At 72.3% G+C, this 53,557-nt stretch carries 57 protein-coding genes and 2 riboswitches (1 of these 59 only partly in view); of the genes, 24 read left to right on the top strand and 33 right to left on the bottom strand.

What is annotated here, in order from left to right; translation table 11 throughout:
* Positions 1-224 carry the 5' portion of a DUF1737 domain-containing protein gene (locus tag HALOF300_RS12465; protein WP_156741260.1) on the bottom strand. 13 nt of this gene lie to the left of the window's left edge, so the window shows 224 of its 237 coding nt (coding positions 1-224); its start codon is at positions 222-224; the stop codon falls past the left edge of the window.
* Positions 225-230: 6 nt separating this feature from the next.
* A riboswitch (SAM riboswitch) is annotated at positions 231-321 on the bottom strand.
* A 94-nt stretch (positions 322-415) separates the two neighbouring features.
* Between HALOF300_RS12465 and HALOF300_RS12460 the strand changes: the two genes are divergently transcribed.
* The gene (locus tag HALOF300_RS12460; RefSeq protein ID WP_156741259.1) at positions 416-1,150 is read left to right on the top strand and encodes a DUF6882 domain-containing protein; all 735 of its coding nucleotides are present in this window, start codon (positions 416-418) and stop codon (positions 1,148-1,150) included.
* A gap of 67 nt (positions 1,151-1,217) precedes the next feature.
* On the opposite strand, the gene HALOF300_RS12455 is transcribed toward HALOF300_RS12460, so the two are convergent.
* Positions 1,218-4,256, bottom strand: a complete 3,039-nt coding sequence (locus HALOF300_RS12455; RefSeq protein WP_156741258.1) for a helix-turn-helix transcriptional regulator — start codon at positions 4,254-4,256, stop codon at positions 1,218-1,220.
* An 86-nt stretch (positions 4,257-4,342) separates the two neighbouring features.
* A complete protein-coding gene (locus HALOF300_RS12450) occupies positions 4,343-4,531 on the bottom strand; it encodes a hypothetical protein (protein WP_156741257.1) in 189 nt (62 codons plus the stop codon).
* Positions 4,532-4,847: 316 nt separating this feature from the next.
* Positions 4,848-4,962: riboswitch (SAM riboswitch) on the top strand.
* A gap of 35 nt (positions 4,963-4,997) precedes the next feature.
* Here HALOF300_RS12450 and HALOF300_RS12445 point away from each other — a divergent pair.
* On the top strand, positions 4,998-6,395 hold the full coding sequence (locus HALOF300_RS12445) for an aminotransferase class V-fold PLP-dependent enzyme (protein ID WP_156741256.1): 1,398 nt from the start codon (positions 4,998-5,000) through the stop codon (positions 6,393-6,395).
* Between the two features lie 15 nt (positions 6,396-6,410).
* Here the strand turns inward: HALOF300_RS12445 and HALOF300_RS12440 are convergent, their stop codons facing one another.
* Entirely contained in the window at positions 6,411-7,043 is a 633-nt protein-coding gene (locus tag HALOF300_RS12440) for an ArsR/SmtB family transcription factor (protein WP_197522520.1), read from the bottom strand.
* Between the two features lie 75 nt (positions 7,044-7,118).
* On the opposite strand from HALOF300_RS12440, the gene HALOF300_RS12435 reads away from it, so the two are divergent.
* The 3 genes from HALOF300_RS12435 (at position 7,119) to HALOF300_RS12425 (ending at position 11,035) form a co-directional block, all read left to right on the top strand.
* Positions 7,119-8,459 carry an MFS transporter gene (locus HALOF300_RS12435; protein ID WP_156741255.1) on the top strand — a complete coding sequence of 447 codons (1,341 nt, stop codon included), beginning with the start codon at positions 7,119-7,121 and terminating at the stop codon, positions 8,457-8,459.
* Positions 8,460-8,572: 113 nt separating this feature from the next.
* Positions 8,573-9,550 carry an alpha/beta hydrolase gene (locus HALOF300_RS12430; RefSeq protein WP_156741254.1) on the top strand — a complete coding sequence of 326 codons (978 nt, stop codon included), beginning with the start codon at positions 8,573-8,575 and terminating at the stop codon, positions 9,548-9,550.
* 45 nt (positions 9,551-9,595) lie between these two features.
* Positions 9,596-11,035 (top strand): hypothetical protein, encoded by a 1,440-nt coding sequence (locus HALOF300_RS12425; protein ID WP_156741253.1) that lies wholly within the window; start codon positions 9,596-9,598, stop codon positions 11,033-11,035.
* On the opposite strand, the gene HALOF300_RS12420 is transcribed toward HALOF300_RS12425, so the two are convergent.
* From HALOF300_RS12420 to HALOF300_RS12410, 3 genes are read right to left on the bottom strand one after another with little or no spacing between them, the layout of a single operon-like run.
* Positions 11,008-11,661, bottom strand: a complete 654-nt coding sequence (locus HALOF300_RS12420; RefSeq protein WP_156741252.1) for a hypothetical protein — start codon at positions 11,659-11,661, stop codon at positions 11,008-11,010. The genes HALOF300_RS12425 and HALOF300_RS12420 overlap by 28 nt on opposite strands.
* On the bottom strand, positions 11,658-12,239 hold the full coding sequence (locus tag HALOF300_RS12415; protein WP_156741251.1) for a hypothetical protein: 582 nt from the start codon (positions 12,237-12,239) through the stop codon (positions 11,658-11,660). Before HALOF300_RS12415 ends, HALOF300_RS12420 begins: the two co-directional genes overlap by 4 nt.
* Entirely contained in the window at positions 12,236-12,868 is a 633-nt protein-coding gene (locus HALOF300_RS12410; RefSeq protein WP_156741250.1) for a hypothetical protein, read from the bottom strand. The genes HALOF300_RS12415 and HALOF300_RS12410 overlap by 4 nt, the downstream gene beginning before the upstream one ends.
* Positions 12,869-12,952: 84 nt before the next feature.
* Here HALOF300_RS12410 and HALOF300_RS12405 point away from each other — a divergent pair, with 84 nt between their 5' ends.
* Positions 12,953-13,279 carry a histone-like nucleoid-structuring protein Lsr2 gene (locus HALOF300_RS12405; protein WP_154792767.1) on the top strand — a complete coding sequence of 109 codons (327 nt, stop codon included), beginning with the start codon at positions 12,953-12,955 and terminating at the stop codon, positions 13,277-13,279.
* A 41-nt stretch (positions 13,280-13,320) separates the two neighbouring features.
* Positions 13,321-14,136 carry an LLM class flavin-dependent oxidoreductase gene (locus HALOF300_RS12400; RefSeq protein WP_156741249.1) on the top strand — a complete coding sequence of 272 codons (816 nt, stop codon included), beginning with the start codon at positions 13,321-13,323 and terminating at the stop codon, positions 14,134-14,136.
* Between the two features lie 69 nt (positions 14,137-14,205).
* On the opposite strand, the gene HALOF300_RS12395 is transcribed toward HALOF300_RS12400, so the two are convergent.
* The 6 genes from HALOF300_RS12395 to HALOF300_RS12370 all read right to left on the bottom strand — a co-directional run bounded on the left by HALOF300_RS12395 (position 14,206) and on the right by HALOF300_RS12370 (position 19,848).
* Positions 14,206-15,051, bottom strand: a complete 846-nt coding sequence (locus HALOF300_RS12395; RefSeq protein WP_156741248.1) for a MetQ/NlpA family ABC transporter substrate-binding protein — start codon at positions 15,049-15,051, stop codon at positions 14,206-14,208.
* A gap of 47 nt (positions 15,052-15,098) precedes the next feature.
* Positions 15,099-15,776 carry a methionine ABC transporter permease gene (locus tag HALOF300_RS12390; RefSeq protein ID WP_231955292.1) on the bottom strand — a complete coding sequence of 226 codons (678 nt, stop codon included), beginning with the start codon at positions 15,774-15,776 and terminating at the stop codon, positions 15,099-15,101.
* A complete protein-coding gene (locus HALOF300_RS12385) occupies positions 15,773-16,750 on the bottom strand; it encodes a methionine ABC transporter ATP-binding protein (RefSeq protein ID WP_156741246.1) in 978 nt (325 codons plus the stop codon). Before HALOF300_RS12385 ends, HALOF300_RS12390 begins: the two co-directional genes overlap by 4 nt.
* A 167-nt stretch (positions 16,751-16,917) precedes the next feature.
* Positions 16,918-17,271 carry an ATP-binding protein gene (locus tag HALOF300_RS12380; protein WP_156741245.1) on the bottom strand — a complete coding sequence of 118 codons (354 nt, stop codon included), beginning with the start codon at positions 17,269-17,271 and terminating at the stop codon, positions 16,918-16,920.
* Positions 17,272-17,367: 96 nt separating this feature from the next.
* Entirely contained in the window at positions 17,368-18,276 is a 909-nt protein-coding gene (locus HALOF300_RS12375) for a DUF1684 domain-containing protein (protein WP_197522518.1), read from the bottom strand.
* Between the two features lie 126 nt (positions 18,277-18,402).
* Positions 18,403-19,848, bottom strand: a complete 1,446-nt coding sequence (locus HALOF300_RS12370; RefSeq protein ID WP_156741243.1) for an amidohydrolase family protein — start codon at positions 19,846-19,848, stop codon at positions 18,403-18,405.
* A 124-nt stretch (positions 19,849-19,972) separates the two neighbouring features.
* Between HALOF300_RS12370 and HALOF300_RS12365 the strand changes: the two genes are divergently transcribed.
* From HALOF300_RS12365 to HALOF300_RS12355, 3 genes are read left to right on the top strand one after another with little or no spacing between them, the layout of a single operon-like run.
* Entirely contained in the window at positions 19,973-20,485 is a 513-nt protein-coding gene (locus HALOF300_RS12365; RefSeq protein WP_197522517.1) for a flavin reductase family protein, read from the top strand.
* A gap of 35 nt (positions 20,486-20,520) precedes the next feature.
* The gene (locus tag HALOF300_RS12360) at positions 20,521-20,964 is read left to right on the top strand and encodes a cupin domain-containing protein (RefSeq protein WP_156741241.1); all 444 of its coding nucleotides are present in this window, start codon (positions 20,521-20,523) and stop codon (positions 20,962-20,964) included.
* Positions 20,961-22,055 carry an acetamidase/formamidase family protein gene (locus HALOF300_RS12355; RefSeq protein WP_156741240.1) on the top strand — a complete coding sequence of 365 codons (1,095 nt, stop codon included), beginning with the start codon at positions 20,961-20,963 and terminating at the stop codon, positions 22,053-22,055. The genes HALOF300_RS12360 and HALOF300_RS12355 overlap by 4 nt, the downstream gene beginning before the upstream one ends.
* 112 nt (positions 22,056-22,167) lie before the next feature.
* On the opposite strand, the gene HALOF300_RS12350 is transcribed toward HALOF300_RS12355, so the two are convergent.
* From HALOF300_RS12350 to HALOF300_RS12320, 7 genes are read right to left on the bottom strand one after another with little or no spacing between them, the layout of a single operon-like run.
* Positions 22,168-22,965, bottom strand: coding sequence for a creatininase family protein (locus tag HALOF300_RS12350; protein WP_156741239.1), 798 nt, complete (start codon positions 22,963-22,965; stop codon positions 22,168-22,170).
* Positions 22,965-24,323: an FAD-binding oxidoreductase gene (locus tag HALOF300_RS12345; protein WP_156741238.1), complete on the bottom strand. Its 1,359-nt coding sequence runs from the start codon at positions 24,321-24,323 to the stop codon at positions 22,965-22,967. Before HALOF300_RS12345 ends, HALOF300_RS12350 begins: the two co-directional genes overlap by 1 nt.
* A gap of 4 nt (positions 24,324-24,327) precedes the next feature.
* Positions 24,328-25,509, bottom strand: coding sequence for a hypothetical protein (locus tag HALOF300_RS12340; RefSeq protein ID WP_156741237.1), 1,182 nt, complete (start codon positions 25,507-25,509; stop codon positions 24,328-24,330).
* 40 nt (positions 25,510-25,549) lie between these two features.
* Complete coding sequence (locus tag HALOF300_RS12335) at positions 25,550-26,518, bottom strand: ABC transporter permease (protein WP_231955289.1); 969 nt, start codon at positions 26,516-26,518, stop codon at positions 25,550-25,552.
* Positions 26,515-27,285 (bottom strand): ABC transporter ATP-binding protein, encoded by a 771-nt coding sequence (locus HALOF300_RS12330; protein ID WP_156741236.1) that lies wholly within the window; start codon positions 27,283-27,285, stop codon positions 26,515-26,517. The genes HALOF300_RS12335 and HALOF300_RS12330 overlap by 4 nt, the downstream gene beginning before the upstream one ends.
* A gap of 35 nt (positions 27,286-27,320) precedes the next feature.
* On the bottom strand, positions 27,321-28,634 hold the full coding sequence (locus HALOF300_RS12325; protein ID WP_156741235.1) for an amidohydrolase family protein: 1,314 nt from the start codon (positions 28,632-28,634) through the stop codon (positions 27,321-27,323).
* Complete coding sequence (locus HALOF300_RS12320) at positions 28,631-29,569, bottom strand: MBL fold metallo-hydrolase (RefSeq protein ID WP_156741234.1); 939 nt, start codon at positions 29,567-29,569, stop codon at positions 28,631-28,633. Before HALOF300_RS12320 ends, HALOF300_RS12325 begins: the two co-directional genes overlap by 4 nt.
* Before the next feature lie 104 nt (positions 29,570-29,673).
* Here HALOF300_RS12320 and HALOF300_RS12315 point away from each other — a divergent pair, with 104 nt between their 5' ends.
* The 7 genes from HALOF300_RS12315 (at position 29,674) to HALOF300_RS12285 (ending at position 35,777) form a co-directional block, all read left to right on the top strand.
* The gene (locus HALOF300_RS12315) at positions 29,674-30,315 is read left to right on the top strand and encodes a helix-turn-helix domain-containing protein (protein WP_156741233.1); all 642 of its coding nucleotides are present in this window, start codon (positions 29,674-29,676) and stop codon (positions 30,313-30,315) included.
* Entirely contained in the window at positions 30,312-30,923 is a 612-nt protein-coding gene (locus HALOF300_RS12310; RefSeq protein ID WP_156741232.1) for a pyridoxine/pyridoxamine 5'-phosphate oxidase, read from the top strand. Before HALOF300_RS12315 ends, HALOF300_RS12310 begins: the two co-directional genes overlap by 4 nt.
* Before the next feature lie 151 nt (positions 30,924-31,074).
* Positions 31,075-32,688: an AtzH-like domain-containing protein gene (locus HALOF300_RS12305; protein WP_231955287.1), complete on the top strand. Its 1,614-nt coding sequence runs from the start codon at positions 31,075-31,077 to the stop codon at positions 32,686-32,688.
* A complete protein-coding gene (locus tag HALOF300_RS12300) occupies positions 32,685-33,488 on the top strand; it encodes a cysteine hydrolase family protein (RefSeq protein ID WP_156741230.1) in 804 nt (267 codons plus the stop codon). Before HALOF300_RS12305 ends, HALOF300_RS12300 begins: the two co-directional genes overlap by 4 nt.
* Positions 33,485-34,141, top strand: coding sequence for a cyclodeaminase/cyclohydrolase family protein (locus HALOF300_RS12295; RefSeq protein WP_156741229.1), 657 nt, complete (start codon positions 33,485-33,487; stop codon positions 34,139-34,141). The genes HALOF300_RS12300 and HALOF300_RS12295 overlap by 4 nt, the downstream gene beginning before the upstream one ends.
* 27 nt (positions 34,142-34,168) lie before the next feature.
* Positions 34,169-35,035, top strand: coding sequence for a hypothetical protein (locus HALOF300_RS12290; protein WP_156741228.1), 867 nt, complete (start codon positions 34,169-34,171; stop codon positions 35,033-35,035).
* 166 nt (positions 35,036-35,201) lie between these two features.
* Positions 35,202-35,777: a dihydrofolate reductase family protein gene (locus HALOF300_RS12285; RefSeq protein ID WP_156741227.1), complete on the top strand. Its 576-nt coding sequence runs from the start codon at positions 35,202-35,204 to the stop codon at positions 35,775-35,777.
* Here the strand turns inward: HALOF300_RS12285 and HALOF300_RS12280 are convergent.
* Positions 35,759-36,475, bottom strand: coding sequence for a helix-turn-helix domain-containing protein (locus HALOF300_RS12280; protein ID WP_156741226.1), 717 nt, complete (start codon positions 36,473-36,475; stop codon positions 35,759-35,761). The genes HALOF300_RS12285 and HALOF300_RS12280 overlap by 19 nt on opposite strands.
* Positions 36,476-36,622: 147 nt before the next feature.
* On the opposite strand from HALOF300_RS12280, the gene HALOF300_RS12275 reads away from it, so the two are divergent.
* A complete protein-coding gene (locus HALOF300_RS12275; RefSeq protein WP_197522516.1) occupies positions 36,623-37,303 on the top strand; it encodes a 4'-phosphopantetheinyl transferase family protein in 681 nt (226 codons plus the stop codon).
* On the opposite strand, the gene HALOF300_RS12270 is transcribed toward HALOF300_RS12275, so the two are convergent.
* Positions 37,304-38,416, bottom strand: coding sequence for an MFS transporter (locus HALOF300_RS12270; protein WP_231955286.1), 1,113 nt, complete (start codon positions 38,414-38,416; stop codon positions 37,304-37,306).
* A 284-nt stretch (positions 38,417-38,700) separates the two neighbouring features.
* Here HALOF300_RS12270 and HALOF300_RS12265 point away from each other — a divergent pair, with 284 nt between their 5' ends.
* Both HALOF300_RS12265 and HALOF300_RS12260 read left to right on the top strand, forming a co-directional pair.
* The gene (locus HALOF300_RS12265; protein WP_156741223.1) at positions 38,701-38,904 is read left to right on the top strand and encodes a hypothetical protein; all 204 of its coding nucleotides are present in this window, start codon (positions 38,701-38,703) and stop codon (positions 38,902-38,904) included.
* A complete protein-coding gene (locus tag HALOF300_RS12260) occupies positions 38,901-39,218 on the top strand; it encodes a type II toxin-antitoxin system PemK/MazF family toxin (protein ID WP_156741222.1) in 318 nt (105 codons plus the stop codon). The genes HALOF300_RS12265 and HALOF300_RS12260 overlap by 4 nt, the downstream gene beginning before the upstream one ends.
* Before the next feature lie 29 nt (positions 39,219-39,247).
* On the opposite strand, the gene HALOF300_RS12255 is transcribed toward HALOF300_RS12260, so the two are convergent.
* The 4 genes from HALOF300_RS12255 to HALOF300_RS12240 all read right to left on the bottom strand — a co-directional run bounded on the left by HALOF300_RS12255 (position 39,248) and on the right by HALOF300_RS12240 (position 43,993).
* The gene (locus tag HALOF300_RS12255) at positions 39,248-39,901 is read right to left on the bottom strand and encodes a vitamin K epoxide reductase family protein (protein WP_197522515.1); all 654 of its coding nucleotides are present in this window, start codon (positions 39,899-39,901) and stop codon (positions 39,248-39,250) included.
* 74 nt (positions 39,902-39,975) lie between these two features.
* Entirely contained in the window at positions 39,976-42,663 is a 2,688-nt protein-coding gene (locus HALOF300_RS12250; RefSeq protein ID WP_156741221.1) for an FtsX-like permease family protein, read from the bottom strand.
* Positions 42,663-43,406, bottom strand: a complete 744-nt coding sequence (locus HALOF300_RS12245) for an ABC transporter ATP-binding protein (RefSeq protein ID WP_156741220.1) — start codon at positions 43,404-43,406, stop codon at positions 42,663-42,665. The genes HALOF300_RS12250 and HALOF300_RS12245 overlap by 1 nt, the downstream gene beginning before the upstream one ends.
* A complete protein-coding gene (locus tag HALOF300_RS12240; protein ID WP_156741219.1) occupies positions 43,403-43,993 on the bottom strand; it encodes a PadR family transcriptional regulator in 591 nt (196 codons plus the stop codon). Before HALOF300_RS12240 ends, HALOF300_RS12245 begins: the two co-directional genes overlap by 4 nt.
* A gap of 102 nt (positions 43,994-44,095) precedes the next feature.
* On the opposite strand from HALOF300_RS12240, the gene HALOF300_RS12235 reads away from it, so the two are divergent.
* Together HALOF300_RS12235 and HALOF300_RS12230 are read left to right on the top strand one after the other, a co-directional pair.
* Entirely contained in the window at positions 44,096-44,851 is a 756-nt protein-coding gene (locus HALOF300_RS12235) for a hypothetical protein (protein ID WP_156741218.1), read from the top strand.
* Positions 44,852-44,911: 60 nt separating this feature from the next.
* Positions 44,912-45,289, top strand: a complete 378-nt coding sequence (locus tag HALOF300_RS12230) for a VOC family protein (protein WP_156741217.1) — start codon at positions 44,912-44,914, stop codon at positions 45,287-45,289.
* A 9-nt stretch (positions 45,290-45,298) separates the two neighbouring features.
* Here HALOF300_RS12230 and HALOF300_RS12225 read toward each other — a convergent pair whose 3' ends face one another.
* The 4 genes from HALOF300_RS12225 to HALOF300_RS12210 form a co-directional block, all read right to left on the bottom strand.
* Positions 45,299-46,108 (bottom strand): MBL fold metallo-hydrolase, encoded by an 810-nt coding sequence (locus HALOF300_RS12225; protein ID WP_156741216.1) that lies wholly within the window; start codon positions 46,106-46,108, stop codon positions 45,299-45,301.
* Positions 46,109-46,409: 301 nt separating this feature from the next.
* Positions 46,410-46,940, bottom strand: coding sequence for a Rieske (2Fe-2S) protein (locus tag HALOF300_RS12220; protein ID WP_231955285.1), 531 nt, complete (start codon positions 46,938-46,940; stop codon positions 46,410-46,412).
* Positions 46,886-47,443, bottom strand: coding sequence for a DUF6529 family protein (locus HALOF300_RS12215; RefSeq protein ID WP_156741215.1), 558 nt, complete (start codon positions 47,441-47,443; stop codon positions 46,886-46,888). The genes HALOF300_RS12220 and HALOF300_RS12215 overlap by 55 nt, the downstream gene beginning before the upstream one ends.
* Before the next feature lie 163 nt (positions 47,444-47,606).
* Positions 47,607-48,521 carry a phosphotransferase enzyme family protein gene (locus tag HALOF300_RS12210; protein WP_197522514.1) on the bottom strand — a complete coding sequence of 305 codons (915 nt, stop codon included), beginning with the start codon at positions 48,519-48,521 and terminating at the stop codon, positions 47,607-47,609.
* A 160-nt stretch (positions 48,522-48,681) separates the two neighbouring features.
* Between HALOF300_RS12210 and HALOF300_RS12205 the strand changes: the two genes are divergently transcribed.
* Positions 48,682-49,095 (top strand): YciI family protein, encoded by a 414-nt coding sequence (locus HALOF300_RS12205; RefSeq protein WP_156741213.1) that lies wholly within the window; start codon positions 48,682-48,684, stop codon positions 49,093-49,095.
* Positions 49,092-50,273, top strand: a complete 1,182-nt coding sequence (locus tag HALOF300_RS12200) for an RNA polymerase sigma factor (protein WP_231955284.1) — start codon at positions 49,092-49,094, stop codon at positions 50,271-50,273. The genes HALOF300_RS12205 and HALOF300_RS12200 overlap by 4 nt, the downstream gene beginning before the upstream one ends.
* Positions 50,274-50,317: 44 nt before the next feature.
* Here HALOF300_RS12200 and HALOF300_RS12195 read toward each other — a convergent pair whose 3' ends face one another.
* Genes HALOF300_RS12195 through HALOF300_RS12185 form a run of 3 tightly spaced genes read right to left on the bottom strand, consistent with a single transcriptional unit; the run spans position 50,318 to position 52,766 of the window.
* Positions 50,318-50,785: an LppA family lipoprotein gene (locus HALOF300_RS12195; protein ID WP_197522513.1), complete on the bottom strand. Its 468-nt coding sequence runs from the start codon at positions 50,783-50,785 to the stop codon at positions 50,318-50,320.
* Positions 50,786-50,796: 11 nt separating this feature from the next.
* Positions 50,797-52,443, bottom strand: a complete 1,647-nt coding sequence (locus tag HALOF300_RS12190) for an alpha/beta hydrolase (protein WP_156741212.1) — start codon at positions 52,441-52,443, stop codon at positions 50,797-50,799.
* An 11-nt stretch (positions 52,444-52,454) separates the two neighbouring features.
* Complete coding sequence (locus HALOF300_RS12185; protein ID WP_156741211.1) at positions 52,455-52,766, bottom strand: hypothetical protein; 312 nt, start codon at positions 52,764-52,766, stop codon at positions 52,455-52,457.
* Positions 52,767-53,557 lie beyond the last annotated feature (791 nt).

Here is a 53,557-nt window from a genome sequence, read left to right as displayed (position 1 = left end):
ACCTCTCCTTGAATGGCCTGTGGTAGCACCACGGCCTGGGCCGCGATCACCCGGGAACCGTCGAACGTCACGGACGGCGACCCGTACAACTGGTACCCCTGCGCGAGCGCGTCACTGACCCGCGCGCAGAACTCGGCGTCGTCCGGACCGGTCAGCAGTCGGTAGGTGTGACGCTCCGGGGCGGCCGGCTGGGTCGGGACGTCCTGTGCTGCGAGGTCGCTCATGAATCTCCTCCATCGGTCCTGGCGGTAGCACCATGTCCACACGGGATGGTTGCTGCGGCGTCGACGAGCCAGGTCTCTCGGCCACTCTGGATGGGTCCGGCTGCGATGGTATGCCCGGCTCCCCACCGCCCCCAACCCGCGGGCACATCTGCCCATCCTGCGAGACGGTCGGCCGCCCTACGCTGGCTGCCATGACGGAAGCCGCGCCCTTGATCGCCTCCCTCCAGGACGTCGTCGACGACACCTATCTCTTCGGCCTCGACCGCCAACGCGAGACGATGGACCTGACCCAGTCCGACGGCCCGTACGGGGACAGGTACAGCTCGGGCTACCGCACGGACATGACCGGCGGCACGATCACGTTCGTCGGCACGGACGAGATCACGGTGCGCGCCCACTTCGTCGGGTCCGCCGCGCCGGGCCCGAAGTCATGGCTGTGGGGCTGGGAGAACGTCAACTCCTTCCCCGAGCCGGTGGTCGCGCGGGTCGCAGCGGTCCGCGAGTTCGGGCAGCGGTTCGCCATCACCGAGCTCACGACGGCGGAGGTCCCGTTGACTGCGGAGCCCGCCACCGTGGCGCGCAGGTTCGCGGCCGCCGCGAGCCTGATCGCCGGGCCGTTGCCGTTCGTCACCTTCGCACTCGAGAACGGCACGGTGCTGACGTTCCTGGTGGAGTCACCCGCGCTCGAACCGATCCCGGCGAGCGCGATCCGGGCCGGGTCGGTGCTCCCCGAGGCCGCGTCCGAGGGTTCGATCTCGAACTGGTCGCGGGCGCTGCGGGCCTATGCACAGTGGCGCGGCTTCACGCTGGCGGAGGAAGGTGGCGCCCTCACGTTGCGGGCCCCGAACGGTCACGTCGAGGCCAAGCTGGACGACCAGGGCAGGCTCACCGCCCTCAGCATGTCGGCCGGCCCCACCCCGGCCTGAGGGCACCGACGTGCGGGACCTCATCACTCTGGCGGTCGCGCCCGGGCCTCAGGCACTCCCGCCGCGGTCAGCCCCTGAGGATTCCGCGTGACATGGCGACGGCGACCGCCTCGGTCCGGCTGCTCACGTCGAGCTTTGCCATGACCCGGCTCAGATGCACGCTCACCGTCTTCTCACTGATGAACAACTCCGTCCCGACCGCCCGGTTCGTGAGCCCCTGGGCGACGAGTTCGAGCACCGCCTGTTCGCGCGGGGTGAGCAGCGCGACGGCGGCAGCGCGCTGACCGGGCACGTTCAGTCGGTGACGGCGTGCGGTCGCGAGCAGGGCCTCCTCGAGGGGCCGTGCACGCAGCGTTCGTGCTGTCGCGAGCGCCGCCAGGAGCTCGTCCCCACCGTCGTCGGGATCGGACCCCGGCCCGGCGTCGTCGTCCGACCCCTGGCCCGGTCGGGCAACCGCCGGGGGCCCCGTCGACCCACCCTCCGCCCGCAGCACGAGCAGCACTTCGGCCAGGCGCCAGCGCGCGATGGCCTGCTGGTAGGTGTCGCCGTAGCCGAAGGCGTCGACGAGAGCGCGCCACGGGGCCGGGTCCGTCTCGCCACGCATCCGGCTGGCCTCGGCCCGGCACCGGGCCAGCCAGGCGAGGCCCTCCGGCCCGATGGTGGCCGCGCGCGGGTGGCCGCGCTCCGCGGCGTCCTCCGCGACGGCGAGGAAGCGCTCCCCGGTGGCGACCGCCTCGCGCTCGGCGCCCGAGTCGTGGACCTGGCGGGCGCGGGCGGCGAGGTCCGCCTGAGCGGTGATACCCACTGCGGCGACGTGGATGAGGGCCAGCATGGGTGGCTCGTCCTCGTCGCAGGCGCGCTGTTCGAGATCGGCGGTCGAGCCCATCGCATTGTGCAGGTTGCCGGCGATCGCCGCCGCTACGGGAGCCGTCACCTCCGCTGGGCGGTGCTGCCAGAGGTCACGTTCGGCGCGGGCGAACAGCGCGATCTTGAGCGGCTCGTCGTCGGCCAGCACCCAGGTGTCGACCCGGTCCAGAGCGGCCTCGACCTTCTCCCACTCGCCGCGACTGGCCGCGAGCAGCGCGGCGGATGCGGCCAGCACCCCCGAGATCCAGTCCGGTGCCTGCTCGCCCGGCGGGCTCGCCAGCTGCTCGACGAGGTCCCAGGCCCCGCGCGCGTAGTTCACGTGCACCGCGATCCAGGCGAGCTCCCGACCATAGGTGGCCCAGGTCAGTCCGGTCTCCGCGGCCCGAGCCAGACCCCGGTCGAGCTGCGTCGCGGCGGCTTCGAGCTCGCCGAGCTCGAACTGCCCCACCGTCAGGTTGAACACGGCGCGCAGCTCCACCTCGAAGGCACCTACCTCGGCTGCTCGCGTGCGAGCCTCCTCGAGGGTGGTCAGGGCACGGTCGACCTCACCGTCGCTCAGCTGCATGTAGGCCAGGGTGGTCAGCGCGTCCGCCTCCGCGCCGCCGTCCCCACTGGCGCGGGCGTCTGCGATCGCAGCCTCGGCGTATCCCCGGCTCGAGTCCTTCAGTTCCCCGAACGCGAGCGTGCTCAGCACCCAGGCGCGTTCGGAACTCGTGGGCTCGTCCCGGATCAGGTCCCAGGCCTCGGCGATGACCGACTGCGCCTCCTGCCACTGATCCACCGAATAGAGGATCTTGGCGAGGCGACGGCGCACCGAGGCTCGCGTAACGATGTCGCCGTCGGCGTCGGCGAGTTTGAGCGCGGCCCGGGCGAACGCGAGGGAGCGGTCCACCTGCCCGGCGGCGACCGCTGCATCCGAGGCCCGGATGGTCAGATGGAGCTCGTCGGTGCCGCTCACCGTGGCCGGGTCCGGCACGGCCTGCCACAGGGCGAGTGCGCTCTCCAGGTGCGCGAGCGTGTCGGCGGTCGCTCCGACCTGAGCGGCTTCGTCCGCGGCGCCCACGTGCGCGGCCAGCGCGGTGGGCAGGTCGTTGGCCCGGCTCGCGTGGTACGCCTGCGCGCCCCGCCAACCGGACAGGCGCAGCTGCGCGAGCAGGCTGGCGTAGGCCGCGTGGATGCGCGTGCGCTCGCCCGGCAGGAGGTCGGAGTATGCCGCCTCGCGGAGCAGGGCGTGCCGGAACTCGTAGGAGGCATCGCCGTCGGGATCGGCGACCAGCACATGCAGCTGGACGCAGTCGCGCAGCGCCTCCTCGAGCTCGTCGTCGGTCAGGTCGAGAACCGCCCGCAGGGTGCTGTGCCGGATCCGGCGCTGGCCGGAGACCGCGGCGGTGCGCACCAGTCGCTGCGCGTTCGGGCCGAGCCGTTCGATGCGGCCGAGCAGGACGTCGGCGAGGGCGTCGCCCAGGCCGGTGGCCGAGCGGGCACTGGAGAGCAGCTCCTCGGCGAAGAAGGCGTTCCCCTCGGAGCGGCGGGCGATGTCGGCGATCAGGTGCTCATCGGCACCGGTGCCGAGGTGGTCGAGCAGGGCCAGTTCTCGCGCGAAGGCCCGCGCCTCCTCGGGTGAGAACGGGTCGAGCTCGAGGCGTTCGACGCGCCGCATCCGCCCCAGCTCCACGGTCATCGGCCGCACGGGGTGCCGCCGGTGCAGGTCGTCCGAGCGGTAGGTCAGTACCACCGTGAGCCGCTGCTCGGACATCCGCGCGACCAGGAACGTGATCAGGTCCCGCGTGGACGGGTCGGACCAGTGCAGGTCCTCGATCACGAGCAGGACCGGGCGCTCCGCACTGAGCATGGTGAGCACGCCGAGGAAGGAGTCGAAGAGGGGCAGCTGCTCGGTGGGACGGTCGGTGCCCGAGCGGCTCACCAGGGTCGCCAGCGCCTGCCGGTCCTCGAGGATCCCGGGATCGGCGTCCCGGATCTGTTCGAGGATCTCCACGACGGGAAGGTAGGGCGGGGCCGACTCGCCGAGGCCGACACAGTGGCCGGTGAGCACGTAGCCGCCGCCGGCTCGGACCTCGGCCGCGAACTCGGTCACGAGCCGCGTCTTGCCCACTCCCGCGTCACCGGGGAGCAGGACGGCCGCCGCCGAGCCGGCCGCGGCCTGCGCCCAGATCTCGCGTAGGCGCGCGAGTTCGTCACCGCGCGCTACCAGCGCGATCTCGGAGCCGACCCGTGCCACATCCGAGATCTTGTCACGGGTCGGCTCCGTGGGGACGGATGTAGATCCGCCCCACGGCTCCACGACGGCCGCCACGCCCGGCGCGCTCAGGCCCGCTTGATCAGGTCCGCGGGGTCGAGACCGCGCGCCGCGGCCGCCCGTCGGACCCGGCGCTCCTCCATCAGGCGGCGCACGCCGCTGCGGCGTGCGTTCTGCTGGCGGGAGCCGAGTTCCGACAGCAGGTGCTCGCGCCGGTACGCCAGGTCGGCGTTAAGGACGTCCAGATTCGGTTCCATGATGTGCTCCTTGCTCGTTCCCATGACCGATACGGTGCCGCTGAGGCACACCGGTCGGGTATCGGATGGTCACGCGGGCACTCGGGAGCAGACCCCTTACCCGCGCACTGAGGGGTCGTGCACGCAGGTAAGGGACACCCGATCAGGTGCTCCCCGCTGGAGTAAGGGGTCCTGCCGACGGGCGGTGCGCACACTCGCCGAACCAGTCCGTCCCTCAGCACCCCGACCCGCACACCCCCGATGGCGTGCGTCCAGAATGCGGACACGGGGACCGATCGGCGCGCCGGCCGAGCGCCCCGTGGCATCATGTGGTGCAGGTCATGAGTGCCAGCGCGTAGCCCCGGCTTGCTGGCCGGCAACCCTCCAACCGCGGTGGGGTGCCCCGGGTGACGACCGGGTCGGTGCCGCGGTGGCGCCGGCAAGCGCGGGCCCGCCACGGGTCCCACAGCGATCTGGAGGCTTTCCCATGACACTGCTCCCCCTCGTCGGCTCCGAGACCCGAGTCCCGCTGACCGTCCCGCTCGACGGCGCCGCGACCGTGCGGTACACGAACCTCGACTACGCCGCGAGCGCCCCGGCGCTGGCCGCCGTTGCCGAGGCCGTCACCCGGGCCTTGCCCCTGTACGCCTCGGTGCACCGCGGCGCCGGGTACCTGTCCCAGGTCTCCACGGCCCTCTACGAGCAGTCGCGGACGGCGATCGGCCGGTTCGTGGGTGCCCGTACCGACGACGTCGTGGTGATCACCCGCAACACCACCGACTCGCTGAACCTGCTCGCCGGGTGCGTGCCGGACGGCGCTCGCGTCCTGGTCCTGGACATCGAGCACCACGCGAACCTGCTGCCCTGGCAGCGGATCGGCGCGGACGTGCTCAAGGCACGCGGGACCGTGGCCGCGACCCTCGAGGCCCTGACCAACTCGCTCGCGACGCGGAACTACCGGCTGGTGGCGATCACCGGCGCCTCGAACGTGACCGGTGAGTCCCTGCCGGTGGCGGAGGTGGTCGCCCTGGCGCACGCGGCAGGGGCGAGGGTCGTCGTGGACGCCGCCCAGCTGGCACCGCACCGGCCGTTCTCCCTGACCGAGACGGGCGCGGACTACGTCGCCGTCTCGGGACACAAGCTGTACGCGCCCTACGGCGCGGGCGCGCTGATCGGTCGGCGGGACTGGCTCGACGCCGGCCGCCCCTACCTCGCCGGCGGAGGTGCGGTCACGAACGTCACCGTCGGCCACACCTCGTGGGAGCCGGCGCCGCAGCGGCACGAGGCGGGCAGCCCGAACGTGATCGGAGCCCTGGCCCTCGGGGTCGCGGCGACCGAGCTGACCGCCGTCGCCGATCGTCTCGCCGAGCACGACGGTGCGCTCCGGGAACGCTTGGTGTCCGCGCTGACCGAGATCCCGGGCGTGCAGGTGCTACGGCTCTGGTCGGACTCCAGGGACCCGGTCAGCGTGGTCTCCTTCACCGTGGCCGGCCACGACGCCGGCCTGGTGGCCGCGTACCTGTCCGCCGAGCACGGCATCGGCGTTCGCGACGGGCGGTTCTGCGCGCATCCCCTGCTCGAGGCGAGCGGCGTCGATGCCGGCCTGCGGGCCAGCATCGGCCTGGGTACCACCGAGGACGACGTCGACCGGCTCGTCCGGGGCGTGTCCGAGTTCGTCAGCACCGGACCCCGGTCGGACTACGAGGTCGTGGGCGGCCGCTGGCAGCCCCGCGACGACCAGCGCGAGCTCCCCGAGGCGATCGCGTTGCTGCGGGCACTGCACGCGGACTCCGACGCCCCTTCGGTGCTGGCCACCGCCGCCGCGGGCGCGGGCTGCGGTCCCGCACCGTCGGTCGCCGAGGTGCTCGCCGCCGTCGCGCACTGAGAGGGGCTCATCCCGCTAGATCACGTTGTCCGCGGCGACGGTGTCGATCTCCCAGACCCGGCCGTCCGGATCATCGGGATCGTGCGCGTCGACGGCTGCCCGCATCACGCCCTCGACCTTCGTCATCATCGCGTCGAACTCGGTCTGGGTGAGGCGGACCGTCCGCTGGGTGAAGTAGGCGTGCACGTCCGTCGCGCGGCCGGTGACGTACTCCGGGGCCCAGGCCGCCACCCGGCGCACGAGTTCGTGGTGGTCGTCGATCACGGTGCGCATAAGGACGCCCCCGAGCACCTCGTCCTCGACGGGGTGCTCGGGGGTGCCGAGGCTGTAGGCGCCCTTCACGGCCGTCCAGACACGATCGCGCCGGTCCCGAGCCCGCTCGGGAGCCTCGACGATGAGGCCCGCGTCCGCGAGCACGCGCAGGTGGAAACTGATGCTGTTCGCCGGCTCGTCGAGATCCGCGGCGATGTCCGCGGCCCGCGCGCACTCCCGCTGGGCCAGCACCTTCGTGATCCGCCGGCGCAGCGGGTGCGCCAGCGCCTTGAGCATCGCCGACGTCATCACGGACTCGCTCCAGGGCCCCGCCTCGCCATCGGCGGCGCTGGCGCGGGCGGAGCCTCCCGCGGACTTGTCCTCGGTGTTCGACATGGTCCGAGCATATCCCCAAGGAGTCTTGCGCAAGAACCATTGCGCAACAGTACTTGCGGATCTACAGTGTCTGGCATGACCCCTGACACGACCGTTGCCGCACCGCCGTCCCTGCTGGGCAACACCCGGTACCTCACGTGGCTGATCAGCGACACGAGTAGAGGGCTCGCAGCCGCCCTGTTCTCCTTCTCAGTGCCCCTCCTCGCCCTGATCATCACGAACGACCCCGCCCGGGCGGGCGTCATCGGCGCCGTTGGCCTCGTCGTACGTGCGCTGACCACGCTGGCCGGGGGCGTGATCGCGGACCGATACCGCCGAATCGCCCTGATGGTTCTCGGAGCGTCGATCGGCGTGGTGATCGCCGGCTCATTCACCCTGCTCGCACTCGGCGACGCCCTGACGTTCACGACCCTCCTGGTCGTCGCCGTGCTCCTCGCGGCACGCACCGGCCTCTTCGACGTGGCCGGCGAGAGCGCCCTCAAAGAGGTCGTGCCGGACGGTGCGATGGGCCGCGCCCAGGCCGCGAACCAGGGGCGAGACGCCATGCTCCAGCTCGCCGGCGGCCCCCTCGGCGGTGCCCTGCTCGCCGTCGGCGGCTGGGTGGTCGGCGCAGCGATGACCGCCTGCCAGCTGATCGCGGCCATCACCGCGTGGCTGCTCGGCCGCTCGTCGCCGGCGACCGAGGCAAGACCTTCGCCCGATGTGCGCGTTCGGGCCGATCCGGAGGTCCCAGCCGCAGCCTCGACGGCCGGGGATGCGCCGACCACCGAACGGAACGCGCTCGCCGAGCTGCGCGCCGGCTTCGCGTGGTTGCTCTCCCGCACGGATCTGCGAGGCGTCCTGCTGGTGTCCACGATCATCAACCTCGGCTTCAACGCTGCCATCACGACCGTGGTGTACGCGTTGCAACAGGACGGGCAGTCCCCGGCTGCGATCGGTTGGGTCTCGGCCGGGGCGGGTGCCGCGATGCTGCTCGGGGCGGTCGTCGCGCCGATGCTGGTGTCCCGGGTGCCGGCCGGCGTGCTGACGATCGTCGGGCTCACCGTGGCGGCCGTCGGCGCCTACTCCCTCTCGCTCGTGGACTCGGTCTGGGCGATCACCGCCGTGCTCGCAGCCTCTGTGCTCGCGGTCCCCGCCCTGAACGCGGCTCTGATGGGGTACTTCATGGTCGCGACTCCGAGCGAACTCCTCGGCCGGGCGAACAGTGCGTCCATGGTCCTCGGGATCGGGGCGATGCCGCTCGGTCCGCTGATCGCGGGCTTCGGGCTCGCCTGGATCGGGCGTGAGGGCACCATCGCCATCTGCGCGGCGCTCTGCGCCGTCGCTGCACTCCTGGCAATCACCAACCGTGGCCTGCGGGCGCTGCCCGCAGAGTCCGGGTGGACCGCCCACGCCGCGCGGTTCGGCACCCGCTGACCACCTGGACCCATCCCTCGAGAGTGCGGCTGTGCGGCGCATCGGCGTCCACGGGCCGCACAGTCGCACTCTCGCCGGGTCCTGAGGGCTCCGGAGTGCGGGATGATGTGTCGGTGACCAGTCTCGACGCTCCCGTTCCCGACGTGCTCGGCGGGGAGTTCACCGCCCGGACGATCACACTCGCACCCGACGGCCAAGCCTCCGGGCCGCCAGTGGCCACCCTGGTCCGGCTGGGCCGCGAGCGCACCCGGGACGTCGCGGTGATGTACCTGCACGGCTTCACCGACTACTTCTTCCAGGCCGACCACGCGGCTGCGTGGGCCGAGCATGGCTACGACTTCTTCGCGCTCGACCTGCGCGACTACGGGCGGTCGATCCGACCGGGCCGCCAACCCGGCTGGGTCGAGGACCTGCGCAGCTACGACGAGGAGCTGGACGCCGCGCTGGCGGCGATCCGCGCCGAGGGGTACCGCACGGTCATGCTGCTCGGTCACTCGACGGGCGGCCTGATCGCGACGCTGTACGCGAGCGACCATCCCGGCTCGGTCGATGCCCTGGTCCTGAACAGCCCGTGGTTCGACCTCAACGAGAACTGGTTCTATCGGGTGATCGCCACGCGGGTCGTGGACCTCGTCGGCCCTCGGGTTCCCCACCTCAAGGTCGGTAGCCTGGACCAGGCCTACGGCCGGCATCTGCACGTCTCCACGGGCGGGCCGTACGACTACGACCTGGCCTGGAAGCCCGTCGAGGGTTTCGAGGCCCACGCCGGGTGGCTGCGCGCGATCCGCCGCGGCCACGCCCGGATCGCGCACGGGCTCGACGTGGACGCGCCGGTGCTGATGTGTACGTCCGCCCGGTCCGGGTCCGCGAACCGGCCCAGCCAGGACGATCTCGACGGCGCCGACTGCGTTCTGGACGTCGAGCACATGCATGGCCGGATCGGGCGCGTCGGACCCGACGTCACCGCGGTGCGCATCACCGGCGGGTGGCACGACCTCGCCCTGTCCGGGCCGGCCGCTCGCGCCGAGTACGAGCGCACCGTGTTCGACTGGCTCGCGGCCCGCCTCAGGACCGGCGCAAACGCTCGCTAAGGTAGGTCCATGACCGTGCCGGCGCCCCCACCCCAGGGAGCACCGGTGCACACAGGTCAGGGACAGTCGCTGCTCAGTGAGAGCGTGTCCCTGGTCCGCACCACCGGCCGGCTCCTGGCCCGGCACTGGCTCCCGCTCGCGGTGATCGCCGTCGCCGGGGTCGCGGCGCACTGGTACCTGCTGGACCTCGCGGTGTGGCTGGGCCGGTTCGGGGCCGTGCCCGGGATGCTCGGGCTGTCGCTGGTCCCGTTCAGCACCATGCTCGCGGTGATCGGGATGCTCCTGGTGCTGCGGCGCCGGGAGCGTTCGCGGCACGTCGCTGTCGACCTGCTCGCCGCCACCGGGAGCGTGCTCCTGCCGTTCCTGGTCGTCTACCAGAGCGGCGGCCGATTGGACGACGACCTGCGCCATCACTCGTACTTCGGGATCCAGGACGACTTCTCCCGTTTCGAGACCACCGACATCGACGGCGCCGCGCGAATCCCGGACGCGGCCTCCACGCTGGTGCTGGCGATCGTGGGGGCCGCGCTGGTCGGCCGCCTCATCGGCGGCTACTTCGTCACGTCCGGGAGGTTCTGGAAGGGCCGCGACGATCCCCGGCGCACCGCGCTGCAGGCGCTCGTCGGCTACCTCGAACTGGTCTGGATCGTCCTCGGTGCCTACGTGGTCGGCAGCCTGGTGGCCACCGCGGTCGGGTGGCTGAGCAGCCGCGCGGTGACGCACTGGGTCATCGACCTCTGGGCCGGGGTGCGGATCGACTTCCCGGTCATCGGTGGTGTCGGCGACTGGGCGATCGGCGCGATCGGCCCGGTCGCCGCCGCGCTCGGGACCGCCCTGATCGTCCCGATCGCCTGGCTCGCCATCGGCACGATCATCTACGGGATCGAGGCCAGTGACGTCATCGCCGATGACGAGGTGGCCCGCCTGAGCGGCCGCGCACCGCTCCTGAACCGCGTCACGCGCCGGTTCGGAGACACCACCATCACCAAGGCCTGGCACGCCCTGGCCGAGCCGAACGGCCGGTTCGGCGCGCTCATGGGCGGGATGGCCATGATCGTGCGGGCCGGCTGGATCACCGTGCTGGTCTTCTGCCTCGGCTACGTCCTCATCACGCAGATCCCCTATCTGGTCTGGGGAGTGGCACGTCTGCTCGCCGGCAACATCACCACGCTCGGCTGGTTCGCCCTCTGGGACCCGCTGGACGTCATCGCCGAGATCCTCGTGCTGATGGTCTCCGCGGCCCTGCTCGCCGCGGCCGCGGACAGCCTGCTGCAGCGCTACGGCGCCAACCCGTCGCTGCGGCTGCCGCTCCCCCGCCGCAATGAGAACGCCGGCCCGCTCGGCTACGCCCGCGGCACCACGCAACCGGGCGCCGACCCGGCCTGGGGCGACCGGCCGCCGTCGGGCATCACGGCGCCGCAGGCGGCCCCCGACCCAGCCGGGACCCACCGGCTGGGTCACTCGGTCACGGGCAGCCTGAAGTAGTCCGGGGACAGGCTCCAGCTCGACTCGAGCCGGACCGTGGCCGGTTCCGCGTCCTCCGGCATCAGGACGAGCAGGTACTGGACGTCGGGCAACGGCTCGTCGTCCGGTTCCGGCTGCGCGACGTCGAGGGAGTCCTGGACGCCGTCCACGCCGTAGGGCACGTCGTTGCCCGTCTCGAACCGCCGGCCCTGGGTGTCCTGGACCAGGACGTCCAGGCTGTAGATCTCGGTGTTCGTGCTCTCCACCGCGAGGCCGACCTGCCACAGCACCGTGCCCGCGGGCGGCTCCCACCGCTCATCGTAGGTATTCACGCCGCCATCGAGTCGTTCGACCCCGACCAGTTCGATGCTGATGCCCTCGTGGCTGGCCACCCCGTTCGCGTCGACCGGCACCGGCACGTGCGACTCCCCGTTCCACCAGGTGTCCCGGGCCTCCGCGCTCACCCGCCAGCCGAGCGCGCCCAGGACCAGGATTCCCACCACCGCGAGTGCCACCGTGGCGCGCCGGGACCGGTGCTGCGGCAGTGGCGGCGGGGCGGCCGGTAGCGGCTCACGAGCCGGTGCCATCCAGTCCTCGCGACCCTGCCCGGGCTGATACGGGGGCGGGTACGGCGCGGGTCCGCTCATCGCTCACCCGCCGGCAGCAGTTCGGGCTCCTCGAGGATCGCCGGGCCTGCCTCGACCGCGCCGGGGTCGACCCGCAGTTTGAGCACGGCGTAGGGCATCGGGGTGTCGGAGGCCGTTCCCTGACCCGATGGCCAGGCCTCGAAGGTCAGGTCGCCGAGCGCGTCCAGCGGCACCTCGAAGGCCAAGGTGCCCCGGTGCCAGAGGTCCGGGCTGGCGAACCATTCGCCGAAGGCCCGGCCGGTCGTGGGGTACCGGCGGCCGCGCGCGTCCACCAGGACGAAGTCACCGGGCAGGCTCGGCTCGTCGGTGGTGGCGTAGGACAGGTCCACGAGCACCCAGACCCCGACTGTCTCGAGGGGGTTCTCGTCCTCGTCGAGGATCGTCTCGTAGGCACGCGCACCCGAGACGTTCACCTGGAGGGGATGCACCACCGAGTCCCGCCCGAGGGTCATCCGCACGCCGATGGGCCCGTTCGGGGGTGCGTTGGCATCGAGGGCGTTGACCCCGAGCCCGGCGCCCACCAGCACGGCGAGCATGGTGACGGTGACCGCCCAGCGTGGGACCGGCCGCCCCGTCACGGTTCCTCGTCCAGGATCGCGGGCGGGACCTCGTCGTCGCGGGGCACGGCGATGACGCCGATCCGGTCCCCCGCGAACCAGGTGGGTGTCTGGAACAGGAAGCTGATGTCCTCGTAGGTCTCGGTGAGGGTGAGCTCCACCTCGTCCCCGATGGCGCCGGAGTCGCGCACGGGCCAGAGCATCGCGACGTGGACCGGCAGGTCCGCGGTCAGGAAGTTCGCGCGCGAGTCGTCGGCCAGCAGGACGACCTGCTGGAACCGCTCCTCGACGAGGTCCGCGCCGCTCAGGCGGAAGTTCTGGTAGTCGGTAGGGATCCCTTCGAGCTCGGAGGTCTCGAGCACCATCACCACCCCGACCCAGGCATCCGCCTCGTCAGGGATGCCATAGATGTCGACCTGGTCGGAGACGAAGAAGGACTCCACGGTCACCGTGTACGGGCCGACGTCCACGGCCTCTCCCACCGCGAGCTGGCGGGCGGGCTCGGGCGCGACCCTCGCGAAGCCCCCGACGGCGGCGATGACCAGGATCAGGACCGCGACCATAGCGATGGCGATCCGCCGCGGCCAGGTACGCACGACCCAGCGCGCGATCCCCGGCACGCTCAACAGCGCCCCCACGTCGTTGGCCACGCGCCTAGAGTACGCCGATGCGCTGGTCGCGGCCCCGCACCGCATAGCATGGTGATCCCAGCAGGTTGCCGATCAGAGGACACGATGGCCACCAGGACAGTCACCGAACTCACCGATGATCTCGACGGTGGTCCGGCGCAGCACACCGTGCGGTTCTCACTCGAGGACACCATCTACGAGATCGACCTGAACAAGGCGAACCGGGACGCGCTGCTCACCGCCCTCGCGCCGTTCGCCGCCGCCGCACGTCGCGTCCGCGGCGGCGTGGTCGAGCCCGCGACGGTGCGCGAGGAGACCCCGGTGGACCCGCGGGCGGTCCGGGAGTGGGCGCGGTCGCGCGGCATCGCGATCCCGCCGCGGAGCCGGGTGCCGCGGGAGGTCGTCGACGCGTTCCGCGAGGCCGGTTACTGACGCCCGCCCCCGCGTCGGTGGGGCCACCTAGGGTGGTCGGCATGACCACTCTCGGTATCGTCTTTCCGCCCGATCAACCCCCGGAACGTCTGCGCGGAGTCGCCCTCGCCGCCGAGTCCGCCGGCCTGGACGAGCTCTGGCTCTGGGAGGACTGCTTCTCCGAGTCCGGTGTCGCGCCCGCCTCGGCCGTGCTCGCCTGGACCGAACGGATCACCGTCGGAATCGGCCTGTTCCCGGTCCCGCTGCGCAACGTCGCGATCACCGCCATGGAGATCGCCACGATCTCCCGGCTCTTCCCCGGCCGGTTCCTGCCGGGGGTAGGTCATGGCGTGCTCGACTGGATGGGGCAGGTCGGCGCGCGTGCGACGTCGCCGCTGACCCTCCTTCGTGAGTACACGACCGCGCTGCGCGCGCTGCTCGACGGCGAGTCCGTCACCACGAGCGGCGCGTACGTCCACCTCGACGACGTTCAGCTCCGGTATCCGCCGGACCCGGCGCCGCCGCTCCTGGTCGGCGCCGTCAAGCCGAAGACCCTCGCGCTCGCCGGCGAGGTGGGCGACGGCGTCCTGCTGGGTGCCGGCGGCGAGTCGCCGGAGGCGGTGGCCGAGAGCATCCGGGTGGCCACGCAGGCGCGTGCTGCGCAGGGCAGCACCAGCCCGTTCGACGTCGTCATGACCGTGAACGTGCCGGTGGGTGCGTCGCCGGAGGTCATCGAGGCCGCGGTGCGGCCGTACCTGGAGGTCGGGGTGAGCCGCGTCCCGGTCTGCGGCCTGGACACCAATGGCATGCCCGACGGCACCGAGGCGCTGCTGGGGCTCGTGGACGCCGTGGCGCAGGCACGGTCGCGGCTGGTCTGATCGGGCTCGCCGGGACGACGGCGGCCCCCGGGTTGGTCCCGGGGGCCGCGGTCACGCTGGGGTGCTTGCTCAGAAGGCGGGGATGATCTCGCCGGCCGGCCAGGTCTCCTCGATGAAGGCCCGCACCTCGTCGGAGCGGAGCAGCCCGTCGAGTGCGACCAGGTCAGGGTCGTCGATGTCCTCGGAGCGCACTGCGACGAAGTTCGCGTAGGGGTTGCCCACGCCGTCCTCGATGAGCAGGGAGTCGGTGGCCGGGTTCAGGCCGCCCTCGAGGGCGAAGTTGCCGTTGATGACGGCCGCGTCCACGTCCTGCAGGGTGCGCACCAGCGAGGCCGCGTCGGCCTCGATGAACTCGAGGCCGAGTTCGTTCTCGTCGATGTCCGAGAGCCCCGCGGTCGCGGCGTCATCCACGCTGAGCGTGATCACGCCGGCCTGCGCGAGCAGGTCCAGGGCACGCCCCTGGTTGGCCGGGTCGTTCGGGACCCCGATCTGGCCCCCCTGGGGCAGGTCCGCGACGTCCGTCAGGGTCTCGGAGTAGAGGGCGAAGGGCTCGATGTGGACGCCCTCGAAGTGGTCGAAGTCGAAGCCCTGGGACTCGACCTGCTCCTCGAAGTAGGGCAGGTGCTGGAAGTAGTTCGCGTCCAGGTCGCCCTCGGAGAGTGCCGTGTTCGGCAGCACGTAGTCGTCGTAGGTGACGATCTCGAGGTCGAGGCCGGCGTCCGCGGCGAGGTTGTCCTGGACGAACTCCAGGATCTCGGCGTGCGGCGTCGGGGAGGCGCCGATGACGATGTGACCGTCCGACGCGGCGCTCTCGTCATCGCCGGATCCACCCGCGCCGTCGCCGCCGCCTCCGCAGGCGGCGAGGGTGAGCGCGGCCACGGTGAGGGTCGAGGCAGCCAGCAGGGTTCTACGCATGGGGGTGTCCCTTTCGGTGTGTTGTCGCTGGGGTCAGCGGGGATGGGTCAGCGGTGATCGACGAGCCGGGCGGCCCGGTCGCCGAGGAACTGGATGAGGAAGACGATCGCCAGGATGACGATGACCGCCGCGAACATCACGGCGGCGTCGAAACGTTGGTAGCCGTAGGTGATCGCGAGGAAGCCGAGGCCGCCGCCACCGACCGCGCCGGCCATCGCGGAGTAGCCGACCAGGGCGATCACGGTGACGGTGAACCCGGCGATCAGGGAGGGCAGCGCCTCGCGGACGATCACGCCCCCGGTCATCCGCAGCCGGGACGCGCCCACCATCAGGGCGGCCTCGATCTTGCCGGGGGCGACCTCCCGGGCGGAGGTCTCCACGAGCCGGGCGTAGAACGGCACGGCGCCCACGGCGAGGGGCAGTACCGCCGCCTGCCAGCCGAGCGGAGTGCCGACCACGGCCCGGGTCACCGGGATGAGCAGGATGATCAGGATGATGAACGGGATCGCCCGCCCGATGTTCACCACCGCGGACAGCGCCGCGTAGAGCACCGGGACCGGGCGGGTGCCACCCTTGCCGGTGGCGTGCAGCACGAGCCCGAGCGGCAGGCCGACGAGCGCGGTCCAGAAGGACGCGAACGCGACCATGCCGAGCGTCTCGAGCGTGGCCACGGGCAGCTTCTCGCTGATGGCGGGGTTGGCGAGGAATTCGTTCCACCAGTTCACGCGGCGTCGTCCTCGATGGCGAGGCCCGCGGCACGCAGGCGTCCGAGCACGGCCACGCGATCGCCGTCGGCCACGTCCAGGTGCCATCGGCCCACCCGCACCCCGCCCAGGGTCTCGATCGCGCCCGCGACGACGTGGGCGTCCGGCTCGGTTGCGATCGCGTGCATGGCGTGCGCGATCTGCGTCTGCGCGCCGCCGGCGCTCACCTGCACGAGTGCGCGCTGGTCGCCGACGCCCACGTCCGGCACCGGCACGAGCGCCTGGGACAGCGGCGAGCCGGGGCGGGTGACCACGTCTGCGAGCGGCCCGGACTCGACGATCCGGCCATCCGCGAGGAGGGTGGCGGCGTCGCAGACCTCGCGGACCACGGCCGTCTCGTGCGTGATGATCACGACCGTGATGCCGAGCCGGTCCCGCACATCGCGGATCAGTCGGAGGATCTGCCGGGTCGTCGTCGAGTCGAGTGCGGACGTGGGCTCGTCGCAGAGCAGCACCGCGGGCTCGGTCGCCAGCGCCCGGGCGATGCCGACCCGCTGCTTCTGACCGCCGGAGAGCTGCGCCGGGTAGGCGTCGCCGCGGTCGCCCAGCCCGACCAGGTCGAGGAGCTCCTGCACCCGGGTGGCGCGCTGCGCCCGGGGTACGCCGGCGATCGCGAGCGGGTAGGCGATGTTGGCCGCCGCGGTGCGGGCCTCGAACAGGTTGACGTGCTGGAACACCATCCCGATCCGGCGCCGGGCCTGCCGGAGCATGGCCTCACTGAGCGCGCTCACCTCCGCGCCGTCGACGATCACCGACCCCGTGGTTGGCCGCTCGAGGGCGGTCAGGCACCGGATCAGGGTGGACTTCCCGGCACCGGACTGGCCGACGATGCCGTGGATCTGTCCCTGGGGGATCTCGAGGCTGATGCCGTCTAGCGCCACGACCTCGCCGCTGCGGGTCGGGTAGACCTTCCGCAGGTCCTGCAGCGTGATCATGGCTGGCTCGTTTCGGTGGGGATGACGGCGGGCATCGAGTGTTTCGAGATGTTCCGGCGGCCGGGTCGGCGCGTCACTTCCGCACGCGCGAGCGCGACCGACGCCGCGTCGGGCCCATCGACGGTAACGGTCGCGCCGATCGGCTCGACGGGCGCCCGGAAATCGTCTCACCGGTCGAGACGGTGCGCATTCCCGCGGGCGACCGAACAGTGCTCCGGTGACCCTGGCGGAGGAGGACTTGAATCGCAGGATGCTGCGGGCCCGTGATGATGGACCAGGTCTACGCCGAGCCGCTGGACATCCCGGCCCTCGTGGCGGGAGAACGCATCGAGGAGCGTCGTCTTGCCGATGCCCCCGGGACCGTGCACGAACAGGATCCGGCTCGCCGAGGTGCCTGCGAGCGCGTCCGTGAACGACCGCAGTTCGGCAGCCCGGCCCACGAAGCCGAGCTCGCGGGTCCGGGCCAACGCCTCGGACAGCCGCTCCAGCTGTCCGAGCCCCGGCGGCTCGGCCGCACCCATGCGCTCAGGCCAGACCTCGCGCCGGCCGGGTACGAGCGGAACGCTGCGGGGCGCCGGCCCGGCAGTTCCGGTGCCGCCGGGACCGTAGGTCCTGCGTCAGGCGGGTTGCTGGGCGGGGACGCGACTGGGCACGTCCTCGCCGGGCACACCGGTCCGGCCGGTCGGCGCCTTCTCCCCCGCAGTGACGGCCAGGGCGAGGTGGTTGCCCTCGATCGGACGCGGGCAGGTGCCATGGTCGGTGAATGCGTACGGCAGGTTCACGGCGCGGTTCAGGTCAAGGGACGCGGTGCCTGTACTCGGGTCGCCGGTGACGCCGGCGATCCGCCATCCGGAACTCGTCACTCCTGAGGTCTCGTCGGTGAACAACACCGACCACGACTCCCCCGTGCCGACCGCGATCAGCCGGTGCTCGGCGCCGTCCCGGGTGAAGGAGACCTCCCCGACTGCGGAGGCCACCTGAGTCAGGCCGGGGGCGGCGGCGAGGACCGTGGTCGGCCGCGCCTGCGGGTAGGTCGTCGTGCTCACCGCGAGCACCCAGGACGGGTCGTAGGCATAGGTCGGCACGCCGTCGAAGCCGGCCAGGGTCGCCGAGCGCGGGTCCCGGACGCGCAGCGCGTACAGGCCCCCGCGCAGGATGACCTCAACGAGCACGTCGTCGGCGGTGAGCGCGAACCTCGCCGATTTGGCCTCGCCGACAACCACGTCGGCGACGCCGTCGAGCACTACGCCGGGTTGGCCGTCGGGACCGAGCACGCGGACGCCGTCCACGGCAGTTGCGCGCAGGTGCAAGCCGTCCTCGTCGGCCCACCAGGCGCCGGGCAGGCTCGGCAGGGCACGCTCCGCACGCGGCACCCAGAGGTAGTCCACCAGGGACAGCCAGCCGTGCTTGCCGCGCAGCTGCTCCTCGCGGGCGGTGTGCCAGTCCCGCCACTGCACGAGCGCCTCAGTGGCCTCGGTCGTGTCGGTCGAGCCGCTGGAACGGACGGGGTTGTCGGTGATGCTCACGGGGCTGCCTCCTATGGATGACGGGTACGAGGCCCATCCTCGGCGGGCGCCTCGGACGGTGGTCGACGGCGGCTGACGGTCCCGGATGTTGGCGAACCGGCGTCCACATCGTGGAAGTCCGGTCGCTCACCCGAGGGCAGCGGGCTCCTCGGACGGAGTGGCCCGAGCCGCGGCCAGGTCCGGCAGTGGCGTCCCCGCGGCCGCCGCGGCCCGGGTGATCCGCTCGCGCAGCTGCCCGGGCGCGTCGGCCGCGCGCGGGGCGGTGCAGGTTCCCTCCCGCGCGGCCAGCCGCCCGCCGATGTAGACGTCCTTGAGGTTGCGCAGCCCGCAGGCCATCACGTACGTGGCATAGACGTCCCAGACCGGCCCGGTGTCCGGCGCCGTGTGATCGACCACCAGGAAGTCCGCGAACTTGCCCACCTCGAGGCTGCCGACCCGGTCCGCCACCCCGAGCACCTCCGCCGATCCCAGCGTGTGCAGGCGCAGCACCTGCTGGGCCGACATCACCGCGGCGTCGTGGTGCAGGGCCCGCTGGGAGTACAGGCCGAGGCGCATGTTCCCGAACGGGTCGGAGATGTCGGTGCAGGCCTGGTCGTCCAGCCCCATCCCGACGCCGATCCCGGCCCGGGCGTACCGCACCACGTCCGCGACGCCCGAGGCCAGGCGCCCGTTCGAGGTCGGCTGCCACACCATCCGCCCGCCGGCCGCGGCCACGGCGTCGACCATCTCGTCGGTCGGGTGGATGAAGTGCCCGAACAGCAGGTCCGGCCCGAGCGCGCCGGCCCGGACGTACCAGTCGAACTTCGCCTGCTGCACGTCCAAGCCCTGCGCGGTCTCCACGAAGTGGGCCTGGTTCGTGATCCCGTGGGTGCGCATCGCGCGCGCCTCGACCTCGGCGGTCCTCGGGCCCGCGGCCCACTGGACGGCTCCCATCACGGACGCACCGAGGAACAGCTCCGGTGGGCTGTGCGTGCGGGCGGCGGCGACCATGTCCGCGAAGGTGGCGAGCACCTCGGCCTCTGGACCGGCCTCGTCGTCCAGGCGGATCGAGGCGATGGTGCGCAGCCCGGCGTCGGCTGCGCCGTCGAACTGGCGGGTGAGGTTCTCCGGCGGGTGCACCGCGGCGAGCACGTTGCGCGCTGTGGTGGGGTCGTAGCGCCAGGTGACCCGGGACTGGGTGAAGTTGTAGGCGCTGGTGATCCCGTTCGCGATGAAGTCCAGGGAGCCGTGCAGCGTGGACCAGTACATGTCCTCGGCGTCGGTGTGGGCGAACACGTCCATCATCGCGCCGACCCACGGGTAGAGCGTCGACTCCGGCGCGATCCCCCGCAGGCCGGAGGTGAACAGGTGCGAGTGCGCGGAGATGAAGCCGGGCGCCACGATCGCCCCACCGAGCGCGCGCACCTGGACACCCGGGGCGAGCAACGCCGTCGGGGCTTCGCCGGGACCGATCCCGCAGATCCGCCCGTCATGCCCCACCGCGAGCCAGCCCCGGAACCAGTCTGGCTCGCCCGGGCGCGGATCGGCCATCGGCAGGAGCAGGGCGTCGGTGAGCAGGAGCGAGGGGGTCATGACTCGAATGCTCCCGGCGAGACGTCACCGGGAAATTAACGGCGCGTCACGTGACCGAAACATCACGCCCCTACCGTGAATGTTGATGACATCAACATCCCGCCAAGCCCCGGGGAGCCTCTCCATGACCACCACCGCACCGCCCGGCACCGCCGTCACCGATGAGTTCCGCGCCGCCATGGCTGGCCTGGCCGCCGGGGTCTGCGTCATCACCACCACCGGCACGGACGGCAGCCCGAGCGGGCTGACGGTCTCCACCGGGTTCAGTGTCAGCGTGACGCCACCGGTGTTCGGGTTGTGCGTGGACGTCCGCTCCCGCACCCTGCCGGCCGTGCTCGAGCGCGGTGCCTTCGTCGCGAACGTGCTGCACGGGGGCGCGCAGGACGTCGCGACCCTGTTCGCGTCCCGCGCGACGGACAAGTTCGCGCGCACCCCGCACCGCTTCACCCCGGGCGGCCTGCCCTGGCTCGCCGAGCACAGCCTGCGCTCGGTCGAGTGCAGGATCGTCCAGACCGCCGACGCCGGGGACCACGTCATCATCCTCGGCGCCGTCGACGCGGTGCACGCCCCCGCCGTCGCCGGCGGTTCCGCCCTCGCCTACGTGGACCGGCGCTTCCACGCACTCCCGCGTTCCTGACCCCACCCCGCACCACCTACGAGAGGAACACCACCATGAGTGGAGCAGCACCCGTCATCCGCAAGCTCGCGGACACCCCGGCCTTCCTGATCGGCCCGGAGGACACGGTGAAGCTCGCCTGCCTGGCCGGACCGAAGGACGGCACGAACACCAGTGTGTTCCTGGAGGTCTGGGAGCCGGGCGGCGCCCAGCCGCTGAACTCGCACGAGGAGTCCGCCGAGATCTTCGTCGTCCTCAAGGGGCAGGCGCAGGCGCACAGCGACGAGGACGTGGTGACCCTCACCGCCGGCGACGTGCTGATCCTTCAGGAGGGCTCCGAGCACCGCATCATCAACACCTCGGAGACCGAGGACCTCTACACGATCACGATCATGTCCAACGACGGTGGCTTCGCGAAGCTCGTCACGGACGGCACCGAGGTCGCACTCACCGAGGCCGATCGCGCGGTGCTGTGCGCCGGCCTGCCGCAGGCGGTGTGAGCACCCTCCTCCAACCCCTCGACTGGAGTCCCGGGGGTGGCCGGTACCTCCCGGCCACCCCCGGGACGGTGCTGTGGGGTGAGCTGCCGTGCGCCGGCGACGACCCGGTGCTCACGATCGACCCCGGCGAGACCGTGGTGATCGACACCGTCTCCCACGAGGGCATCCTCGAGGACCAGGGCCGCGCCCCGGCCGCGTTCTTCGCCGGGCACGGCATCACCGAGGTGCTCCGGGACGCCCTCGCAGTGGCCGCCGAGGTACCCCACGACCCCGCGGTGCACGGCCCGCACGTGGTCACCGGGCCGATCCGGGTCCGGGGTGCCCGCCCGGGCGACGTGCTCTCGATGACCGTCCTGGACCTGCGGATGCGCGCCGACTACGGCATCGTCTCGAGCCGGCACGGGCGCGGCGCGCTGCCCGAGCAGTTCCCGCTCGAAGGCGCGCCGGTCACCTCGATCCTGGCCCGGGTCGAGCCGATGCCCGACGGCGGCGCTCGCCCGGGCGCGTCGTCACCGTGGCTGGTGGGCACCATGGCCGTCGGCCCGAGCGACGATCGGCGGGTCCGGTTCCCGCTCGCGCCCTTCCTCGGCACCATGGGCGTCGCCGTCGCGGGATCCGAGCGGGCCCACTCGGTGCCACCCGGCCGGCACGGCGGCAACATCGACGTCTCGCTGCTGACCGTCGGATCCACCCTGCACGTGCCGGTCCAGGTCGACGGTGCGCTCGCCTACGTCGGCGACCCGCACTACTCGCAGGGCGACGGCGAGGTCGCGCTCACCGCGTTCGAGGCGCCCCTGCGCGCGAGCGTACGGTTCGACGTCATCCCGGCTGCGCACCTGCCCCGCCCGGGCGAGCTCTGGGCGGAGACGCCCGACCTGCTCGTCCCGATCGGACTCGACCCGGACCTGAACGTGGCGATGCGCGCGGCCGTACGCTCCGCCGTCGCTCTCCTCACCGACCTGGGCATGCACCCGGCGCACGCGTACGCCTACCTGTCCGCCGCCGGTGACTTCGCCGTCTCGCAAGTGGTCGACCGGGTCCGCGGCGTGCACGGCAAGATCCGCAAGGCGGACCTGACCGACCTCGCCTGAACCCGCGCGACCCCGCCCAACCCCCTCTCCCTGACGCCGAGACAGAGCGTTCCGGGCGATCCAGCGGTGCGTGCACCGCTGGATCACCCGGAACGCTCTTGGTCGGCCAGGTCTATTTCGGGAGGTTGGCCCGCGGGGTGGGGTCGAAGACCGATGCCTCCACGATCGCCTGGGCGATCCGCTCGACGGCGGCCGTGAAGAGGATCTTGCCGGTGTCCGCGTCCGCGGTGGTCGGGTCGCCGATGTGGCCGTCCGGGCCGAAGTCGTCCGAGAGCCAGCCGAAGCTGACCGGCTTGCCGAACCCGATCAGCTCGTAGTCGGCGAGGTGCTCGGGCACGCGCCGCTCGGCGAGTTCCATGTGCACGAGCTCCGGGCGCAGGTGCAGCATCAGCGAGGTCTCGCTGTGCCCGCCGTGGATGCCGAGGCCGAGCTCATGCGGGTTCGCGACATCCCGGGCCTGGTCCGGTGGCACCGACAGGTGCGAGAAGAACGTGCGCAGCCCGAACCTGCGCCGGATCTCCCGGCACGCGACCTGGCCGAGCGCGGAGTTGCCGCCGTGACCGTTGACGAACATGAGCCGCGTGATCCCGGACGTCTGCAGGGACCGGCCGATGTCCACCAGGGTGGCCATGAGCGTCTCCCAGGTCAGCCAGATGGTGCCGGGCGCCCAGTGGTGCTCGTCGGACTTCGTGAAGGCGAGCCCGGGCAGCAGCACCACGCTCGCCGCGCCGGCCTCGGCGACCGAGGCGACCGCCGCCTCGGCCGCCTCGGTCGCGGTCACGTAGTCGGTGGAGACCGGCAGGTGCGGACCGTGCTGCTCGATCGCACCGAGCGGCAGCACCGCGACGGTGTCGGCGGGTAGCGCCTCGACCTCCCGGAAGGTCAGGTCGATGAACTTCGGCGCCGCCATCAGTTCGTCCCGATCGTGGAGCGGGTGTCCGGGCGGGCCAGCGCCGGGTCGAGCTTGCCGGGGTTCAGCAGGCCGCGTGGGTCGGTCCTCCTGGCGGTCTCGACCGCCAGGGCCACGTTCCGGTCGACGTACCACTGGTGCGGGGAGTGCACGCCGAGCCCGGCCGCCTCCAGGGCTGGGATTCCGGCCAGGACGTGAGCCTCGTCCACGTAGTCGCCGACCACCATCGCGAGCGGCCCGGTGCCCATCAGCTCCAGGTGCAAGCGGGTGTTCGGGTACACGGCGCGGATGGCGTCCGGGTCGTCCCAGAGCACGGTGCCACCGGTCTCCAGGTGGAAGCAGGGCGGATCTCCCTCGGCCTGCTGCCAGAAGTAGATCGGGTGGTTGTAGGACATCGAGGAGAGCTTGTCCGTCTCCGCGTAGTCCTCCAGCACCGCGACCACGAACCCACCCGCGGCCCGGATCCGGCGCTCGATCTCGGCGACCGTCGACGCCTCGGCGATCACCCGGAGGCTGTACCGCTCCGGATCCAGCGGCACCGAAGCCGGCAGCGTCGGCACCAGGGCCGGCTCGTCCGCGGAGGCGAGCCGGGGCAGCACCGGAAGGTCGAGCAGGCTCCGGTGCACGCCGACAAGGTCCGCGTAGCCGTCGAAGGCGGCGTAGATGGCCACCCAGTCCCGAGCCGGGTCGGTGCGCACCGTCGCCGACGTGATGACGCCGGTGACCCCGTACGTGTGGATGTAGGCCTGGGTGTCCTCGCCGCGCACCGTGAACGCGCGGGCGCTGCCGTCCATCGGGGCGATCGTCAGCGACTCCACGAACCCGTCCGTGGTGGTGCCCCTCTCGATGGTGCCGGTGCCGGCGCTGCCGCCACCGATGAAGCCGCCGATCGTGGACCCCTTGGTGGACGGGAACATCCAGATGTCGCGTCCGGCGGCCCGGCCGGCCACGTCCATCGCGGTGAGCTTCGCACCGGGACCGGCAGTGATGGTCTGCTCGCCCACGGCGATCGTGTCGAGGCCGCGCAGATCCAGCGTGACACCGCCCTCGAACGGGGTGAGCTGGCCGTAGTTGCCGGTGCCGGCGCCGCGGGGGGTGACCGGCACCCGGGCCTCGAGGGCCAGGGCCAGGACGACGGGCACCTCCTCCGGGACGTTCGGCCGGACCACGAGGTCCGCGAGGTACCGCCCGGCGGGGACCTTCTCCTGCAGGATCGGGGACATCCGGGACCAGTCCGAGGAGACCTTCCGGATCAGTTCGGGCTCCGTGGAGACCGCCCCCTCACCGAGCTCGAAGGTGAGGAGCTCGGCGAGGCGGTGCGACCTCTCAGCGACGCTGGGGATGGCGCTGATGGTCATCGGTTCAGTTCTCCATCGAGATCGAGGTGTCGATGAACTCGTTCGTGTACAGCTCGGCCGGGTCGATGTCCGTGACGGTGATCAGCCCCTGGGCCTCGAGCAACGGCACGAACGTGTCCACGATCGCCCGCATCCGCTCGGAGTCGAACTGACCGAACACCCCGGACGCCGGGTCGTCGGTCACGATGCCCTCGGAGACCTGCGCGGCGGCCGAGAATTCCGCGACGCCGAGCGAGTACGTCCAGGACAGGTCGTAGGCCTCGACGAGCTCGACGATCAGCTCGTTCGTCGGCCCTGGGTCGGCCAGGTAGTCGATCTGGGACTGCTGCATGATCGGCACCAGCTTGGCGAGGCAGTCGGAGAGCTCGTCGAGCTTGTCGGCACGGACCGCGAGCGGCTCCGGGTAGATGTTGTAGCCCACCTCGGCGAGCAGCTGGTAGGCCACCGGGCGACCCCACTCGGCGATCTCGTTCTCGTAGATGTACGGCTCCGCGGTGGCGAACCCCTGCTGGGTGATCGTCGTGTCGGAGACGAACCGGGCCGGCGTGCCCTCGTAGCTGGTGTCGGAGTTGGCCAGGTCGAAGGAGGTGGTCTCCGCGAGCAGTGTCGGGATCACGTCACCGGAGGTGACCACCACCGCACCCTGCGAGACGACCTCCTCGATGGTCGTGGCCCCCGGGTACGTGTCCGGGTCCCACATCAGGATCTGCGGGCTGACCGTCATCTGGGAGGCGACGGCGATCGTGGGCTGGGTCTCATAGCCGCTGATGGCGGTGTCGGTGTTCACGGCACCGAGGGTGATGTCGTCGTCCAGGTACATCAGCGCCGGCACCGACTGGAACCCGACGTTCGGCCCGCCGGGCCGCACCTCGATGTCCACGCCGGTGTCCACGCCGTCGACCACGAGGGACCCGGTGACGGACTTGGCGTCGGTGTCGATCGCGTAGTCGGAGCCGACGAGCTGGTACATGGCGCCGTGCTCGGCCTCGGGCTGCCAGTCCTGCTGCATGACCACGGTGGCCGGGCACACGTCGGACAGGTCGAGGGCGCTGCCCGCCTCAGCGACGGTGGCGTCGAGGTCGCCACCGGCGGTCGGGTCGTCGGCGGCGTCGGAGGAGCCGCCGCACGCGGTCAGGGCGAGCAGGCCCGCGGCGCTCAGGCCGGCGAGGGCGATCTTTCGGTTCATGACGTGGTTCTCCTCGGGTGGGGGTCGGGGTGAGGGGAGGTCAGCGCTTGAGGCCGTACCAGCGGCCGATGACGAGCCGGTCCAGCACGGCGAAGATGGTGAACACGAGCACGCCGAACACCGCGGTGAGGGCGATCGCGGTGAACAGGGCGTCCATCTGCAGGCGCAGCGTGTACGTGCGCAGCAGCCCGCCGATGCCGACGGGGCCCTGCTGGAAGAAGTAGTCGCCCACCATGGCGCCGATGACGCTCAGGCCGGCGGCGTTGCGCAGTCCGGTGAAGATCGACGGCAGCGCGGCGGGGAACTTCAGCTTGGTGAGCCGTTGCAGTGCGGTCGCCTTGTTCAGCGTGAACAGGTCATGGGCGGACGGCGACGCCGACTGCAGGCCGAACAGGGTGTTGGAGATCATCGGGAACAGGGCGATGATCACGCACACGATCACCCGCGCCGGGAAGCCGTACCCGAACCAGATCCCGATCAGCGGCACGAGCGCGAGGATCGGGATGGTCTGCATGATCACGGCGTACGGGTACAGGATCCGCTCCGCCCAGCCGGACGAGGACATCACCACTGCCCAGCCGATGCCAAGGACCACGGCGATGACGAGGCCGATCATCGCGACCACCATCGTCCGGCCGAGGGCCTCGAGCATCGGGGTCATCAGGGCGCTGTTCGTCAGGGCCCGGCTGAACACCTCGTGCGGCGGCGGGAGCAGGAACCGCTGGTCCTGCGGCAGCACGGCGAGTGAGACGAGGTACCAGATCGCGGCGATGCCGGCGAGGGCGAGCAGGATCGGGGCGGACTGCCGGATCGCCGAGCGCCACCACGGGGTGCTCTGGGCGCCGCTGTGGGCCTGTTCGGCGGTCTCGTCCGCGACGTCCGCCGCGGCTGCCGACTCGACGTCGGTCTCTGTGGGGAGCATGGGGGCGATGACCCTCTCTGTGATCTCCGCTCCGACGGCGTCGAGGGCTTCCCGCTCCGGCCCCGCCTCGGTCGTGGTGGTCTTCATGAGTGCTCTCCCAGTGCGGCCGAGACCTCGCCGGTGATGGCGCCGAACTCGGGTTCGTAACGCAGCTCGGGCGGTCGGGGGTAGTCCCAGGGGATCTTGATGTCCGCGACCACCCGGCCGGGCCGGCCGCTCATCACGATCACCCGGTTGGACAGGTACACGGCCTCGGAGACCGAGTGGGTGATGAACAGCCCGGCGAACTGCTTGAGCTGGAAGATCCGCTGCAGCTCGGTCTGCATGCGCAGCCGGGTGATCTCGTCGAGCGCACCGAACGGCTCGTCGAAGAGCGCGAGGTCGGGTTCGGTGACGAGGGCACGGGCGATCGACACACGCATCCGCATGCCGCCGGACAGTTGTCGCGGGAACTGTTGCTCGAAGCCGGTCAGGCCGACCAGGTCGAGCGCCTCCTGGGCACGGGCGCGACGATCGGAGGTCGGCACGCCGCGCAGCTCGCCAGTCAGTTCGACGTTGCGGATCGCGGACCGCCATTCCAGGAGGGCGGGTTCCTGGAACACGTAGCTGGTCGAGTGGGCGTTCACCTCGATGGTGCCGCCGGTCACGTGGTCGAGGCCCGAGGCCAGCCGCAGCAACGTGGACTTGCCACAGCCGGAGGGCCCGACGACGGAGACGAAGTCCCCGGCGGCCAGGTGCAGGTCGACGTCGGTCAGCGCGACGGTGCCGGTGTCGAATCTCTTCGAGACCCCCTCCATCACGAGGGTCCGGGTCATCGAGGCGGGTGGTGCGATCGTGGAAGCAGGTGCGGCCATTCGGTGTCACCTTTCGGATCGGTCGGGCGGGTCGGTCAGTGGAACAGGTCGAGGGAGCGGTTCATCCGGGTGTCGGCTACGACTCGTCCGCCGTGCAGCACCACCCGGGCGTCGGGGGTGCCGGCGAGCAGGTCGCCGAGGTCGCCGTCGGGGACGAGCATCAGGTCCGCCGCATGCCCGACGGCGGCGCCCACCTGGGGCAGTCCGAGTACCGTTCGCGCGCCGGAGGTCACGGCGGCGAGCGCCTCCTCGGCGCGTAGGTGGCCGGCGGTCATGAGCAGGGCGGTGGTCTCGAACGGGTCCGCCCGCCCGGCCGGGTTGAACGGGTCGCGCAGGTTGTCGGCGCCTGCGGCGAGCGGGATGCCCGCATCCAGGAGCGCCCGCATGGCGGTGAGCCCACGGGGGGCGAGGTGGGTGGCGTCCCAGCCCTGCAGGTAGAGGTTCGTGATCGGCAGGGTCACCACGCCGAGGCCGGCGCGGGCGACGAGTTCAAGGACGGCGGCGAGCCGCTCCGGCGGCAGGGATCCGAGGCGGACGCAGTGGCTGGCCGTGACCCGCTGCGTGAGGCCGCGGGCGAGGACCTGCTCGGCGAGGTCGACGATGTCGAGTTCGGGTGCGTCGGTCTGCTCGTCCGTGTGCAGGTCGACCGGGAGCCCGTGCCGTTCCGCGACGTCGAGCATGCGGGTGGTCTCGAAGTGCGGGTCGGGCGAGAGGTGCGGGCAGCCGCCGATCACGTCGACCCCGCGGGCGACGGCCTCCGCGATCGCCCAGTCCGGGGTCTCGGAACCGGCCAGGATGCAAACCTGCAGGGCGATCCGTCCGGATAGCTCCTCACGCAGGGCCAGCAGGGCGTCGACGCCGCGCATCGGGTCGCCCTCGGCGGGCATGTCCACGTGGGAGCGGATCGTGGTGATGCCGTTCGCGGCGTACCGGTGGACGGCCGCGAGCGCCCGCTCGTGCACGTCCGCCGTCGTGACCTTGGGCAGGAGCTCACGCCACGAGGCGACGGCCGAGACCAGGTCGTTGCCGGCGCCCGGGTCCATCCGTGGCGCGGTGAGCGCTTTGTCGAGGTGGGCGTGGGGCTCACTCGCGGCGGGCACGAACCGCCAGCCGGACGCGTCGAGGAGGGCTGCGCCGTCGGGCCTCGACGCCGGACCGGCGGCACCCACGGGCCGGACGCCAGTGATCCAGCCATCGGCGAGGGTGAGGTCGGCGAGCGTGCCGTCCGGCAGGCGCACCCCGAGGAGCGCGGCCACGGCGGTGCCGGCCAGGTGCGCCGGGGCACCCGGGGCGCCGACCGCGACGGTCGGCACCAGTCGCGCCGAATCCGTTGAGGTATCCGTGGTCATGGGGCCTCCGTGGGGGTGAGCAGGACGACGCCGTCGACGTCGTGACGGCAGGCGGACCCGCCGAGCAGGTCGTGGCCGGGCCGCCCGACGGAGCTGCCGGAGCGCACCGCCCGCGCGGCGGCGCCGACCCGCTCGACCGCGTCACCGGGCAGTTCGTGGCGCAGGTTGTGGGCGACCAGGACCCGGGCCGGCCGCAGCGCCGCGAGACGTTGCAGGGTGTTGTCGAAGGCGGCGACGTCCGCGCCCTCGCCATGCAGCCAGTGCGCGGCCGCGAGCACGGTGTCCCCGGCGAGCAGGGTGCCCGTGGCCTCGTCCCAGAGGGCGAGGCCGTCAGGGCTGTGCCCGGGGGTGTGCAGCACCAGCAGCGTGCGGCCCCCGAGGTCGATCGATTCGCCGTCGGCCAGGCGCCGGGTGGGTGGCACCGCACCGACCTGCCACCCGCCGAGGTCCGGGAGCGCGTGCATCCTGGGCAGGTCCCCGACGGCGAAGAAGGCGTTCTCGTCGAGGCGCCGGTAGGTCTCATGGTCGGCATGGACGGCGCTCATGGCGGCCGCGTACGCGGCCAGGTACGCGGGGTCGACGGCGTCGTGGCGGCCGGCCGGGTGAGCGCACAGGTCCTCGAGGTCGACCAGTGTCGCGTTCTCGACGAGGTCGGCGTTGCCGCCCCGGTGGTCGAGGTGGTCGTGGGAGTTGACGGCGAGCACCGGGAGGTCGGTGAGGGCGGCGACCGCTTCGCTGATCGACGCGATACCCATGCCGGTGTCGAACAGGAGCGCCCGCTCGGCACCGATGACGAGGAACGAGTTCACGTGCCCCGGCTCGGCGATCAGCACCACGCCGGCGCCGAGGTCACGGGTGTGGAACCAGTCGGCCGCGGGCGGCTCGTCGGCGGGGGCCCGGCCCGCGGTGATCTCGGCCTCGTGCACGGCGGTCATGGCCACCTCCTTGGCTCGTCGAGGAATGTTGATGTGAGTAACATCGAGAAACGTAGGCAGCGACTGTTTCCGAGACGTAACCGAACCGAACCGGGTGTGTGAACATGACCGCAGAGCAGGCGAAACGCCGTCCGAAGCGCCCGGCCGGCGCCGAACGGGAGGCGGATGTGCGGCTCGGCCAGGCGATCCGCGGGCTCCGTAAGGAGCGCTCGCTGACGCTGGTCCAGGTGGCCGCCGCGAGCGGGCTGTCCCACCCGTTCCTGTCCCAGTTGGAGCGTGGCCGGGCCCGCCCGTCGATGCGGTCGCTGTTCCAGATCGCGCAGGCCCTCGGCACCACCCAGCAGGCGTTGTTGTCCGCCGCGGCGGCGTCGTCGGCAGACGCGGTGGTGCGCGGCAGCGACGCCGACCTCGTGGACGTGCTGACCGGTGGCGCCCGGCTGCTCGTGCACGATCGCCACTTCGACGTCACGGAGTTCGTGAACTCACCGACGGAGTTCGCGGACTTCTTCCAGCACGACTCCCACGAGTTCCTGTACGTGGTGGCCGGGGCCATCGAGGTCGAGATCGTCGGTGACGGCGGCGCTCGCCTCGAGACGCTCGGCCCGCAGGACTCGGTCGGCTACCCGGGCCGCACCGAGCACCGGTTTCGTCAGGTCGGCCAGACCCCCAGCGTCGTCCTCGTCATCCACGCCGCCGAACCCGGCCACGCGTCCACCACCGATCTCCAGAAGGAACCCACAGCATGATCGAGACCCTCACCGGCAACCCGCTGGACGTCCTGGCCCGATGGGTCGCCGAGGCCGAGGCGGCCGGTGTCCCGATGCCGTCCACGATGACCCTGGCCACCGCCGACGCCGACGGGAGCCCGCATGCCCGCACGGTGCTGGTGACGGCGATCGACGATCACTCGCTCCGGTTCCACTCCTCCTCCCCCACGGCCAAGACCCGGGACCTGGCCGACAACCCGCGGGTGAGCGCAGTGTTCCACTGGCCGTCGCTCGGCCGGCAGGCCATCCTGACCGGTGCGGCGACCGAGCTCGACCGGGCGGTCACCACGGCCGCCTACCCGACCCGGCCCCGGCCGCTGCAGCTCGTCGCGTGGGCGTACGAGGACCTGACTCCCGCGCTGAGGGGACCCGACTACGAGGTCCCGGCGGGCGCCGTCGAGAAGGCCTTCGCGGCAGCGGCCGCACGGGACCCGCAGACCCTGCCCGCCCCCGCGAGCTGGACCACGATCGAGCTGAGGCCCTGCGGCGTGGACTTCTGGCAGGTGGGCACGGAGACGACCCCGGCCGCGAAGACCCGGTTCCGCTCCGACGGCGCCGGGTGGCGCAGCTTCCCCGTGCTGCCCTGAGCCGCCGGCGGTCCGAGGAAGGATGCCGCGCGGCGCCGTGTTTCGCGCAGGTAAGACCTTTGTGACGGATGTTCGTCCCATCAACACTCGTCGGTACGGTCGGACCGGGACCCCCCACCCCCGCTCGCTGCATTCCGTCCCCGCGCCGGCGGTGCCCGAACAAGGCCCCGAGTTGGTCGGTGCGACCGGCCAGGGGCCCGATCCGGCTCCGCTCGGTGACCCGGCCCTGCTCGAGGCGTTCTGGCGTTACGAGCGTGCTCTGATCGGCAACGACGTGCCTGAGCTGGACGCGCTGTTCGCACCCGGTGGGCGCACCCTGCGTGCGGATGCCGGCGCCGTTCTTGTCGGCCACGACCACATCGCGGCGTTCCGGGCCGGCCGGGGCGGGGTGCCGCACCGTCAGCTCACCCGGGTGCACCTACGCGCGCTCGCCGACGGCGTCGCCCTGCTCGTCGCCGAGAGTGTCCGCGCCGACGGCGGCACCGGAGTTCAGACCCAGGTGTGGGAACGTGGCGACGGCGGCTCCTGGCGGGTGAGCACGGCGCACGTGTCGACGGTGCCCGGGCCGGCCTTCGCCCCGGTGCCCGGCGCGGACGTCGACCCGACGATCTGGCGGGTGCCACCCGGGCCGGCCCCACTGCGGGCGGGGTCCCCCGGTGGCCCACTGACCGGCGCCCGGGTGGCCGTGAAGGACCTGTTCGCGGTCGCCGGCGAACGGATCGGGGCTGGCAACCCGACGTGGGTCGATGCCGCGCCGATCGAGGCGGTCGACGCCGCTGCCGTGCGTGCCCTGCTCGAGGCCGGCGCGGACGTCGCCGGGATCGCCCACACCGACGAGCTCGCGTTCTCCCTGGCCGGGGAGAACGTCCACTACGGCGCCCCGCCCAACCCGGCCGCACCCGGGCGGATCACCGGCGGGTCCACGAGCGGGCCCGCCGCTGCCGTCGCGGCGGGCGTCGCGGACATCGGTCTCGGCACCGACACCGCCGGCTCGATCCGGGTGCCGGCCTCGTACTGCGGCCTGTACGGTCTGCGCACCACCCACGACGCCGTCAGCCGGGACGGGCTCGTCGGGTTGGCGCCGTCGTTCGACACCGTCGGCGTACTCACCCGCGACGCCGCGACGCTGAGCCGCGCGGCGGGCGCGCTGCTGCCGCCGGCGACGGTGGTCCCGACCGAGACCATCGTCGTCGTCGACGAGCTCATGGGACTGGCCGAGCCCGACGCCCGCCTGGCCACGGAGGCAGCACTGCGTGCGCTCGCGTTGCGCGCCGGCGCCCGGGTGGAGGCGGCGGACCTCGACCCCGAACTGCTGGCCTCCTGGTTCGCCGCCTTCCGCACCGTCCAGCAGGCTCAGGCCTGGGCGACCCACCGGTCCTTCGTGCAGGGCCACGGCGACCGCCTCGACGCGGCCGTGGCCGCCCGGTTCCGTGCCGGTGCCGAGGTCGACGAGGAATTGCGCGAGAGCGCGACCGAGGTGCTGGCGGCGGCCCGCGATGCCCTCGTCGGGGCACTGCCCGACGGCGTCCTGCTCGCCCTGCCGTCCACCTCCTCGACGGCCCCGCCGGTCGGCGCGAAGGCGGCCGTGGTCGAGTCCACCCGGGCGGCGACCCTGCGGCTGACCTGCCTCGCCTCGCTCGCCGGGCTGCCACAGCTCAGCGTCCCGGCGGCACGGGTGGGCACCCTGCCCCTCGGACTCGGCCTCGTCGGTGGGCCCGGCGCGGACCGCTCCCTGCTCGCTCTGCTCACCCAGGAGGCCCGATGACGCTCACGGCGACCGACCGCCCACGCAACAGCTGGGGATTGTCTGCGTCCGCCGTCGACTTGCGCCGACCGGCCCGGCCCGAACGCCCGGTGACGATTCCCGCGCAGCCGCAGCGGCTCACCCTTGATCTGGCCAGCACCGCCGTGCTCGTGATCGACATGCAGAACGACTTCTGCCACCCGGACGGCTGGCTCGGCGGGATCGGCGTGGACGTCAGCGGTGCCGCCGCGCCGACCGGGGTCCTGTCCGGACTGCTGCCGGCGCTGCGCACGGCGGGTGTGCCGGTCGTGTGGGTGAACTGGGGCAACCGGCCGGATCTGGCGAACCTGCCGCCCGGGGTGCTGCACGTGTACGACGCCGACGGCACCGGCGGCGGGATCGGCTCCACCGACTCGCCGACCGGGTCCGCGGTGCTCCAGAAGGACTCGTGGGCGGCGGCCGTCGTGGACGGGCTCACTGCGGAGCCGGGCGACCTGCGGGTGGACAAGTACCGGATGAGCGGGTTCACCGACACCCCGCTGGACTCGATCCTGCGCAACCTTCGGGTGGACAGCCTGCTGCTGACCGGCGTGAACGCGGACCAGTGCGTGTTCGCGACGCTCATCGACGCCGCGAACCTCGGCTACGACGTGGTGATGCTCGAGGACGCGGTCGCCACCACCAGCCCCCAGTTCTGTCTGGACGCCACCGTGTACAACGTCCGGCAGTGCTTCGGCTTCACGGCGACCGGAGCCGACCTGCTCGCCGCGCTCGGCTCACCGGACCGTGAATCACCCACCGATCTGGAGCCGCGACCATGAGCACACCCACCTGGCTCGACCGACTGGCCGCACCGCAGCCCGACCCCGGTGGTGGCGCCGCCGCCGGCGCGCTGCTCGGCGTGGCGGCCGCGCTCGCCTCGATGGTGGCCGGGTACAGCACCGACTGGCCGAACGGACCCGCATCGATCACCGCGCTGCGTCGGCGCACCGAGGAGATCCGCGCGCGGGCGGCGGACCTGGTCGAGGCCGACGGGGCCGCCTCCGCCCGCTTCGCCGCCGCGTTCCGTCTGCCCGAGGCGAGCCCGGGGCAGCGCCGGGACCGGGACGCCGCGATCGTGGCGGCCTCGATCGCGGCGGCGCTGACCGCCGTCGAACTGGGCCGGGCCGGACTCGACCTGATGCCGGACCTCGCGGCGCTGGCCACCCACGGCAACCCGGTGGTGATCTCCGATCTCGGGGTCGCCGCCTCGACCCTGGCGGCAGCGCTGCGGGCGTCGGTGCTGATGATCGAGGTGGACCTGGCGTGCGCCGCCCGGGCCGGGGACAGCAACGGGGCCGGCCTACCCCTGCGCGCCGCGATCACCACGCTCGACGCGGCCGCGACCCGCGCCGAGGCGATGTCCGACCGGATCCGCGCGCGGGTGCGGGTCGAGCCCGAGAGCATGACGATCGTCGAACTGGCCCGCGCCTGACCCGTGCGACCCACCTAGGATCGGTTCATGCAGCCGATCCCGCGCTTCTGGGAGAAGGTGGTCGGGCCGGCCACCTCCGCCGACGGGACGCCGCTGCGGCTCACGATCTGGGGTTGGTCCACCACCTCGTTCGGCCACGCCCGTGAAGTCGCGAGCCGGCGTCTGACCGAGACCGTGGCACGGCTGGCGGCGGGAGCCCGGCCGGGCCGCTACTACCCGCGCATGCCGCTGCGGGAGCAGACCCTGCAGGAGTTCCACGGCGCCGATGGCACGCTCATCGCAGCGACCACCCGCAATCGCTACGGCGCCGAGGTCCTGAACACCGACCGGGTGCTGATCGCGGACGTGGACCTGCCCGCCGCGGCGTCCTTCGCACGAGCCGGCGGGTTCCTGCGCCGGATGTTCGGCGGGCCGCCCACGCCTGCGCCGGCAGGTGGTCCCGCGGACGTGGCTCTGGATCGGATCCGGGCGTTCGCCGCGACGAACCCGGCGCTCGGCGCGCACGTGTACCGGACCGCCGCCGGGCTCCGGGTGATCGTGACGGGCACCGCCGCGGCCCCGGACTCCCCGGAGGCCGAACGGATCCTGCACGAGCTCGCCTCGGATCCGGTCTACGTGACGCTGTGCGCGACCCACCGGACCTACCGGGCGCGGCTCACCCCGAAGCCGTGGCGCTGCGGTGCACCGCGCATCACGATCGCGTGGCCCTACCCCGACGCCGCGACGCAGGCTCGGACCGAGTCCTGGATCCAGATCTACCGGCAACGCTGCCGCGGCTACGCCACCTGCCACCTGGTCGAGCGCCTCGGCGCCACGCCGACGGCGGACGAGGGCCAGATCCTCGACGTCCATGACCGTGCCACCCTGGCCGGGCCGGGACTCGCCCTCGCCTGACGCCGGGCACGCGAACCGGGCACGGTCGTGTCGTTTTCGTCCAAGACCACGATGCCGACCGTTCCTACACTGGTGCGCGGCCGCTTCGCTGGTGCGTCAACCTGACGCCCGCGTCGCCATACACTCGCTGCCGGCGGTCACCGCCGGCCGAACTCAGGAGGACTGCATGGCACGGGATCTGGTCTACACGGGCTTCATGTCGCTCGACGGCGTGGTCGACTCGCCGGGCGGCACGGCCGAAGGTCACCGCAGTGGCGGATGGGTGTTCGACACCGAGTTCGTGGCCGAGGCCTACTCCCTCAAGGCGGAGGAGATCGAGGAGACCTCGGCACTGATGTTCGGTCGCCGCAGCTACGAGGCGTTCGCACCGTTCTGGCCCGGCTCAGAGGATCACGTCGCCTACAAGGACCTTCCGAAGTACGTCGTCTCGAGCAGTCTCGCCGACGACGCCCTCGTCCAGGACTGGGGCACGACCACGATCCTGCGGTCGACCGACGACGTCGCCGAGCTGAAGCAGGGTGAGGGTGGCGCCATTTTCATCCACGGCAGTGCCGAACTCGCCCGGCGCCTCTCGGACGCCGACCTGATCGACCGGTACAACCTGCTCGTCTTTCCCGTCCTGCTGGGAGCGGGCAAGAGCCTGTTCAGCACGGCGGACCGGGACATCCAGAAGCTGCACCTGAGGGAGTCCGCGTCCTACTCCAATGGCGTGACCAAGCTCCTCTACGAGGTCGTGCGCTGAGCGGCATCGAGCGCGATCGCGCCGCCCAGCCCTTCGCGGAGTTGGCGTGCCGTGCGCCCGACGTGTCGTCGCAGCGCCCGGGCGAGGTGAGGTTCGTCGTAGTACCCGAGTTTGACGACCACGTCGCTGACCGTCTCGCCGGCGATGAGGAGGTCGGCGGCGACGCGGACGCGTTCGATCTGCCGGACGGCCCCTCGGCTCAGACCCGTGGCCGCGCGGAACCGCCGCTCGAGAGTTCGGTCGGTGACGGCCCGGCCGTCACCGTTGCCACGTACGGCCTGCGTGACCAGCGGGTCTCGAACCACCACGGTGTCTCGGACGAGACCCTCGACGAGACCCTCGGCGTCATCGGACTGCGGTTTCGCCCAGCGTCGACCGTCCAGCCAGAAGGTCAGCCGGCTCGCGTCGGGTAGGACGATCCCGCCGTCGACCAGGGACGGGGTGCTCACCATCCGCAGCGACGTTCCGACCGCGAACTGGATGCCGAGGAACGTCGCATCCTCCGGCACGTCGGCGGTGCCGGAGCAGCTCTCGGGACCGGTGACGGCCGCGTGTGCCGTGCGGCCCTGCTCCCAGAACACCAAGCCCCACGTCTCGGACGCCACCGACGTCATCTGCGTGACCTGCTCGCTCCGGCAGGTCCAGACCGAGTCGATCCATGACGAGTCCGACGAACGCGTATCGAACAGCAGGCCCACCGTCGAAACTATAGGCCCGACGCATTGGCGGACGGCTGCCCGCCCCGGTCAGGCCGCCCGCCGCTGGTCTGCGGGCGATCGTGACCGGCAGCGTTGCCGCGGCTGCGCGCCTGAGGGCGGCCCTCATGCGCGCTGTACAGTCGCGGGGTGGTGCGGTTGCGACACGGAACGGTGACGCTGTGGTGGGCGCCGTTCGACGTGGCGGATCCGGCCTGGCTCGAGCTGCTGGACCCGGTGGAGGCTCGCCGCTACGCCGCCTACGGTCAGAGCGCCGACCGGGCCCGGTTCCTGGTCGGCGCGGTCGCCGTGCGCCGGATCTTCTCCAGCGACCTGGCCATCGCCCCGCAGAGCGTGCCGCTCGACCGGACCTGTCCGACCTGTGGCCGACCCCACGGCAAGGTCAGGCTCACCGACGACCTCCGCCGACCCGGGGAGACCCTCGAGGTGTCGGTCTCCCACTCGGGCGCCTGGGTGGTGGTCGCGGCCGGTCGCGACGGACCCGTGGGCGTGGACGTCGAGGTGGTCGATCCGGCGCTCGACCACGTGGGGCTGGCCCGGGTCGGCCTGGGCGATCGGGATGCGGATGCGCTGCTGGGGCTCGGCGACGCCGACCGGGCGTGGGAGTTCACCGGCAGGTGGGTCCGTAGGGAGGCGGCGGTCAAGGCCGCGTCACCGGCCCTGCCGGACGAATCTCCTCGCCTCCAGGTGCATGACGTCGTCGTGGATGCGAGTCATCGCGCGGCGGTCGCCGTGCTCGACTCACCACCGGTCGAAGTCCGCGGGCTCGATGCCCGTTCGATCCTGCCGCCGCCCGGCGCTCCCAGCTGATCAGCCGTCGGCGCGCTGGGCACGGGCCAGTGCCGGCCGGATCACCACCGCGAGCGCGAGGGCGGCCACGCAGGCTCCGACCGTCACCGCGTACGCCCCGGTGTAGCCGCTCCGGTCGGCGATCTGCCCGGCCAGGCTCGAGCCGAGCGCGTAGCCGAGGCTCGTGGATGCGGCCAGCGCCATCATCGCGGCGCCGAGCCGGCGAGGGTCGACGGTCGCCTCGCAGGCGGAGTAGACCGTGATCAGGTAGGGCGCAACCGCCAGGCCGAGCACGAGCAGAACAGCGGCAAGGGCACCGATGGAGTGCACGGCCAGCAGCGGCAGCGCGAACACCGCGAGCGCCGCACCGAACACGGGCAGCCGGTTGGCGAACGTGAACCGGGCCGGGATGGCCGCGACGGTGAGGCCGGCCACCACGCTCCCGACGCCGAGCAGGGCGTGCAGCAGCCCCGCGTACCCGGCCTGACCGGCCTCGGTGGCCAACGCCGTCGTGCCGGTCTGTACGGAGCCGAAGACTGCGCCGACGCACAGCGTGCCAAGGGTCAGCCCGAGCAGCAGCGGGGTCAGCAGCGGGCCGGCGCGAGGTCCGGCGGGATGCCCGGCGGCCACGGCGGCGGTCGGGTGCAGCGCGAACCAGAGCCCGAATACGGCGAGCAGCACCGCGGCCAGGATCAGCGAGCCGGACGGGGACACGAACGCGGCCCCGAGGCCAACGATGGCCGGGCCGAGCACGAACGAGGCCTCGTCCGCGGCGCCCTCGTAGGAGAAGGCCGCCGACGTCAGTCGGAACCGGTCGGTCCCCTTGTCCGCGGCGATCTCGCGCCAGCGGACCCGGGCCATGGTGCCGACCTGCGGCAGGAACAGCCCGGCCGCGCCGGCCATGGCCGCGAGCGCCTGCCACGGGGCGCCGATGGTCGAGAGCACCACGAGCAGCGCGAGCAGGGCGGACCCGACCACGGACTGCACGAGCAGGACCGGCCGCTGGCCGATCCGGTCGCTGATCGCCCCACTCAGGGGGGAGCCGATCGCGTTCGTGATCGCGATCGCCCCGGCGGCGACGCCTCCGGCGCCGTAGCTGCCGGACACACCTGCGACGAGCAGCAGGGTGCCCATCTGGGACATCGCGAGTGGCAGCCGGGCGATGAATGCGACGACGACGTAGGCCCGTCCGGTCAGGGCGAACAGGCTGCGGTAGGAGGAGAGAACAGACAGGGCGTCTCCCGGGCTCGACGGGGTGCGCTCCTCCCACCCCGGTAGCGCTGATTCCCTGAATTGTCCGGTCAGTCTATCCGGGGGATCCGCTGCATGGCCGGACGGGCGAGTTCCGCCTCGTCACCTGATCCACAGCAAACGTGGATTGTTCGACAAATGTTGAACATGGATCCTAGACTGGGAATATGTCTCAGAGCACCGTGGGCTTCCGTCCCTCCGCCGAGGAGCGACGCCTCCTGGAGGAGATCGCCCGCAGGGGCATGTCTACCAGTGACGCGCTTCGGCGCGGCCTGCACCTTGTCGCACACGAGCAGTGGCTGGACCAAGCGCGTTCCGACTCCGAGATGCTGCGCGAGGAGAATCTGAACGAAGAACCGGACGCCTGGTGATCCGTGGCGCGCTCTACCGAGTCGAGCTCGGCACCCCGCGCGGCCACGAGCAAGGTGGTCGCAGATTCGGGCTCGTGCTCTCGCCCTCGGAGATGAACTGGTCGGTCGCGACCATCGTGCCCACCTCGACGAGCGCCGGCCCGGCGACGTTCCGGCCCGAGCTCGCCATCGCCGGCCAGCAAACGCTGGTGCTCGTCGACCAGATCCGGACAGTTGACACCGATTACCTCGTCGGGGAGCCCGTCGACTACCTGAACCACGACGACCTGACCGTCGTGGAGCAGGCGGTCATCCACTACCTGGGCCTTGTCTGACCCCGAGCCGACTGGACGGGCCGCGCGCCTCAGGCGAAGAGCCGTACTCCGTGTGTGAGCAGTATGGCCAGGACGATCAAGGCGATCAGGAGCACCGGGATCAGGCAGTCGGCGCCGGACCTCACCATCGAGGCGGCCCACTCCTGCGCGCGTGGGCGCAGGTAGAGGTTGCCCTGCACCACGTTCAGGTGCAGCAACGTGAAGAACGTGATCGTGGTGAACACGGTGATGGTCAGGCACCACGGGCACAGGGCGCCGATCGCAGTGAGCGACTGGACGAACAGCCAGTACGCGAAGATCAGGCCGAGTGCGTAGCCGATCTGGGCAGCGAACAGGAACCAGCGCGGGAACCGGGTCCCGCCGAGGCCGGCGACGGCGATCGTCAGGATCACCGGTTCGGTCGCGAGCCCGATGAACGCGTTCGGGAACCCGAAGACGTTCGCCTGCCAGGACTGCGCCACCGTGGCGCAGCTGACGACGGCGTTGATGTCGCAGCTGAGCGAGGCGGCCGGTTCGGCGGCGAGGATGACGGCGTCGATCGCCAGGACCGCGGAGGCGATCAGGCAGACGATGGAAGAGACCATCATGGTCGCGAACAGCAGCCGCGGGCGGTGCCGCCGGCCGACCAGTGCCGGTCCCTCGTCCACGGCCGGGTCCGGAGTCGGATCGACGGTGCTGCTCACCGTCCCATGGTGGGCGACCGCCGGTGGCAGGGCGTGGGACGTACGTCCCTGCAGAGGCCCCGCGGCCCCACCTCCTACTGCGCGATCCTGCGCACCATCGGCAGACGGGCACGGGTGAGCAGCATCGCGCCGCCGATCGCCAGAGCCGGGAGCCCGACGGCGAGCAGCGCCACGGCCGGCCACGGCACCGTGAACTCCCAGAGCGCGCCCCAGTTCCCGGCCGTCCGTTGCCAGAGGCTGAGCACGTAGCCCAGCGCGAGCCCGGTCCCGACCCCGACGACCGCGCCGATGACGGCAATCACGCCCGCCTGCGCGCCCGCCACCTTCCGGCGCAGACCGGGACTGGCACCGATGGCGGCCAGGGTGGCGAGGTCGGGGCGGGACTCGGCCGCCGCGAGCCCGACGCTGAGGCCGGTCGCGGCGAGGGCGATCACGAGGGCGGCGCCAGCAACGATCAGGCTGATACCGACGGTGTCCTGGCTCTTCTGCAGGCCTTCGACCAAGAGGTCGACCGAGGAGCCGGCGTCAGCCAGGCTGCGGCTCATCTCGTCCACGTCGGCTTGCGTGAGCCCGCCCTGAGTCGTGAGGAGTGCGCCGACCGGCGCCACCCGGGCGGCCAGGCTCGTCGGGTCGAGCTGTTCGGCGACCTCGGGGGAGAGCAGGAGTCCGTAGGTCCAGTGCTGCCAGTCCACTACGTGTGCGGGCGCGGTCAGCTCGAGCGGGTCGGCGGCCTCGTTGCCGGCCTCGTCCCGCGGGGGGACGAGGGTGAGGTGCACCAGCCCGTCGGGCCAGATGAGGTCCGGGTCGTTGACCAGGACCTGCCCGTCCGCGAGCGCCTGCGCCGCCTCGGCCGCGCCGGGTAGCCCCGAGGCCGCCACCATCGTGCCGTCGTCGACCAGGTGCTGCGCACCCCACCCGTAGCCGCTCTGAACGCTCCATGACGAACACCGTTCATCGTCGACGCGCTCATCCTCCGTGAGTTCGTCCGGGCACACCGTCGCCGGGTCGGGATCGGCCCAGAGTTCCACGAAGCCGGCCGGGTCGTCCGGGATCAGGCCGAGCACGGGCGTGGCCGCCAGTTCGGGGCGCTCGGCCCGGACCGCGGCCAGGGCTTCATCGAACAGGTCTTGGGCGTCCTCGCCGGGCACGGTGAACCCGTAGGTGGTCAGGTAACCCGTGCCGTCGACGGCCAGCGGCGCCCAGGACGCGTCCTGCGCACGAGCCTCGCTGGTCGTGTAGACCATCCCGGCGGTGGCCGCGGCGACGGCGGCGAGCACGGCGGCGACGGCCGGTGCGGTCCGGCCGCGCTGGCGGTCGGCATCTCGCACCGCGATCCGCGCGGGAGCCCCCAGGCGCGGCGCGAGCCGGCCGAGCAGGGCGATGATCCCGCCGGCAGCGAGGATCAGGCCGACCTCGAGCACGAGGACCCCGGCCACGAGCATCGGCATCGTGGCCCGGGTCGCACCGACGATCGCCAAGCCAAGGCCCACGACGGCAAGCCCGCCCCCGATCCAGGGCACCCGCCGTCGGGGCGTGGCCTCGGAGCGACGGCCGGCAAGTGCCGCGACCACGTCGGCCCGCGAGGCGGCGCGGGCGGGCAGCCAGGCCGCCGCGAGCCCGAGACCGACCGCGACCCCGGCGATCGCCGCGAGTTCCCACGTGGGCAGTGCCAGGTTCGGCGGCGGGTAGTCACCGCGGCTCTGGACCAGATAGATGATCGCGCCGCCGAGCAGCCCCAGCACGATCCCGACCGCCGCGGCACCGAGGCCGGCCACCAGGCCCGCCGACAGCACGATGCGGCGCAGGTCCGCGGGCCGTCCACCGGCGGCCGCGACGAGGGCGAGCTGACGGGTACTGCTCTTGGCCCCGACAGCGAACGCCGGACCCACGAGCAGGACGACCTCGAGCAGGCCGATCCCGGCGACGGCGGCGACAAGCCCGATGGTGCTGCCAGGGCGTGAGTCCGCGCCGAAGGCCGCGTAATAGGGGACCTCGGAGCGCGGCGGCGGATCCAGGAGCACGGCCCGGCTGACGGCGCCCACCCCGATCTCGTTCAACGCCAGCACGTCCGGCCAGGTGACCGCGTCGGGGCCGAGCACGTACCAGGACCTTGAGAGCGCGCCCTCCTCCGGCAGGGTGCCCTCCGCAGCCAGCCCGGAGGAGTCCCCGTTGCGCGTGATCCCGACGAGCGTGGCGGGCGTGTCGGTCTCCCCCGACCCGATCGTGAAGGCATCCCCCACCTCGATCCGCAGCCTGTCGACGAGCCGCTGAGCCAGCACCACCTCGCCCGGCGCGGACGGGACGTCGCCCGACGTCAGCGACAGCAGCCCGGGTACCCGCTCGGCATCCGCGGCGGCGAGGACCTCGTCGCTGATCCGCACGTCGTCGGTGGACAGGTCGACGGCGAACTCACGCCGCGGGACGAGTTCGGCTCCGGTCGGCACCAGTGCCGCGATATCGGCCTCACCGACCTCCTCGACCGGCTGGTCACTCAGGCAGGTCCGCCCGCCGGTGGGCACCTGCTGGATCACGAAGCCGCACGAGTCCACCGTGACCAACGCCTGGGCGTCGTCCCCCAGCGTCTGCTGCAGCGTGGTGGCCACGGTCGGGCTGGACGAACGGATCGTGGTGGCTACGAACGTCGCCCCGAACACGGGCAGCGCGATCATCGCGACCACGAGCAGGGTGCGGCCGCGATGCCGCAACGCGTCCCGGCGCGCGATCCGCAGCGACGCCCGCCAGCGGGTCAGCCAGCGGTGCATCAGTCCTCCCGGTGGCGCGGGCCGGATGCCGCCAGGAGCGCCTCGGGTTGCTCGTCGCTGGTGCTGTCCACCAGCACGCCGTCACGCAGGAACACGGTCCGGTCCGCCCAGGCGGCGAACCGCGGCTCGTGGGTGACCAGCAGGCCGGCCGCGCCGGCATCCACCCGTGCTCGCAGCACCCGCATCACGGCCTCGCCGGTCACCGAGTCCAGCGCACCGGTCGGCTCGTCGGCGAGGACCAGGCGGCGCGGACCGACGAGGGCCCGTGCGATCGCGACCCGCTGCTGCTGTCCGCCGGACAGCTCGTCCGGGAACCGGCCGGCGAGGTGCCCGACGCCGACCTGTTCCAGGGCGACCAGGGCCTCCTGCTTCGCCTTGCGCGGCCGGGCGCCGTCGAGCTCGCGGGGCAGCGAGACGTTCTCCGCTGCGGTGAGGGCCGGGATCAGGTTCAGGTCCTGGAAGACGTAACCGATCCGCCGACGGCGCAGCGCGGCCCGGCCCTTCGCGTCCAGGTCCGAGAGCGCTTCGCCGGCGAGGCGCACGGCGCCCGATGTCGGGGTGTCCAGTCCGCCCGCGAGGTTCAGCAGGGTGGACTTGCCGGATCCGGACGGGCCCATCACGGCGACGAGCTCGCCCATCCGGACGCTCAGGGTGACGTCGTCGAGCGCCCGGACGGCTCGCACGCCCTCGCCGTGCACCCGGGTGGCGCCGATGAGTTCGAGGATGACCGGCGCGGCGCTCATCGCCGGCTCCGGGCCGGCGCGTCGACCGCAGAGGCCGAGCGGGGGGCCGCGGCCGCGGCCCGGCTGGCCCGGGCCTCGACGTGATCGAGCCAGCGCATCTCGGCCTCTGCCGCGAACACGTGGTGGTCGAGCACGAGCGACCAGGCGAGGTCATCGCCCGGGCGAGCTCCGCCGTCGGGCTCAGCGGCCTTGAGCCGCGTGAAGTCGCGCAGGGCGCGCATCGTCTCGCTGCGCTGCGTCTGCACGACGGCGCGGATGTCCACGCCGGGGGCGCCGACGGCGAGCGCGAGCTTGATGACGAGCTCGTCCCGCTCCGGCGCACCACGCCGCACCGGGGAGAGCCACCAGCCGAGGGCCGCGGCCCTCCCCGGGTCCGTCAGCGCGAACCGCTCGACGTCCCCGTCCCCATCGGCGTCGTCGGTGCGCTCGACCAGCCCGTCCCGCTCCAGGCGCTGGATCGTCGTGTAGACCTGCCCGATGTTCAGCGGCCAGGTGCCACCGGTGCGCGCCTCGAACTCCTTGCGGAGCGCGTACACGCCCATCGGCTCCTCGGCGAGCAGGGCGAGCAGGCTCTGCTTGACGGACATGGCACCCCTCCCGTACCGCCACCGCGGCGGCAATTACCCGGTAACCATAGCGTTACTCGGTAACCATGCCTAGCCCTGGCTCGCCGGTGCCAGACTGGCCCGATGATTCCCATGGGCTCCTCCGATCCGGACAAGGTGGTGGGCGAGAGTTACGCCGGTGTGTACCTCGCGGCCACACGGGACGCTGCTGCTGCCGGTCTGGTCGAGACCGCCTTCACCGGGTTCGTCGGTCCACAGGAGGGTGACTGGGTGCTCGCGGTCGCGACAAACGCACGCGGGACGGTCGCCGCGGGCAAGCGAACCATCGACACCCTGGCCCGCGACCTGGCGGCCGATCTCGGCGCCGTCGCGATCGCCGTCGAGGTTGACCGGGACAAGCGCCTGCGGCTCTGGGCCTACGAGTCGGGCGAGCGGATCGGCAGTTTCGACAGTGCACCCGAGGACGACGAGGAACTTGCCGTCGGCCAGATCCCGCTGGACGAGTTCGGCGACCCGCTGCCGGAGGCGATGCTCGCGCTCGGCGGATCCGGCGCGCAGAGTGCCGCCGAGCTGGTCCGCGTCTGCGTGGGCCCGGGAGCGCCCGATGACGAGGAGTCCGACCCGGCCGAGGACATCGAGGAACTCCTGGACGAGGAGTTGACCGAGAGCGAGAGCGAGTCGGACCGGCTGCGCTCTGTGCTGCGGCTGCTCACGCTGCCGACCTGGCTGATCGCATCCACCTCGCTGCCCAAGGACGTGCCCGGCGGCCCGCGCGCCGGTCAGGTGCTCCACCTGCGTGCGGGGCGGACCGGTGTTGCGGGCCTGACCCTCGGGGCACTCTCGGAGCGGACCCGCCGAAAGTTCAAGCCGGACGCCTGAGCCCCTCGCTGCTGATTCGATCGCGAGGGCGATGTCGCACCCTCCTCGTACGCTCTGCGGATGACCACGACTGCAGCGATCACCCTCGGGGCATTCAACATGGAGGCCGAGCACCCAACCGTGCTCGCCGCGTTCTGGGCCGAGTTCCTCGGCAGCACGCCGAACGGGGCAGGCGGCAACGTCTACCTCGAACCGGGACCCGGCGGTTTCGGGATGTTCATCACGCCCGCGAGCGGCCCCCGCCCCGACCGGCAGGGCGCCCACCTGGACCTGACCGTCGCCTGGGGCACCCGTACTGCCGAGGTCGCGCGGGCCGTCGCCCTCGGCGCGACGCACCGCTGGGACGTCCTGGACGAGGTGCCCTGGGTGCAGTGGTCCACCCTCGCCGACCCCGAGGGCAACCTCTTCTGCATCGCCGAGCACCCGCCGAAGGCATGAACCGTTGACTCAGTCCGTCTCCGGGTCCAGGCCGAGGTGGGCGAACTGCGCCTGCACGATCCGCGCGCAGGCCGCCGCGAGCTTCGGGTCCTGGTCGCCGTAGACGGCGCGCACCACGCCGGTGACGCCTTCGGCGCCCTGCCCGACGGCGGCGCGCACCTGGTCGAGCCGGTCCAGCCGGTGCTGGTGTACTCCGGCCACGAACGCGGCCGGCTCGGTGATCAGCGGGCCGTGCCCAGGGGCGATCCGGGTGACGAGGCCGGCGTCGATGTCCGCCGCGATCGCGGTGAGGGTGTCCAGGTAGGCGCCGAGATCGCCGTCCGGCCACATGATCACCGTGGTGCCGCGGCCGAGCAGGGTGTCCCCGGACAGCAGCAGCGCCTCGGCGGGCGCGCGCACCAGCACCGAGTCCGCCGTGTGCCCGGGCGCGAGGTGCACCACCACCTCGAGACCGCCAAGCCGGACCGACTCCCCATCCGTGAAGGCGGCGCCGCGGCCGGCGCCCCGGACGGGCGCGCCGGTGAGGTCGGCGAGGCGCTCGGCGGCGCCGGCGTGATCGAGGTGGTGATGGGTGAGCCAGATCGCGGCGACCCTGCCACCGTCGGCCTCGGCGCGGGCGCGGACCAGGTCGAGGTGTGCGAGGTGCTCGGGGTACCCGGGATCGACGGGATCCAGCGGCCCGGGATCGACCACCAGGACTTCCGCGCTACCGGGCTCGCGCAGTAGGTATGTGTTCGTGCCCTCCAGCGTCATCGGGCCCGGGTTGTCACATCGGAGGAGTTCGACCCGGTCCGTGATCCGCGTGGCCTGCGCCGCCATGCCCGCTCCGCTCCATGGTGAGGTTCCGAGGGTTGCCCCGGCCGGGCCTCGCCGGCCCTCGGCGAGGCTAGCAAGGCCGCGTCCGGCTGCGGGCGGCGCCACATCTCCCTCCGGTCGCCGGACGTGTATCCGGCTCCGAGATCGTGTCCGAGCGGCCGTCAGGGCAGCCCAATGAGGGCTCCGAGGGCGAATCCGAGGGCGGCGAGCCAGATCAATGTGGGAAGGAACCGCCAGAACCCGGAGGTTGCCCGGGGTGTCGTCGATGCTGCCCGATCCCCTCCTGGGGTCGACTGGTCGGCGGTCATCCCAGCCTCACCTCCCCGCCCGCCACGGTGACCGCCACGTCCGGCAGCGGCCGACTGGCGGGGCCTGTGAACACGGCACCGGTATCGGCATCGAAGTGGCTGCCGTGGCAGGGGCAGACGATGCTGCCGTCCCGCACCGCATCGACCAGGCAACCCTGATGGGTACACACCGCGGAGAAGCCGCGGACCGTGTCACCAGATCGGGTCAGCACCAGTTGCTGCTTGGCGAGGACCACGCCGCCGCCATCCGGAATCTCATCGACCGCGAGCAATCTCGTCCCTGGATCGGTGGTGTCGGAGTCCCCCACCTCGCTGGAAGGCTCTCCGGGCAGCGGGTATCGCGTGTCAGCGGGCCTCTCGGCGGAGGGCAGGTTGCGAGCCACCACGTACCCCGCCGCAGCAGCGGTCAGGACGACGCCGGCGCCGAGCATCCGGCGACGGGACACGTGATTCGACATCGCCGCCACCTTGCTCAGATCTTCGCCAAGCCGGGCGTCGTGAACAGCCACAGCGCCGAGGTCAGCCACAGCAGCACGATCAGCGTGAACACCGTCCCGCCAAGCACCGGGAGCGCCCACCGGGGCGCGGCCTTCAGCCGCAGTCCGATCATCTTCGCCGCGAACCCGCCGTAGAACAGACACCCGGCGGTCGAGTGCACCAGAACCCGAACATCGCCGGAGCGGAATCCCAGCGTCCACAGGCACGCGAAGGCCACCGGCAGGCTCACCACGAACGCGATCGTGCCGCTCCAACGGTGCACCGGACCGACCCAGGCCGGGGCTGTGCCGACCCCCGGAAGGCGACCCCACATCCAGAGCGCACTGACCACCTGGAGCACCGCGAAGATCAGCACCACCGTGCTCAGCCACGCCTTCATCGGCAGTTGGCCGGAGAAGCCCAGGGTATACAGCGCGACCGAACCGGGTTCGTGGAGCCTGCCGTACACACCGAGCCCGACGGCAACCGCGGCACCCAGCAGCAGGGCGGCCGCCCACGAGACGGATCGCCGCGGGCTCGCAACCGTCGCCATCGCCGTCACCTCCCGTCGACCTTCGCGGACCGAGTGGGGACGCCCCGAAGCACTGACCGGAGCCGGGAACGCACCATCGCGCCCACGCTGCGCTGCGTGTCCGCCGGGCGCTGTTCCAGGGTAACGACATCGGCCCTGTCCCGGTTCGGGTTGACCGGCACGATCAGAGTCGTGACTCCGCGTTGCGTAGGTACGCCACCCAACTGTGGCACTGATCGACCCGTCGTAGGCCCAGCTCGGGTGCGGCCCACATGATGACGCCTGCGGCGTCGACGATGCCGACCAGGTCGAGCGCGACCGGCAGGAGGCGACGCTCGGCCGCGGTGAGTGCCCGGGTGCGGTCGTATCCCGCCACGACGGCGTCGGCCAGGTCGCGCGGCAGGCGCCGGTCCTCGCGGTCGAGTGCCAGGTACTGCAAGGCGCGGGCGAGGTCGAGGACGAGCGGTCCCTCGTTGAGTTCATCGAAGTCGAGGACCGCGGTCACCGCACCGCCGGCGAGCAGCAGGTTGTGGCGGTGCAGGTCGTGGTGGAGCGGACCGGTCGGCAGCTCGCCCAGGCGGGCCAGGTCGGCTCCGTGGTCGTCGAGGAAGCGGCGCAGCTGCGCGTGCCACTCGGCGACGCCGTCGAGGTCGGGCTGTGAGGCCAGGGCCCGGTCGATGACGCCGAGGCGGTCGATCGTGGGGATCCGCGCGTCGGCCCAGCCGGCGGTCAGCAGGTGCAGGCCCGCCAGCAGTTCACCGATCTGCTCGGCCAGCGGCACGGTGACCGTGTCGGGGATCGCGCCCGGCACCATGGGGAACACCGCGACCGGGGACCCGACCATCACCAGTACCTCGCCGCCGCGGGTTCGCAGCGGCGCCGGCGTCGGGTACCCGTGTTCGGCGAGGAAGGCGACCAACCGCAGCTCGGCCCGGATCTTCTCAGGGCCGGAGAACCGGTACGCGCGCAGGACCACCTCGGCCCCGTCGGTTGCGATACGGAGGTTGCGGTTGTCCTCGCCTCCCGTGAGCGGGACCGCGGGCCCGGTGACGCGCAGACCGTACCCGGCCAGGATGGCGGCGACATCGAGGTCTGGCACGATCCACACCGCCTACCCGGTCCGCTTTCGATGGTCGTTCGGAGGCTAGCCGAAGCGTCCAGCGGAGTTCGGTGCCTCCGGCGATGTCGAGAACCGGCAAGGGGTTCCGTCCCAGGGGTGAGGGCAGCCACAATGGCCGCCACGAACCAGGAGGACTCCGATGGCCAAGTACCTGTTGCTCAAGCACTACCGCGGCGGACCGAAGCAGATGCCCAACGCCGAGAGGCCGATGGACGAGTGGACGCCGCAGGAGGTCACCGACCACATCGCGTTCATGGACCGGATGGCCGACGACCTGCGCGAGCGGGGCGAGTGGGTCAGCGGCGCTGCACTCTCACCTGAGGGCACGTTCGTCCGGTACGACGGCGAGGGCCGGCCGCCGGTGACCGACGGGCCGTTCGCGGAGACGAAGGACGTGGTCGCCGGGTGGATGGTGATCGACATGGACACGCTTGAACAGGCCCACGAGGCGGCCGCACACCTGTCCTCGGCGCCGGGCCCGGGCGGTCGGCCGCTCCAGGAGTGGATCGAGGTCCGGCCGTTCCTCGGCAACCCGCCTACCGTCACCGAGTGACCGTGCCACCGGCGGCGAGCGACGGGTCCGAGCCGCCGGTCGGCTCCGACGACCTGCTCAGGGCACTCGGCCCGCAGGTGCTGGCCGTCCTCGTCCGTCGCGGCGTCGAGTTCGCGGCGGCCGAGGACGCCGTGCAGGAGGCCCTCTTCGAGGCGGTCCAGCGCTGGCCCGACGGCCGGCCCGAGGACCCCAAGGGGTGGCTCGTGACCGTGGCGTGGCGCAAGCACCTCGACGTGCTTCGCTCGGAGGCGGCCCGCCGCCGTCGGGAACTGATCGACCACGCCGAGCCACCGGCCGGACCGGCCGAGACCGGCGACGACACCCTGCTCCTGCTCTTCCTGTGCTGCCATCGCGACCTGACGCCGTCGTCCGCCGTGGCCCTGACGCTCCGCGCGGTCGGCGGCCTGACCACCCGGCAGATCGCCGAGGCCTACCTCGTTCCCGAGGCGACCATGGCGCAACGGATCAGCCGCGCCAAGCGGACGGTCGCAGCGCAGGGGGTGCACGGTCCGGGCGACCTCGGCCGGGTGCTGCGGGTGCTGTACCTGATCTTCAACGAGGGGTACGGCGGGGACATCGACCTCGCCGCCGAGTCGATCCGGCTCACTCGCCAGCTCGCCGCGGGAACGCAGGACCCGGAGGTTGCCAGGTTGCTCGCGCTGATGCTGCTGCACCACGCCCGCCGGGAGTCCCGGTTCACCCCCGACGGCGCGCTGGTGCCGTTGGCGGAGCAGGACCGGTCCCGCTGGGACACCGTCCGGATCGCGGAGGGGATCGGCCTGCTACAGGAGGCGCTCGCCCGGGACCGGGTCGGCGAGTTCCAGGCACAGGCCGCGATCGCGGCGCTGCATGCGGACGCGCAGCGGGCCGAGGAGACGGACTGGACGCAGATCCTCGGTTGGTACGACGAGCTGCTCGCGCTCACCGACAGCCCCGTCGTGGCGCTGAACCGGGTGGTCGCGCTCGGCGAGGCCGACGGCCCGCTCGCCGGGTTGCGTGCGCTCGCGGCGGTGCCGGTGGACGTACCCCGGCGCACGGCCGTGTCGGCGCACCTGCACGAGCGGGCGGGCGAGTCGCACACGGCCCGCGAGGAGTACCTGGAGGCGGCGCGGCTCGCCGCGAGTGCTGCCGAGCGGGACCACCTCACCCGGCAGGCGGCGCGCCTTCGCGACGCGTGAGCGGCTTCCGCGGGAGCGAACCCCCGAGCCGCTCCCGCGGAAGGTCAGGTCCGCTGCTGGTCGGCCGGTTCCGGTGGGTGTTCCCACCGGTGCGGCCCGGTTCGCAGGGTCAGGATGGTGTTGGTGGCCATCCCGAACGTGTAGCGGCCGCCGTGGGCATCGACGCCGAAGATCTCCAGGTCCCCCGGGCGGTCCACCGTGATGCCACCGTCGGTGAAGCCATGCCGACGGCCGACCTCGGCGACGAGGCGGGCAGCGCCGTGCCATGCGTCGACGGCGTAGGTGCCCTCGAAGGACCAGGTCACCAGGCCCACCTGCTCAGCCGCGGGGTCCGCGCCACCGACCCGCGACCGGCGCAAGCCGGGCGAGTTCGGCGACTCCCGCCAAGCCCGCTCCCCCAGCGACTCGGCGAGCGCGGCCACCATCTCGTCGCGCATCGCTGTGTAGTCGGTCAGCACCTGCTCCATGCTCGGGGCGGATCCAGGGGACGCGGGGTGCGGAGGCGGAGTCATCGGTTCGTCCATCAGTAGGTCCAGGGCAGCGGCCAGGAGAGGATGTCGCCGAAGCCGCGGGTGTCCCCTTCCACCGTCTGTTCGGGCACCCCGGCGACGATGGACGCCATGTTGTGCTGGCTCATCGACCCCCGGGTCAGGTAGTCGCTGTGGCCGACGGACTCGGCGTAATCGACGCCTCCGATGGAGCCCTGCTCGGTGCTCAGGCCGGTCATCCCGTCGATGTAGGAGGGGTCGATGCCGAACTGTCCGAGGCCACCGACGTCGGCGACCACGTCCCGGCGGGCCTCGAGCCGGTACACGTGCCCGCCGGAGACGTCGAGGTCCTCCACGTGCGAGGTGCCGATGCCGGGTGAGCCGAACAGGATCGCGTCATCGACACCGGTCTGCTCCTGCAGGGCCAGGCCCGTGGTGAGCGAGCCGTAGGAGTGCCCGAGCGCGGTCAGGTGCGGATCGGCGTCCCGGGAGGCGTCGATGCCGTTGTAGAACGAGGCCAGGTTGCCGGCGCCCGCCTCCGCCGGGGCGCGCGAGGCGACGGACGAGCCCGGATCGAGCACGTTGTCCCACTGTGGTGCCTCATAGCCGAGCCAGCTCACTGCGGCGACCGTGCCGCCGTCGCCGTACTTGTCCGACTGCGCGGCGGCTTCCTCGACGAGGTTCGCCACCTGGCTGTCGTAGCCGGCCATGTCTCCCGCGACGGTGGTGGTGAAGCCGGGCGTGAAGACCGCGACGTGGTCTGCGGTGTCCACATCCCCGTAGGCGATCGCGGCCATCAGCTGGTCCTCACCGGTGATGTCGAGCAGCAGCAGCTGCCGGTTGCCGAGTTCGAGGGTGTCCTCGACGGCATCGAGCCCGTCGAGCTTCTGGGTGAGCGTCTCGGAGAGGCCCTTGTCTCCTGCCTCCTGCGCGGTGGCGAGCTGGCCGGTCAGGTCCGCCCGGTAGTCGTCGATGAGCTCCCGGTTCGCGTCGTCGCGTGCCCAGGCCGGGATGCCGTCGGTGTTACCGATCCACTCGGGGTGCTCGCTGATCACTGTGGCCTGTTCGTCTTCGGTGAGGCCCTCCCACCACGAGTTCAGGTCGTGATCGGTGCCGCCGGTCGGCGGCGCGAGCACGCCGCGTTGCCCGCCCGCGGTCCCGGTGGCCGCAGCCTGCGCGAGCGAGGAGGTTCCGCCGTCGACCCCGCCCGCTGCGCTGCGCAGCGCAGCCGCGAGCGAGGTGTCCGCGTGGCCAGCGTTGCGCAGGGCCTGTTCGATCTTGTCGACGATCTCCTCGCGGATCGCGCGCCGGTCGGCGACCTCCTGGTCGTCGGTGAGGGTGTCCCGGTTGTCCGTGACCCGCCCGGTCGTGGAGACGCTGAACCCGTTGCCGGCGGCGACACCCAGCGCCTCGTCGAGCTCGCCCTGTGCGCGGGTGACCGCGTCGACGGCGATATCCAGGGCTGCGGCCACCTGCGCCACCTCGGCGACCAGGTCCGCCAGGGACTCACGCAGTGTCGTGTGCGAGGCGACGGCCGCGTCTCGCGACTCGGAGACCCAGGTCGACGGCGGGGCTCCGTCGTCCATCTCGTCCTGGAGTGCGACGAGCGTGCGACGGCGCTGAACCATCGCGTCGGCGACCAGGCCGAGCGTGGCCGGCCGCCAGGACCGCACCTGGGACATCGTCACCATGGTCAGTGCGCCCCCAGCGGCGGACTTATGGCGTTGAACGCGGTGGCGCCCTCGCCGTCCTGCTCCTCGTAGGCCTGCGCGCTGACACCCATGGCCTCGATCTGGTTCTGCGCGGCGGTGTCCCAGGCGCGGAACCGCTGCTTCCAGGCCGTGGCCAACTCCTCGGCCGCCCGCGCGCTCTCGGCGCCGGCGAGCGCGGACGTCACGGTCGCGAGATCGTCGGCCGTGCGAACCGAGGCGACGCCCTCGCGCGCCTCCTCGAGCCGCGCCGCGGCGGCAGCGAGATCGGCAGGCACCACCTCGACACTCGCCACCAAGGACTCCCCTACGTGTTGACCCCCGGCCCCCACTGCGCGGGGCATTGATGCACCGTAGCGGCGTCGGGCTGGCCGGCGCGATGGCCAGAGGTACCCATGACCGAGTCGCGGGCGGGGGGCGCACACCCAACCCCCGACACCCCCCCGCGGGGCGCGGCCCCATGCCCCCCACGTGGGCCGGCGCCCCGGGGGGCGGGGCGTGCGCCCCGGGTCCCTGCGGGGACCGGCCGCCGAGCTGGCCGGACGTCGACCGAGACGTCGGGTCCGTGGGATCCGTCGGCTCCGTGGGATCCGTCGGGTCCGTCGGGTCCGTCGGGTCCGTCGGGTCCGTGGGATCCGTCGGGTCGGTCGGAGCGGTGGCCCCGGTCGCGCAGGCTGCGCTCGCGTCGCCGAGAACGCCGGCCGAGATGCACCCGACGTCCACCGGCACGGTGATCGGCGCCGTCAGGGCGTTGCCGGTGCCCACGTCGGAGACGAGACCGACCGCGGCTCCGTCACCGCCGCCCGTCGTCACGTCCACCGGAGCAGGAGCCGCCTCTTCCTGCCCCTGCGAGGAAGAGACGTCCGCGTCACCCAGCACCCCCACCGCGATGTCACCCACCGTGACCGGAACCGCGACCGGAGCCGTCACCGTGTTGTCCGCAACCACATCGGACGCAAGCCCGTCTGCCGTCGCATCACCACCTCCGGTCGTCACGTCCACCGGAGCAGGAGCCGCCTCTTCCTGCCCCTGCGAGGAAGAGACGTCCGCGTCACCCAGCACCCCCACCGCGATGTCACCCACCGTG

The sequence above is a fragment of the Occultella aeris genome, assembly GCF_902703175.1.
Taxonomy (GTDB): Bacteria; Actinomycetota; Actinomycetes; order Actinomycetales; family Beutenbergiaceae; genus Occultella; species Occultella aeris.
Note: the sequence above shows the minus strand (reverse complement) of the source record. Positions and strands in the feature narration are given on the sequence as shown.

What these genes read in the sequence shown, in the direction of transcription:
- HALOF300_RS12205 (WP_156741213.1), top strand. Translation starts at nt 48,682, where the DNA reads ATGGCCAAGTACCTGTTGCTCAAGCACTACCGCGGCGGACCGAAGCAG.
- HALOF300_RS12420 (WP_156741252.1), bottom strand. Translation starts at nt 11,661, where the DNA reads ATGAGCGGACCCGCGCCGTACCCGCCCCCGTATCAGCCCGGGCAGGGT.
- HALOF300_RS12235 (WP_156741218.1), top strand. Translation starts at nt 44,096, where the DNA reads ATGATTCCCATGGGCTCCTCCGATCCGGACAAGGTGGTGGGCGAGAGT.
- HALOF300_RS12265 (WP_156741223.1), top strand. Translation starts at nt 38,701, where the DNA reads ATGTCTCAGAGCACCGTGGGCTTCCGTCCCTCCGCCGAGGAGCGACGC.
- HALOF300_RS12440 (WP_197522520.1), bottom strand. Translation starts at nt 7,043, where the DNA reads ATGTCGAACACCGAGGACAAGTCCGCGGGAGGCTCCGCCCGCGCCAGC.
- HALOF300_RS12250 (WP_156741221.1), bottom strand. Translation starts at nt 42,663, where the DNA reads ATGCACCGCTGGCTGACCCGCTGGCGGGCGTCGCTGCGGATCGCGCGC.
- HALOF300_RS12310 (WP_156741232.1), top strand. Translation starts at nt 30,312, where the DNA reads ATGATCGAGACCCTCACCGGCAACCCGCTGGACGTCCTGGCCCGATGG.
- HALOF300_RS12190 (WP_156741212.1), bottom strand. Translation starts at nt 52,443, where the DNA reads ATGTCCCAGGTGCGGTCCTGGCGGCCGGCCACGCTCGGCCTGGTCGCC.
- HALOF300_RS12230 (WP_156741217.1), top strand. Translation starts at nt 44,912, where the DNA reads ATGACCACGACTGCAGCGATCACCCTCGGGGCATTCAACATGGAGGCC.
- HALOF300_RS12385 (WP_156741246.1), bottom strand. Translation starts at nt 16,750, where the DNA reads ATGATCACGCTGCAGGACCTGCGGAAGGTCTACCCGACCCGCAGCGGC.
- HALOF300_RS12245 (WP_156741220.1), bottom strand. Translation starts at nt 43,406, where the DNA reads ATGAGCGCCGCGCCGGTCATCCTCGAACTCATCGGCGCCACCCGGGTG.
- HALOF300_RS12315 (WP_156741233.1), top strand. Translation starts at nt 29,674, where the DNA reads ATGACCGCAGAGCAGGCGAAACGCCGTCCGAAGCGCCCGGCCGGCGCC.
- HALOF300_RS12285 (WP_156741227.1), top strand. Translation starts at nt 35,202, where the DNA reads ATGGCACGGGATCTGGTCTACACGGGCTTCATGTCGCTCGACGGCGTG.
- HALOF300_RS12330 (WP_156741236.1), bottom strand. Translation starts at nt 27,285, where the DNA reads ATGGCCGCACCTGCTTCCACGATCGCACCACCCGCCTCGATGACCCGG.
- HALOF300_RS12400 (WP_156741249.1), top strand. Translation starts at nt 13,321, where the DNA reads ATGACCACTCTCGGTATCGTCTTTCCGCCCGATCAACCCCCGGAACGT.
- HALOF300_RS12350 (WP_156741239.1), bottom strand. Translation starts at nt 22,965, where the DNA reads ATGGCGGCGCCGAAGTTCATCGACCTGACCTTCCGGGAGGTCGAGGCG.
- HALOF300_RS12270 (WP_231955286.1), bottom strand. Translation starts at nt 38,416, where the DNA reads ATGGGCACCCTGCTGCTCGTCGCAGGTGTGTCCGGCAGCTACGGCGCC.
- HALOF300_RS12445 (WP_156741256.1), top strand. Translation starts at nt 4,998, where the DNA reads ATGACACTGCTCCCCCTCGTCGGCTCCGAGACCCGAGTCCCGCTGACC.
- HALOF300_RS12460 (WP_156741259.1), top strand. Translation starts at nt 416, where the DNA reads ATGACGGAAGCCGCGCCCTTGATCGCCTCCCTCCAGGACGTCGTCGAC.
- HALOF300_RS12345 (WP_156741238.1), bottom strand. Translation starts at nt 24,323, where the DNA reads ATGACCATCAGCGCCATCCCCAGCGTCGCTGAGAGGTCGCACCGCCTC.
- HALOF300_RS12435 (WP_156741255.1), top strand. Translation starts at nt 7,119, where the DNA reads ATGACCCCTGACACGACCGTTGCCGCACCGCCGTCCCTGCTGGGCAAC.
- HALOF300_RS12325 (WP_156741235.1), bottom strand. Translation starts at nt 28,634, where the DNA reads ATGACCACGGATACCTCAACGGATTCGGCGCGACTGGTGCCGACCGTC.
- HALOF300_RS12300 (WP_156741230.1), top strand. Translation starts at nt 32,685, where the DNA reads ATGACGCTCACGGCGACCGACCGCCCACGCAACAGCTGGGGATTGTCT.
- HALOF300_RS12295 (WP_156741229.1), top strand. Translation starts at nt 33,485, where the DNA reads ATGAGCACACCCACCTGGCTCGACCGACTGGCCGCACCGCAGCCCGAC.
- HALOF300_RS12195 (WP_197522513.1), bottom strand. Translation starts at nt 50,785, where the DNA reads ATGACTCCGCCTCCGCACCCCGCGTCCCCTGGATCCGCCCCGAGCATG.
- HALOF300_RS12405 (WP_154792767.1), top strand. Translation starts at nt 12,953, where the DNA reads ATGGCCACCAGGACAGTCACCGAACTCACCGATGATCTCGACGGTGGT.
- HALOF300_RS12370 (WP_156741243.1), bottom strand. Translation starts at nt 19,848, where the DNA reads ATGACCCCCTCGCTCCTGCTCACCGACGCCCTGCTCCTGCCGATGGCC.
- HALOF300_RS12240 (WP_156741219.1), bottom strand. Translation starts at nt 43,993, where the DNA reads ATGTCCGTCAAGCAGAGCCTGCTCGCCCTGCTCGCCGAGGAGCCGATG.
- HALOF300_RS12360 (WP_156741241.1), top strand. Translation starts at nt 20,521, where the DNA reads ATGAGTGGAGCAGCACCCGTCATCCGCAAGCTCGCGGACACCCCGGCC.
- HALOF300_RS12365 (WP_197522517.1), top strand. Translation starts at nt 19,973, where the DNA reads ATGACCACCACCGCACCGCCCGGCACCGCCGTCACCGATGAGTTCCGC.
- HALOF300_RS12215 (WP_156741215.1), bottom strand. Translation starts at nt 47,443, where the DNA reads ATGGCGACGGTTGCGAGCCCGCGGCGATCCGTCTCGTGGGCGGCCGCC.
- HALOF300_RS12320 (WP_156741234.1), bottom strand. Translation starts at nt 29,569, where the DNA reads ATGACCGCCGTGCACGAGGCCGAGATCACCGCGGGCCGGGCCCCCGCC.
- HALOF300_RS12335 (WP_231955289.1), bottom strand. Translation starts at nt 26,518, where the DNA reads ATGAAGACCACCACGACCGAGGCGGGGCCGGAGCGGGAAGCCCTCGAC.
- HALOF300_RS12340 (WP_156741237.1), bottom strand. Translation starts at nt 25,509, where the DNA reads ATGAACCGAAAGATCGCCCTCGCCGGCCTGAGCGCCGCGGGCCTGCTC.
- HALOF300_RS12380 (WP_156741245.1), bottom strand. Translation starts at nt 17,271, where the DNA reads ATGGGTGCGGCCGAGCCGCCGGGGCTCGGACAGCTGGAGCGGCTGTCC.
- HALOF300_RS12395 (WP_156741248.1), bottom strand. Translation starts at nt 15,051, where the DNA reads ATGCGTAGAACCCTGCTGGCTGCCTCGACCCTCACCGTGGCCGCGCTC.
- HALOF300_RS12290 (WP_156741228.1), top strand. Translation starts at nt 34,169, where the DNA reads ATGCAGCCGATCCCGCGCTTCTGGGAGAAGGTGGTCGGGCCGGCCACC.
- HALOF300_RS12225 (WP_156741216.1), bottom strand. Translation starts at nt 46,108, where the DNA reads ATGGCGGCGCAGGCCACGCGGATCACGGACCGGGTCGAACTCCTCCGA.
- HALOF300_RS12450 (WP_156741257.1), bottom strand. Translation starts at nt 4,531, where the DNA reads ATGGAACCGAATCTGGACGTCCTTAACGCCGACCTGGCGTACCGGCGC.